Origin of the sequence: Rhizobium sp. P40RR-XXII (genome assembly GCF_012641405.1) — a bacterium.
Taxonomy (GTDB): Bacteria; Pseudomonadota; Alphaproteobacteria; order Rhizobiales; family Rhizobiaceae; genus Rhizobium.
On sequence record NZ_JABAII010000019.1, the window covers coordinates 1 to 56,151 of the forward strand.

The 56,151-nt window shown below is 58.5% G+C and carries 54 protein-coding genes and 3 pseudogenes; 22 read left to right on the forward strand and 35 right to left on the reverse strand.

The window, feature by feature from the left end; genetic code table 11:
• Positions 1-201: 201 nt before the first annotated feature.
• The 14 genes from HGP16_RS34460 to HGP16_RS27260 all read right to left on the reverse strand — a co-directional run bounded on the left by HGP16_RS34460 (position 202) and on the right by HGP16_RS27260 (position 14,278).
• The gene (locus HGP16_RS34460) at positions 202-801 is read right to left on the reverse strand and encodes a PAS domain-containing protein (RefSeq protein WP_168843084.1); all 600 of its coding nucleotides are present in this window, start codon (positions 799-801) and stop codon (positions 202-204) included.
• Positions 802-917: 116 nt separating this feature from the next.
• Positions 918-2,255: an NAD(P)-binding domain-containing protein gene (locus HGP16_RS27200; protein ID WP_168843085.1), complete on the reverse strand. Its 1,338-nt coding sequence runs from the start codon at positions 2,253-2,255 to the stop codon at positions 918-920.
• 68 nt (positions 2,256-2,323) lie between these two features.
• Positions 2,324-3,364: a DUF3445 domain-containing protein gene (locus HGP16_RS27205; RefSeq protein WP_168843086.1), complete on the reverse strand. Its 1,041-nt coding sequence runs from the start codon at positions 3,362-3,364 to the stop codon at positions 2,324-2,326.
• A 28-nt stretch (positions 3,365-3,392) separates the two neighbouring features.
• Positions 3,393-4,358, reverse strand: coding sequence for a PDR/VanB family oxidoreductase (locus tag HGP16_RS27210; protein ID WP_168843087.1), 966 nt, complete (start codon positions 4,356-4,358; stop codon positions 3,393-3,395).
• Entirely contained in the window at positions 4,355-4,960 is a 606-nt protein-coding gene (locus tag HGP16_RS27215; protein WP_168843088.1) for a dimethylamine monooxygenase subunit DmmA family protein, read from the reverse strand. The genes HGP16_RS27210 and HGP16_RS27215 overlap by 4 nt, the downstream gene beginning before the upstream one ends.
• A 9-nt stretch (positions 4,961-4,969) precedes the next feature.
• A complete protein-coding gene (locus HGP16_RS27220) occupies positions 4,970-6,103 on the reverse strand; it encodes an aminomethyltransferase family protein (RefSeq protein ID WP_168843089.1) in 1,134 nt (377 codons plus the stop codon).
• 111 nt (positions 6,104-6,214) lie between these two features.
• Positions 6,215-7,120 (reverse strand): bifunctional methylenetetrahydrofolate dehydrogenase/methenyltetrahydrofolate cyclohydrolase FolD, encoded by a 906-nt coding sequence (folD, locus tag HGP16_RS27225; RefSeq protein ID WP_205927568.1) that lies wholly within the window; start codon positions 7,118-7,120, stop codon positions 6,215-6,217.
• A 3-nt stretch (positions 7,121-7,123) separates the two neighbouring features.
• Positions 7,124-8,008, reverse strand: a complete 885-nt coding sequence (purU, locus tag HGP16_RS27230) for a formyltetrahydrofolate deformylase (protein WP_168841379.1) — start codon at positions 8,006-8,008, stop codon at positions 7,124-7,126.
• A 98-nt stretch (positions 8,009-8,106) separates the two neighbouring features.
• Entirely contained in the window at positions 8,107-9,414 is a 1,308-nt protein-coding gene (glnT, locus tag HGP16_RS27235) for a type III glutamate--ammonia ligase (protein WP_168843090.1), read from the reverse strand.
• 78 nt (positions 9,415-9,492) lie between these two features.
• Positions 9,493-10,821: an FMN-binding glutamate synthase family protein gene (locus HGP16_RS27240; protein WP_168843091.1), complete on the reverse strand. Its 1,329-nt coding sequence runs from the start codon at positions 10,819-10,821 to the stop codon at positions 9,493-9,495.
• Positions 10,822-10,836: 15 nt separating this feature from the next.
• Positions 10,837-11,523 (reverse strand): GXGXG domain-containing protein, encoded by a 687-nt coding sequence (locus HGP16_RS27245; RefSeq protein WP_168843092.1) that lies wholly within the window; start codon positions 11,521-11,523, stop codon positions 10,837-10,839.
• 31 nt (positions 11,524-11,554) lie between these two features.
• Positions 11,555-12,463, reverse strand: a complete 909-nt coding sequence (locus HGP16_RS27250) for a glutamine amidotransferase family protein (protein ID WP_168843093.1) — start codon at positions 12,461-12,463, stop codon at positions 11,555-11,557.
• A 93-nt stretch (positions 12,464-12,556) separates the two neighbouring features.
• Entirely contained in the window at positions 12,557-13,240 is a 684-nt protein-coding gene (locus HGP16_RS27255; RefSeq protein ID WP_168843094.1) for a helix-turn-helix domain-containing protein, read from the reverse strand.
• 78 nt (positions 13,241-13,318) lie between these two features.
• A complete protein-coding gene (locus HGP16_RS27260) occupies positions 13,319-14,278 on the reverse strand; it encodes a GlxA family transcriptional regulator (protein WP_168843095.1) in 960 nt (319 codons plus the stop codon).
• Positions 14,279-14,366: 88 nt separating this feature from the next.
• Here HGP16_RS27260 and HGP16_RS27265 point away from each other — a divergent pair, with 88 nt between their 5' ends.
• From HGP16_RS27265 to repC, 7 genes are all read left to right on the forward strand, one after another.
• Positions 14,367-15,617 carry a sarcosine oxidase subunit beta family protein gene (locus tag HGP16_RS27265; protein WP_168843096.1) on the forward strand — a complete coding sequence of 417 codons (1,251 nt, stop codon included), beginning with the start codon at positions 14,367-14,369 and terminating at the stop codon, positions 15,615-15,617.
• 12 nt (positions 15,618-15,629) lie between these two features.
• The gene (locus HGP16_RS27270) at positions 15,630-15,908 is read left to right on the forward strand and encodes a sarcosine oxidase subunit delta (RefSeq protein ID WP_168843097.1); all 279 of its coding nucleotides are present in this window, start codon (positions 15,630-15,632) and stop codon (positions 15,906-15,908) included.
• Positions 15,905-18,835: a sarcosine oxidase subunit alpha family protein gene (locus HGP16_RS27275; protein WP_168843098.1), complete on the forward strand. Its 2,931-nt coding sequence runs from the start codon at positions 15,905-15,907 to the stop codon at positions 18,833-18,835. The genes HGP16_RS27270 and HGP16_RS27275 overlap by 4 nt, the downstream gene beginning before the upstream one ends.
• Positions 18,828-19,373: a sarcosine oxidase subunit gamma family protein gene (locus HGP16_RS27280; RefSeq protein WP_168843099.1), complete on the forward strand. Its 546-nt coding sequence runs from the start codon at positions 18,828-18,830 to the stop codon at positions 19,371-19,373. The genes HGP16_RS27275 and HGP16_RS27280 overlap by 8 nt, the downstream gene beginning before the upstream one ends.
• 311 nt (positions 19,374-19,684) lie before the next feature.
• Positions 19,685-20,908 carry a plasmid partitioning protein RepA gene (gene repA / locus HGP16_RS27285; RefSeq protein ID WP_168843100.1) on the forward strand — a complete coding sequence of 408 codons (1,224 nt, stop codon included), beginning with the start codon at positions 19,685-19,687 and terminating at the stop codon, positions 20,906-20,908.
• Positions 20,905-21,933, forward strand: coding sequence for a plasmid partitioning protein RepB (repB, locus tag HGP16_RS27290; protein WP_168843101.1), 1,029 nt, complete (start codon positions 20,905-20,907; stop codon positions 21,931-21,933). The genes repA and repB overlap by 4 nt, the downstream gene beginning before the upstream one ends.
• 195 nt (positions 21,934-22,128) lie before the next feature.
• Positions 22,129-23,352, forward strand: coding sequence for a plasmid replication protein RepC (gene repC, locus HGP16_RS27295; protein WP_168843102.1), 1,224 nt, complete (start codon positions 22,129-22,131; stop codon positions 23,350-23,352).
• A gap of 165 nt (positions 23,353-23,517) precedes the next feature.
• Here the strand turns inward: repC and HGP16_RS27300 are convergent, their stop codons facing one another.
• On the reverse strand, positions 23,518-23,688 hold the full coding sequence (locus HGP16_RS27300; protein WP_168843103.1) for a hypothetical protein: 171 nt from the start codon (positions 23,686-23,688) through the stop codon (positions 23,518-23,520).
• A gap of 367 nt (positions 23,689-24,055) precedes the next feature.
• Between HGP16_RS27300 and HGP16_RS27305 the strand changes: the two genes are divergently transcribed.
• Positions 24,056-24,823: a methyltransferase gene (locus HGP16_RS27305; RefSeq protein WP_168843104.1), complete on the forward strand. Its 768-nt coding sequence runs from the start codon at positions 24,056-24,058 to the stop codon at positions 24,821-24,823.
• 246 nt (positions 24,824-25,069) lie between these two features.
• Here the strand turns inward: HGP16_RS27305 and HGP16_RS27310 are convergent, their stop codons facing one another.
• Positions 25,070-25,684, reverse strand: coding sequence for a TetR/AcrR family transcriptional regulator (locus HGP16_RS27310; RefSeq protein WP_168843105.1), 615 nt, complete (start codon positions 25,682-25,684; stop codon positions 25,070-25,072).
• 101 nt (positions 25,685-25,785) lie between these two features.
• Between HGP16_RS27310 and HGP16_RS27315 the strand changes: the two genes are divergently transcribed.
• Complete coding sequence (locus HGP16_RS27315; RefSeq protein WP_168843106.1) at positions 25,786-27,219, forward strand: MFS transporter; 1,434 nt, start codon at positions 25,786-25,788, stop codon at positions 27,217-27,219.
• A gap of 90 nt (positions 27,220-27,309) precedes the next feature.
• On the opposite strand, the gene HGP16_RS27320 is transcribed toward HGP16_RS27315, so the two are convergent.
• A complete protein-coding gene (locus HGP16_RS27320) occupies positions 27,310-28,515 on the reverse strand; it encodes an MFS transporter (protein WP_246705599.1) in 1,206 nt (401 codons plus the stop codon).
• Positions 28,516-28,669: 154 nt separating this feature from the next.
• Here HGP16_RS27320 and HGP16_RS27325 point away from each other — a divergent pair, with 154 nt between their 5' ends.
• Entirely contained in the window at positions 28,670-28,948 is a 279-nt protein-coding gene (locus HGP16_RS27325; protein ID WP_168843108.1) for a hypothetical protein, read from the forward strand.
• 1,108 nt (positions 28,949-30,056) lie between these two features.
• On the opposite strand, the gene HGP16_RS27330 is transcribed toward HGP16_RS27325, so the two are convergent.
• The 3 genes from HGP16_RS27330 to HGP16_RS27340 all read right to left on the reverse strand — a co-directional run bounded on the left by HGP16_RS27330 (position 30,057) and on the right by HGP16_RS27340 (position 33,517).
• Positions 30,057-30,581, reverse strand: a complete 525-nt coding sequence (locus tag HGP16_RS27330) for an HIT family protein (RefSeq protein WP_246705600.1) — start codon at positions 30,579-30,581, stop codon at positions 30,057-30,059.
• Positions 30,582-32,303: 1,722 nt separating this feature from the next.
• Positions 32,304-32,777 carry a VOC family protein gene (locus HGP16_RS27335; protein WP_168843110.1) on the reverse strand — a complete coding sequence of 158 codons (474 nt, stop codon included), beginning with the start codon at positions 32,775-32,777 and terminating at the stop codon, positions 32,304-32,306.
• A gap of 383 nt (positions 32,778-33,160) precedes the next feature.
• The gene (locus HGP16_RS27340) at positions 33,161-33,517 is read right to left on the reverse strand and encodes a hypothetical protein (RefSeq protein ID WP_168843111.1); all 357 of its coding nucleotides are present in this window, start codon (positions 33,515-33,517) and stop codon (positions 33,161-33,163) included.
• Between the two features lie 524 nt (positions 33,518-34,041).
• On the opposite strand from HGP16_RS27340, the gene HGP16_RS27345 reads away from it, so the two are divergent.
• Positions 34,042-34,344 (forward strand): DUF982 domain-containing protein, encoded by a 303-nt coding sequence (locus HGP16_RS27345; RefSeq protein WP_168843112.1) that lies wholly within the window; start codon positions 34,042-34,044, stop codon positions 34,342-34,344.
• Positions 34,345-34,579: 235 nt separating this feature from the next.
• Positions 34,580-35,014 carry a DUF4168 domain-containing protein gene (locus HGP16_RS27350; protein WP_168843113.1) on the forward strand — a complete coding sequence of 145 codons (435 nt, stop codon included), beginning with the start codon at positions 34,580-34,582 and terminating at the stop codon, positions 35,012-35,014.
• A 225-nt stretch (positions 35,015-35,239) separates the two neighbouring features.
• Here HGP16_RS27350 and HGP16_RS27355 read toward each other — a convergent pair whose 3' ends face one another.
• The 4 genes from HGP16_RS27355 to HGP16_RS27370 all read right to left on the reverse strand — a co-directional run bounded on the left by HGP16_RS27355 (position 35,240) and on the right by HGP16_RS27370 (position 38,728).
• Positions 35,240-35,596 carry an avidin/streptavidin family protein gene (locus HGP16_RS27355; protein WP_168843114.1) on the reverse strand — a complete coding sequence of 119 codons (357 nt, stop codon included), beginning with the start codon at positions 35,594-35,596 and terminating at the stop codon, positions 35,240-35,242.
• 85 nt (positions 35,597-35,681) lie between these two features.
• On the reverse strand, positions 35,682-35,984 hold the full coding sequence (locus tag HGP16_RS27360; protein ID WP_168843115.1) for an alkylphosphonate utilization protein: 303 nt from the start codon (positions 35,982-35,984) through the stop codon (positions 35,682-35,684).
• A gap of 193 nt (positions 35,985-36,177) precedes the next feature.
• Positions 36,178-37,188 (reverse strand): polysaccharide pyruvyl transferase family protein, encoded by a 1,011-nt coding sequence (locus HGP16_RS27365; protein WP_168843116.1) that lies wholly within the window; start codon positions 37,186-37,188, stop codon positions 36,178-36,180.
• Positions 37,189-37,243: 55 nt separating this feature from the next.
• The gene (locus HGP16_RS27370; RefSeq protein ID WP_168843117.1) at positions 37,244-38,728 is read right to left on the reverse strand and encodes a lipopolysaccharide biosynthesis protein; all 1,485 of its coding nucleotides are present in this window, start codon (positions 38,726-38,728) and stop codon (positions 37,244-37,246) included.
• Positions 38,729-39,383: 655 nt separating this feature from the next.
• Between HGP16_RS27370 and HGP16_RS27375 the strand changes: the two genes are divergently transcribed.
• From HGP16_RS27375 to HGP16_RS34185, 3 genes and pseudogenes are all read left to right on the forward strand, one after another.
• Positions 39,384-39,782, forward strand: coding sequence for a DUF1236 domain-containing protein (locus HGP16_RS27375; protein WP_168843118.1), 399 nt, complete (start codon positions 39,384-39,386; stop codon positions 39,780-39,782).
• Positions 39,783-40,104: 322 nt separating this feature from the next.
• A complete protein-coding gene (locus HGP16_RS27380; protein ID WP_168843119.1) occupies positions 40,105-42,036 on the forward strand; it encodes a methyl-accepting chemotaxis protein in 1,932 nt (643 codons plus the stop codon).
• Positions 42,037-42,195: 159 nt separating this feature from the next.
• Positions 42,196-42,325, forward strand: a pseudogene (locus HGP16_RS34185) (type II toxin-antitoxin system VapC family toxin); the annotation flags it as partial.
• Here HGP16_RS34185 and HGP16_RS27390 read toward each other — a convergent pair.
• A complete protein-coding gene (locus HGP16_RS27390; protein ID WP_281408264.1) occupies positions 42,320-43,234 on the reverse strand; it encodes a LysR family transcriptional regulator in 915 nt (304 codons plus the stop codon). The pseudogene HGP16_RS34185 and the gene HGP16_RS27390 overlap by 6 nt on opposite strands.
• A gap of 173 nt (positions 43,235-43,407) precedes the next feature.
• Between HGP16_RS27390 and HGP16_RS27395 the strand changes: the two genes are divergently transcribed.
• Both HGP16_RS27395 and HGP16_RS27400 read left to right on the forward strand, forming a co-directional pair.
• Entirely contained in the window at positions 43,408-43,764 is a 357-nt protein-coding gene (locus tag HGP16_RS27395; protein WP_168843121.1) for a hypothetical protein, read from the forward strand.
• A gap of 274 nt (positions 43,765-44,038) precedes the next feature.
• Positions 44,039-44,509, forward strand: coding sequence for an Hsp20 family protein (locus HGP16_RS27400; RefSeq protein WP_168843122.1), 471 nt, complete (start codon positions 44,039-44,041; stop codon positions 44,507-44,509).
• 326 nt (positions 44,510-44,835) lie between these two features.
• Here HGP16_RS27400 and HGP16_RS27405 read toward each other — a convergent pair whose 3' ends face one another.
• From HGP16_RS27405 to HGP16_RS27415, 3 genes are all read right to left on the reverse strand, one after another.
• Positions 44,836-45,111, reverse strand: a complete 276-nt coding sequence (locus HGP16_RS27405) for a hypothetical protein (RefSeq protein WP_168843123.1) — start codon at positions 45,109-45,111, stop codon at positions 44,836-44,838.
• A 352-nt stretch (positions 45,112-45,463) separates the two neighbouring features.
• Positions 45,464-45,688: a hypothetical protein gene (locus tag HGP16_RS27410; RefSeq protein WP_168843124.1), complete on the reverse strand. Its 225-nt coding sequence runs from the start codon at positions 45,686-45,688 to the stop codon at positions 45,464-45,466.
• Positions 45,689-45,815: 127 nt separating this feature from the next.
• The gene (locus tag HGP16_RS27415) at positions 45,816-46,025 is read right to left on the reverse strand and encodes a cold-shock protein (protein WP_168843125.1); all 210 of its coding nucleotides are present in this window, start codon (positions 46,023-46,025) and stop codon (positions 45,816-45,818) included.
• A gap of 283 nt (positions 46,026-46,308) precedes the next feature.
• Here HGP16_RS27415 and HGP16_RS34190 point away from each other — a divergent pair.
• A pseudogene (locus tag HGP16_RS34190) lies at positions 46,309-46,476 on the forward strand (GntR family transcriptional regulator); the annotation flags it as partial.
• Positions 46,477-46,558: 82 nt separating this feature from the next.
• On the opposite strand, the gene HGP16_RS27425 reads toward HGP16_RS34190, so the two are convergent.
• The 4 genes from HGP16_RS27425 to HGP16_RS27440 form a co-directional block, all read right to left on the reverse strand.
• Positions 46,559-47,350: an amino acid ABC transporter ATP-binding protein gene (locus HGP16_RS27425; protein ID WP_168843126.1), complete on the reverse strand. Its 792-nt coding sequence runs from the start codon at positions 47,348-47,350 to the stop codon at positions 46,559-46,561.
• Positions 47,347-48,015 carry an amino acid ABC transporter permease gene (locus HGP16_RS27430; protein WP_168843127.1) on the reverse strand — a complete coding sequence of 223 codons (669 nt, stop codon included), beginning with the start codon at positions 48,013-48,015 and terminating at the stop codon, positions 47,347-47,349. Before HGP16_RS27430 ends, HGP16_RS27425 begins: the two co-directional genes overlap by 4 nt.
• Positions 48,012-48,653 (reverse strand): amino acid ABC transporter permease, encoded by a 642-nt coding sequence (locus tag HGP16_RS27435; protein ID WP_168843128.1) that lies wholly within the window; start codon positions 48,651-48,653, stop codon positions 48,012-48,014. Before HGP16_RS27435 ends, HGP16_RS27430 begins: the two co-directional genes overlap by 4 nt.
• A 99-nt stretch (positions 48,654-48,752) precedes the next feature.
• Positions 48,753-49,580, reverse strand: coding sequence for a transporter substrate-binding domain-containing protein (locus tag HGP16_RS27440; RefSeq protein WP_168843129.1), 828 nt, complete (start codon positions 49,578-49,580; stop codon positions 48,753-48,755).
• A 226-nt stretch (positions 49,581-49,806) separates the two neighbouring features.
• On the opposite strand from HGP16_RS27440, the gene HGP16_RS27445 reads away from it, so the two are divergent.
• The 3 genes from HGP16_RS27445 (at position 49,807) to HGP16_RS27455 (ending at position 52,939) form a co-directional block, all read left to right on the forward strand.
• The gene (locus HGP16_RS27445; RefSeq protein WP_168843189.1) at positions 49,807-50,550 is read left to right on the forward strand and encodes a UTRA domain-containing protein; all 744 of its coding nucleotides are present in this window, start codon (positions 49,807-49,809) and stop codon (positions 50,548-50,550) included.
• Positions 50,547-51,479, forward strand: coding sequence for a LysR family transcriptional regulator (locus tag HGP16_RS27450; protein ID WP_168843130.1), 933 nt, complete (start codon positions 50,547-50,549; stop codon positions 51,477-51,479). The genes HGP16_RS27445 and HGP16_RS27450 overlap by 4 nt, the downstream gene beginning before the upstream one ends.
• Positions 51,480-51,592: 113 nt before the next feature.
• Positions 51,593-52,939 (forward strand): LLM class flavin-dependent oxidoreductase, encoded by a 1,347-nt coding sequence (locus HGP16_RS27455; protein WP_168843131.1) that lies wholly within the window; start codon positions 51,593-51,595, stop codon positions 52,937-52,939.
• On the opposite strand, the gene HGP16_RS27460 is transcribed toward HGP16_RS27455, so the two are convergent.
• Together HGP16_RS27460 and speB are read right to left on the reverse strand one after the other, a co-directional pair.
• Positions 52,940-54,103, reverse strand: a complete 1,164-nt coding sequence (locus HGP16_RS27460; RefSeq protein ID WP_168843132.1) for an aminotransferase — start codon at positions 54,101-54,103, stop codon at positions 52,940-52,942.
• 130 nt (positions 54,104-54,233) lie between these two features.
• Positions 54,234-55,283, reverse strand: a complete 1,050-nt coding sequence (gene speB, locus HGP16_RS27465; protein WP_168843133.1) for an agmatinase — start codon at positions 55,281-55,283, stop codon at positions 54,234-54,236.
• Between the two features lie 208 nt (positions 55,284-55,491).
• Between speB and HGP16_RS27470 the strand changes: the two genes are divergently transcribed.
• A complete protein-coding gene (locus HGP16_RS27470) occupies positions 55,492-55,728 on the forward strand; it encodes a hypothetical protein (RefSeq protein ID WP_312867338.1) in 237 nt (78 codons plus the stop codon).
• Positions 55,729-55,905: 177 nt separating this feature from the next.
• Here the strand turns inward: HGP16_RS27470 and HGP16_RS27475 are convergent.
• A pseudogene (locus HGP16_RS27475) lies at positions 55,906-56,117 on the reverse strand (VOC family protein); the annotation flags it as partial.
• Between the last annotated feature and the right edge of the window lie 34 nt (positions 56,118-56,151).

A 56,151-nucleotide genomic window follows, 5' to 3' on the forward strand; every position in this document is an offset into this window, starting at 1 on the left:
TCTGTTTTTTTTGGGTGTTTTGTGTGTGTATTTGTTGGTCTGCCTTTGTTTTTTCCCACCCCCCCCCCACGTCCGCCGGCCGCTTCTTTAAGGTTGCCGCAACGCAACACAGCTCTACGAGGAACCGCGAGGGAACTCCTTAGCTCACGCATTATCGGAACCTGAGTTGCGCCGAAGTTACGGAAATACCTAGAGAACGCTTTACTCTGCTTTTCGCTGCGCGCTCGAAATCGCGCGCGCCGCTTCTTCCGAGGAGTTTGCGAGCGTACGCATCTCCGCCGCCAATACGGCGAAGCCCGATCCGGCCGTACCCGCTCTTGCCGCCTCGATGCCGGCATTGACGGCAAGCAGCTTCAGGTAGCGCAAGGACTGCAGGATCTCGTTGGTCTTGGATGCCGTGACCCGCATTCCGGCGGTCTGTTCGTCGAGACGCTGATAAAGGGATTCGACGTTCAGGATACTGCCCTCAAGATAGAGCAGCTCGCCGGCCTCGTCCCAGACACCGCCGCCGGTCTCCGTCACCCAGACAAGATGTCCGTCGCTGTGGCGAATGCGATATTCCATCGTCCAATCCGTGCGAGCTTCCAGCGCCTTGCCGACGAGCTCGTCCATGTTCGGAATGTCGTCCTCGTGCATGATCGAGGTAAATGTTCGCGTGCGGTTACCGATAATCTCGTCGGCGGGATAGCCGAAGATCCGCTCGATGCCATCGGTCATTTCGAGCATCGTATAGTTTTCGTCCGCCCGGCAGCGATAGAGGAAACCGGCCATGCGGCCGAGAACGCTTGTCTGGAAATCCATGGATGCCATGCCCGAAGAGAAGGTTGCGGATGAACTCGTTTCGTCTCGACGCACAAAAGGCCGGCAAGGGCTGCACTTCGCCTCCCTTGCCGGTTAGGCGGGGAAATGACCGCGGATCAATTGCGCAGATATTCCTCCATCGAATCGTCAAGCGCGTCGACCCAGGGTGTATGGTGCGTCGGCGACATGGTGCCGGTCATCAGCGAGCGATAGGCGTGGTCGCGGAAGTCCATAATGTTCCCGGCCTTGTGGTGCTCCCACTCCATGAAGGTCTTGTTCGTGCCTTCGATGTCGAAGCTCGGATAATCGGTCTCGGCGAGCAGCTCCTTCACATAATCGCCCTGGTACCAGATCATCTGCTCGGCATCCTCGAGCGTTTCCTCGCGGGCGCGCCACTTGTCGAAGTTCGCCTGCAGTTCTTCTTCCGGCGGCAACTTGATGCGGCCCATGATGACATCGCGCGCCCACCAGGCCTGCACGTCGAACATGTTGAAGGTGTAGAACTGATCCTGCATGCCGATGTAGAAGAGCTGCGGATTCTTGTCGAAGATCACGCCCTTGTAGAGATGGTCGGCCCATAGGCGGTTGGCCGTCTTCAGGCGGAGATCATCCGGCAGGAAGGGGAAATGATGCTGATAGCCGGTGCAGAGGATCAGAGCGTCGATATCCTTCGATGACCCGTCGAGGAAATAGGCCGTCTTGTTCTCAAGATGCGTCAGCAGCGGGCGCTCCTCGAAATTGTCGGGCCATTTGAAGCCCATCGGCTTGGAGCGATAGCTCGTCGTGACGGATTTTGCCCCGTATTTCCAGCATTGCGAGCCGATATCCTCGGCCGAATAGCTCCGGCCGACGAGCAAGACGTCCTTGCCCTTGAACTCCAATGCGTCGCGGAAGTCATGCGCATGCAGCACGCGGCCGTTGAAGGTCTTTACGCCCTCGAAATAGGGCACGTTAGGCGTCGAGAAGTGACCTGACGCAACGACGACATAATCGAACTCCTCGTCATACATCCGGTCCTGCACGCGATCGTGCGCGGTCACGGTGAACTTCTTCGTCTCTTCATCGAAGCGCACCATGCGCACGGGCGTGCTGAAGCGAACCCATTTGCGCACATCGGCCTTCTCGACACGGCCCTTGATATAGTCCCAAAGCACGGCGCGGGGCGGATAGGAGGCGATCGGCTTGCCGAAATGCTCTTCGAAGGAATAGTCAGCGAACTCGAGGCATTCCTTCGGCCCGTTCGACCATAGATAGCGATACATGCTACCGTGAACGGGTTCGCCATATTCATCGAGCCCCGTGCGCCAGGTGTAATTCCAAAGACCGCCCCAATCCGACTGTTTCTCGTAGCAGACAACTTCCGGAATATCAGCGCCCTTCCTTGCAGCCGATTGAAAGGCCCTCAACTGTGCAAGGCCCGAAGGGCCGGCACCGATAACGGCAACTCGTGTCATGTCGCATTCCCCTTCTCGATTATTTCGAAGTTCTTATGGCAGTCAGAAGTTTGGTGCGGTGCCCGGCATCAATCCGGAAAAATGCCGGGGCTGGTCGGCGCCCCGTCGTCATATTTCGAAAGCCAGTCGATCGTGATCTCGCGGAAGCGCGTCAGGCCCTTGTAGTCGATGAGTTCCGGCGGCAGGGTTTTCAGCACACGCGGGAAGCGGCGCGCCCATTTCGGCACGGTCACGAGCTCATTCATATTCATCAGATAGCAGCGGATGACGAAGAGAATGGCGTTCGAGCGCGGCAGGCGCCACAGGCTCTGCAGCTCGACACGAAGATGCACCTTTTCGCCGACATTCTCCGGCGTCACCGTGGTGCGATCCGGCCCCCATTTCGGATAGTTTTCGGGGCTGGTATCGAGGCGGGGATTGATCGTCATCGTCCAGTTGAAACGGCGCGTCGGCTTGCCTTGCTGCAGGTTCAAGAGGAACTTCAGCGCGCGGTCGAAGACGCCGATCTGGTGGGCGAGCGGCACCGGCCCGTGCCACTCCATGAAATTCATGCCGATATCGAAATCGAGCGACCAGTCGGCCTGGGTCGTCACCATGCCGGCATCCATCCAGAGATTGCTGTCACGCTGGTCGACGATGCAGAAATCGCCCTGCGCCTGGCGGGTAATGTATTCGAACGGCTCGTAGGGCAGCGTCGACGCATCGCCGAATGTGAAGGTGTCGTCGATGCCAAGGGGACGGTTGGTCCAACGCCATTGATCGCCGTTCTTGGTGAGCGTGAAATGCTCGGGATATCCGGCCGCTTGCTCTTCCATCAGCAATTCCAGCGTATCCCATTGCGCTGTCATCATGTGCGGCAGCGCTTGATATCGTAAGGGGTCCTCCTTCAGGACGAGCGCCCGGTCGTGCATTTCGGCGACGTAGTGCTCATCGACGTCGATAAGGCTTTCGTAGACCGTGTTCTTCTGGCCCTTCACATGCGGTTCCATGTTGACGGAATACATGTACTCGTCGCGGTCGAAGGGAAACGGGAAGCGCCGGATGTTTTCCGGACTGTTGCGATAGCTGAAATCGTCTCGGAACGTTTCCTGCTTGAAGGCGATTGCCATGTCCGTTCTCCTGGGTATCGGCCGAAGCCTAGAGGTCGAGATGCAGCGCGCTTCCTTCGAAGCGGGAAACGCAGATCATCACCTTTCGGCCGGAAGCCTTTTCTTCGTCGGTCAGATAGACGTCATTATGCAGAAGCTTGCCGTCGCAAACGGCAACACCGGTCTCGCACTGGCCACAGGCGCCGCCGCGACAGAGAAACGGCGCGTCCACACCGGCTGCCTCGATCGCTTCCAACATGCTTTCATGATGGCCGACGTGCACTGTCTTGCCTGATCGGGTCAGCACGATGGAGAAGGGCTTGCCGGGCTGCGAGGACAGGAACCGCTCCGAGTGCAGGTTCTGTTCCGGCCAGCCAGCCTCCAGACCGGTTCTCAGCACGCCGTCGATCATGCCGGCAGGTCCACACACATAGAGATGCGTGCCGAGCGGCTGGCTTTCGAGAAGCCGGGCAACGGACAAGAAATTGCGATCGGCGTCGCAGTAGATCTTTATGCGCTGCGAGCCATATTGCTCGACAAGTTCGCGGCAATAGGCCCCACGATCCAGCGAGCGTACGGCATAATGCAGCTCGAAATTGGCGCCTTCGCGGGAAAACTGCTGCATCATCGCGATGAAGGGCGTGATGCCGATGCCGCCGGCGATCAAAAGGTGCTTGCGGCCACGCCAGTCCGGCTGGAAAAGATTGACGGGATAGCTGACCCTGAGCTCGTCACCCTCCCTCACCTTCTCATGCATGAAGGCAGAGCCGCCACGCGAATCCTCGACGCGCAGCACGCTGATCTCATAGGCCGAGCAATCATGAGGTGGTGACATCAGAGAATAGGCATTGCGCCGCATATGTCCTTCATCGTTCATCGACACGATCACATGGGCGCCGCCGGAAAAATAAGGCATCGGCTTGCCGTCGAGACGCTCGAAGCGGAAGCGCTTGATGCGCTCGGCAATGGGAGTGACCTTCGCCACGCGAACAGGAATTTCCGTACCACCGCTCACAGGAACAGCTCCTCTGGATCGGGCGCGCTGCCGGGCTCTTCCGCATCGATATTGACGCCCTGGAAAGCGCCGAGGCGACGCGAATAATGGTCACGCACCAGAAGCGGCAGCCCGCAATGGCTGCAGGCAAAGGGGCTATGCGTGACATCTTCGGTAATGCCCTTGCAATGGACGCATTGCACGCGGCGGGCCAGCGATCCACGATGTTCCGTGATGATCGAGGCATGGTCCATGCCATAGTCGAGCGCCACCATCATTGCCTGGCCGATAAAGCCTTCGGTGCCGGCGATGTAAAGCCGGGTGCCCATATGCGCCGTCGAAAGCGATCCTTTCAGCCGAAAGAGCAATGTCGCGATCGTCGGCGCCGTGAAGAACATATCGGCGCCGAGCCTGCGCAGGGCCTCGTCGTGGCCTCTGCCCTGCGAACCGCGCGCGACATAGAGCACTTCGCTGCGAGGCAGGATGGCATCGTCAAGTGCCGTCACCTGGTCGAGGAGGGCGTTGGCCCCCTCACCTTCGAGCACAAACAGATGCCGCCGGGCGTGCGGCTGGATGGAGAGACCTTTGTAGACCGGTCGGCTCTTTATGCCTTCGACGAGCATGAGCGCCTCCTAACCGATGGCCGTCCTCTTCTTCTTTTCCGGATCGTCGAACGGCAGCGTATGGGCAATCGCGCTCGCCTTGAGGCTCTTGCCCCGCACTTCCAGCCTTGTGCCCTGCACGGCCTTGTCGACATCGAGACGCGCGATCGCCATGGATTTGTTGGTCAAGGTCGAATAGCAGGGGCAGGTGATGACACCGACCTTCTTGCCCTCGGCATAGACCTCGTCGCCGAGATCTGCCGGGTCGTCTGCATCGATGAGCATGCCGAAGATCTTGAAGCGCTCCTTGCCCTTGAGACGGGCATGTTCCTCGGCGCCGCGGAAGCCGGTCTTGCCGGGGCTGACCGTGAAATCCAGGCCGAGTTCCCATAGGCTGTCGCCGGGCGGTTGGTCGGCGAAAGGATACATCTGCGAGTTATCATAGGGATAGAAGAGCAGGTAGCTTTCGACCCGAAGCATATCGAGGACGCTGAAACAGCAGGGGATGATTCCCATCTCCTCGCCTTCCGCGACGATGCGGTCCCAGACCATCGGAGCATCCTGGCCGCGAACGAAGATCTCATAGCCGCGCTCGCCGGTATAGCCGGTGCGCGAGATCATGACCGGTGCGCCGAACAGCGTTGTCTGCATGTGATGGAAATATTTGAGGTCGCGGATGCCGGGCACGTATTTGGCGAGATAGTCGACCGCGACGGGGCCTTGCAGCGACAGGTCGTGCAGATCGTCGTCGAAGAGAACGGCGCAGTTGCGGCCGGCGGCCTGCTTGACGAGTTCTTCGTGACCCGAGCCCGAACCATGCACCAGCATCCAGGAATTCGGTCCGGTGCGATAGACAATGCAGTCGTCGGTGAAGTAGCCGCGGTCGTTCAGCATCGCGGCATAGACCGAGCGGCCAGGATAGATCTTCGACATATCGCGGGTGGTGATATAGTCGAGCACGGCAATGGCATGCGGCCCGACCAGATGCACCTTCTTGAGGCCGGAAACGTCCATCAATCCGGCCTTGGTGCGGATCGCGACATGTTCTTGCGACATGTCCTTGTCGTAGGTCCAGGCGGTGCCCATGCCGCTCCAGTCCTCAAGCTTCGATCCGAGAGCACGGTGCCGGTCCGCCAAGGCGGAGAAACGCCATGATAATGCCATTTCGTTCCCTCATTTTCTTCTATGGAATATTTATTTCCTGACTATAGTCGTCTTTCACGCCTTGGCAAGCCGATCCGAGTGGTTTTTGTCATCTCTCGGATGGCATTTTCTTCAGAACTTCGGCGGCTTTCTACCGGCGGCACGATAGGCTGCGATGACGGTATTGGCCATCAGCATGGCGATCGTCATCGGACCGACACCGCCCGGAACCGGCGTGATCGCACCGGCGACATCCAAGGCTTCGGCATAGGCGACATCGCCCACCAGCCGGCTCTTGCCCTCGCCCCGCTCCGGTGCCGCGATCCGGTTGATGCCGACATCGATGACCGTCGCGCCGGGCTTCACCCAGTCGGCCTTGACCATCTCCGGCCGGCCGACGGCCGCCACCAGAATATCGGCGCCCCTTGCGACGGAGGCGAGATCCTTCGTCCTCGAATGCGCCGTCGTGACCGTCGCATTGGCATTGAGCAGCAATTGCGCCATCGGCTTGCCGAACAGGTTGGAGCGGCCGATGACCACAGCATTCAGTCCCGACAAGTCCTCGCCATGGATGCGCCGTACCAGAAGCATGGCGCCGGCCGGCGTGCAGGAGATCAGCCCGGTTTCGAGATCGCCGGTTGCTAGCTTGCCGGCATTGACGACATGCAGGCCGTCGACATCCTTATCCGGCCGGATCGACTGAATGATCGCATCGGAATTGAGATGCTTCGGCAGCGGCAGCTGCACGAGAATGCCGTGGATGGAGGGATCGTCGTTCAGTGAAGAAACCAGGCCTGCGAGCGCGTCCTGCGTCGTCTCGGCCGGAAGCGTGTGCTGGATGGAGTTGAAGCCGCATTCCTTGGCCATCTTGCTCTTGGAGTTCACATAGGCGTGGCTGGCCGGATCGTCGCCGACGATGACGACCGCAAGTCCGGTCTTCACGCTCGCGTCGGCTTCAAGCCCGGCTGCTGCAGCCTTCACGGCCTCGATCACCGATGCGGCTGCCTGTTTCCCGTCGATCACTGTCGCGATAGGCATGGCTTACCCCATCCTTTCGGAAGCGTATGATCCCGGGCTTGCCGGGAAGACGACGGTGCGGTTGCCGTTGAGGAAGGTGCGGAAGTGGATATGCGCGTGGATGGCACGGGCCAGCACCTGGCTCTCGACGTCGCGGCCGATCGAGACGTAATCCTCGGCCGACTGCGCATGCGTGATGCGCGCCGTGTCCTGCTCGATGATCGGACCCTCGTCGAGATCGGCGGTGACGTAATGCGCCGTCGCCCCGATCAGCTTCACGCCGCGCTCATAGGCCTGCTTATAGGGGTTGGCGCCCTTGAAGGACGGCAGGAAGGAATGATGGATGTTGATGATCCGGCCCGACATCTTCTGGCACATCGAGTCCGACAGGATCTGCATGTAGCGGGCCAGCACGATCAGCTCCGTGCCGGTCTGCTCGACCACGTCCATGATCCTGGCTTCGGCCTCCGGCTTGTTGGCCTTGGTCACCGGAATATGATGGAAGGGGATGTCGTGGTTGACGACGACTTTCTGGTAGTCGAAATGGTTGGAGACGACGCCGACGATGTCGATCGGCAATGCGCCGATCTTCCAGCGGTAGAGCAGGTCGTTGAGGCAATGGCCGAAGCGCGACACCATCAAGAGCACCTTCATGCGCTTCTTGGCATCGTGGATATCTGAAACCATGGCGAACTTTGCCGCGATCGGCTTGAAGCCTTCCGCCAGGGCGGCTTCGCCCACCCCTTCCTCGGAGATGAAGGAGACGCGCATGAAGAACATGCCGGTATCGAGGTCGTCGAACTGGCTGGAATCGACGATGTTGCAGCCCTGCTCGGCCAGATAATTCGAGATCGCCGCCACAATCCCGCGCGTCGACTTGCACGCTACTGTCAGTACATAGCTCGTCATGGTGAACTTCCTCCGCCGTCTACGGGCAAAAACCTGCCACTGTGCCGAAGCATCCCGCTCCGGCGCACGTGCCAATTCAGGCATTGTTTGCTCCGCCCTCAGATATCGAGCGTGCTGTCGCGCTCCCACTGGGTAAAATGCGAGCAGTAGGCATTCCATTCTTGATGCTTGAGCTTGAGATAGGCTTCGGAGAACTCCGAGCCGATCGCCTGCTTCAAGCCTTCGTCCTCGTCGTAGGCCCTCAACGCATCGAGCAAGTTGAGCGGCAGGCGCGGCGCATTCTTCACCAGATGGCCCTCCGCATACATGTCGATATCGTGGTGCGGTCCGGGATCGGCTTTGTTGCGCAAGCCGTCGAGGCCGGCGGCGATAATGATCGCCTGCAGCAGGTAGGGATTGACGGCGCCGTCAGGCAGACGCAGCTCGAAGCGGCCGGGACCGGGCACGCGCACCATGTGCGTCCGGTTGTTGCCGGTCCATGTCACGGTATTGGGAGACCAGGTGGCCCCCGAGGTCGTGCGCGGTGCGTTGATGCGCTTGTAGGAGTTCACAGTCGGATTGGTGATGGCCGCCAGCGACGAAGCATGTTTCATGATGCCGCCGAGGAAGTGCTTGCCCTCCGCTGAAAGGCCGAATTCCGCCTCTCTATCGGCAAAGACGTTGGTCCTGCCGTCATTGCTCCACACCGAAATATGGCAATGGCAGCCATTCCCTGTAAGACCCTTGAAGGGCTTGGGCATGAAGGTCGCGCGAAGCCCATGCTTCTCAGCGATCGACTTGACCATGAACTTGAAGAAGGAGTGCTTGTCGGCCGTCTGCAGCGCATCGTCGAACTCCCAGTTCATCTCGAACTGGCCGTTGGCGTCCTCATGATCGTTCTGATAGGCGCCCCAGCCGAGTTCGAGCATGTAGTCGCAGATCTCGGCGATGACGTCGTAGCGGCGCATGACGGCCTGCTGGTCATAGCAGGGTTTTTCGGCGGTGTCGTATTCATCAGATATCTTGCTGCCATCTGCGGTGATCAGGAAGAACTCGGCTTCAACACCAGTCTTGACCCGCTTGCCTTCCGCCTCGACTTGGCTGACGAGCTTCTTCAACACGTTGCGCGGGGCCTGGGCGACGATCTCGCCATCCATCATCAAATCAGCGGCGACCCAGGCAACCTCCTTCTTCCACGGGAGTTGGATGACGGAGGACGGGTCTGGCACGGCGAAAAGATCGGGATGCGCAGGTGTCATGTCGAGCCAGGTCGCAAAACCGGCAAAGCCCGCACCATCTTCCTGCATCCCGGCAATCGCCTGGGCCGGCACCAGCTTGGCGCGTTGGCCGGAGAAAAGATCCGTATAACTGATCATGAAATATTTGATGCCTTTGTCCTTTGCAAAGGCAGCAAGATCCAGTGTCATTCTCGTTCCCCTTTGGATTTCTTCGAGACACTTCGATTTATGTATGCAACCGCCGGGCTCTTCGGCCCGGCCGGAAAGTCAAAAGCCTCCTTTGCCCGGATACCAGTTGGTACCGGCAAGCGGAATCTGCGCCATGGCGGCGGCTTCCATCGTCAGCGCGCACAAATCCTCCGGCTCGAGGTTGTGCAGGTGATTCTTGCCGCAAGCGCGCGCGATCGTCTGCGCTTCCAGCGTCATGACTTTCAGATAATTGGCAAGACGACGGCCAGCGGCAATGGGATCGAGCCGGCTTGCGAGCTCCGGGTCCTGTGTTGTGATGCCGGCCGGGTCCTTACCCTCGTGCCAATCGTCATAGGCGCCGGCCGTCGTGCCAAGTTTCTGATACTCTTCCTCCCACTTGGGATCGTTGTCGCCGATCGCAACCAGCGCCGCCGTGCCGATGGCGACCGCATCCGCGCCGAGCGCCAAAGCCTTTGCGACGTCGGCACCGGAACGGATGCCGCCGGAGATGATGAGCTGCACCTTGCGGTGCATGCCAAGATCCTGCAGCGCCTGGACGGCGGGACGGATACAGGCGAGTGTCGGCATGCCGACATTCTCAATGAAGACATCCTGGGTCGCCGCCGTGCCGCCCTGCATGCCGTCAAGCACGACGACGTCGGCACCGGCCTTTACCGCAAGGGCCGTATCGTAATAGGGACGCGCGCCGCCGACCTTCACGTAGATCGGTTTTTCCCAGTCGGTGATCTCGCGCAGTTCCATGATCTTGATTTCGAGGTCGTCCGGCCCGGTCCAGTCCGGATGACGGCAAGCCGAGCGCTGGTCGATGCCCTTCGGCAGATTGCGCATATTGGCGACGCGATCGGAAATCTTCTGGCCGAGCAGCATGCCGCCGCCGCCGGGCTTTGCGCCCTGTCCGACGACCACTTCGATGGCATCGGCGCGGCGCAAGTCCTTAGGGTTCATGCCGTAGCGCGAGGGAAGATACTGATAGACCAGCATTTGCGAATGGCCGCGCTCCTCGTCCGTCATGCCGCCATCGCCCGTCGTGGTCGACGTTCCTGCCAGCGTCGCGCCACGACCGAGCGCTTCCTTGGCGTTGCCTGAAAGGGCACCGAAGCTCATGCCGGCAATGGTAATCGGGGTCTTGAGCGTGATGGGCTTCTTGGCAAAGCGGCTGCCGAGGACGACAGTCGTATCGCACTTCTCGCGATAACCTTCGAGCGGATAGCGGGAGATCGACGCACCGAGAAAAAGCAGGTCGTCGAAATGCGGCACCTTGCGTTTCGTGCCGGCGCCGCGAATGTCATAAATGCCGGTCGCCGCCGCCCGGCGGATTTCCGCCAGCGTATGATCGTCGAAGGTGGCGGACTTGCGCGGCGGCGTATGCGGATTGTGGTAGCTCATAAGGTCCCCTTCGCCTTAGTACGCGTCGGCATTGTCGATGTTGAAGTTATAGAGCTTGCGCGCCGATCCATAGCGCTTGAACTCTTCCGGTCTGACGCCGCGCACGCCGGCCCTTTCCAGAAGCTCGGAGAGCTTTTCCAGGTGCTCCGGCCGCATCTCCTTCTCGATGCAATCGGAGCCGAGGCTTTTCACCGAGCCGCGAACGAAGAGCTTGGCCTCATAAAGGCTGTCGCCGAGTGCATCTCCGGCGTCGCCAAGCACCACCAGATGGCCGGATTGACCCATGAAGGCGGACATGTGGCCGATACTGCCATGGACGACGATGTCGATGCCCTTCATCGAAATGCCGCAGCGCGAGGCGGCATTGCCCTTGATGACGAGCAGGCCGCCGTGGCCGGTCGCGCCGGCATACTGGCTGGCATCGCCTTCGATGACGACCGTACCGGACATCATGTTTTCCGCAACGCCGGGGCCGGCGGAGCCATGCACGGTGACATTGCCGCCATCGTTCATCCCGGCGCAGTAATAGCCGACGGACCCTTTAATATCGACGGTGACCGGCGCGTCGATGCCGGCGGCGACCGCATGATGGCCGCGCGGATTGACGACTTCGAAGGCTGTATCGTTGGCGCCCGCCGCAAGGCTATGGAGAGCGCTGTTGAGTTCACGCAGCGGCGTGACTGATAGGTCGAAAACTGGCATGAAAGAACTCTCTCGATTGCGACAAGCCTGATCAGGCCGCTTTTTCGTGATCCCAGAAATAGACGGTTGCCGGCTCCGGCTCCCAGATGCGGGCATTCTCGATGCCCGGGAGACTGACCAGCGCGCGATATTCGGAGCCGAAGGCTACATATTGATCGGTTTCCGCCATGACCGCCGGCTTGCAGGCGATGGGATCACGAACGACGCCAAAGCCGGACTTGGTACCGACGACGAAGGTGAAGAAGCCGTCGAGATCGTCGACCGCGCTTTCGAGTGCTGCCCCGAGATCCTTGCCTTTTGCCATCTCGGCCGTGAGATAAGCGGCCGCCACTTCGGTATCGTTTTCCGTCTCGAACGTCATGCCCTGGCGCTTCAGCTCGCGGCGCAGGTTGTTGTGGTTCGACAGCGAGCCGTTATGGACCAGGCATTGATCCGAGCCGGTCGAGAACGGATGCGCTCCGAGCGTGGTCACAGCCGATTCCGTCGCCATGCGCGTATGGCCGATGCCGTGCGTGCCGGACATGGCGGTGACTGCGAAGCGAGAGAGGACGTCCTTCGGTAGACCGACTTCCTTGTAGATCTCGACGGTATCACCGCTGCTCATGACACGGATATTCGGACGCATTGCCGTCAGGGCCACCCTGCCCTCATCAAGCTTGTCTTTGGCAAGAGTGATGACTGCATGCGTGCTCTTGACCACCACGGTCACCGGGACATCGAGCGCCCGCCTCAATTCATATTCCAGTCCGTCGAAATCCTTTACCGGATCCGCCGACTGAACGGTTATCTTCGCCGTGTTGCCATTGTCGTTCCCGTAGATCGCAATGCCCGCGCTATCAGGTCCGCGATCGGTCATCGTGATCAGCATGGAAGACAAAAGCGCGCCGAGTTTCGGTTCCAGCGCCCTATCCTTCAAGAAGAGACCGACAATTCCACACATGCCCAAACCCTCCGTTTTCGCATCTGCAAAAATGGCTATCAGGTCTAATGCCGTTTTTCAACTCAAAAGAATATTTTTTTCTTTTAAGGCAAGTCAGTCGGTCTTGCCGCGTTGTGGGTAACTGATGATCGACAGATATTTTGCCGGCAGTTTCACCAGTACTTCCGGCCCATGCGGCGCGTCTGCATCGAAGAAGAGACTGTCGCCTGGCTGCATGGGATAGAGCTGATCGCCGTGGCGGTACATCACCTCGCCTTCCAGCATATAAAGGAACTCCATGCCCTCATGTTGGAAAGTGGGGAAGATATCGGAATCCGCCGTCAGCGTAATGAGATAAGGCTCGACGATGACGCCGCTCGAATTGTTGTCGATATGGCCGAGGAGATTATACTGATGGCCGGCACGCGTGCCGCGGCGTTCGAGTTCGACACCCTGGCCGGCCTTCACGAAAACAGCATTGCGCGGCTCTTCGTACCGGCGGAAGAAGGCGGTGAGCGGCACGCCGAGCGCGCGCGACAGCGACTGCAGCGTCGTCAGCGACGGCGAGATATTGCCGTTCTCGATCTTCGACAGCATGCCAAGCGAAATACCGGTTGCGGCCGCTAGATCCGTCACCGTAATGCCGAGCTTCTTGCGATAGGCGCGAACCTCGTGGCCGATCGCCATTTCGAGATTGTTTTCCTTCGGTTCGCGAACCGCATGCGGATTCTGCAAGAAAGCCGAGCGTGCAGCATGGGATTGGTCGTCGGTCGATATTTTGTCTGCCTTGGTTTTCATTCTATATCCTTTTTGCCGGCAGGGCTTGCTGGGAAGGACTCTATCCTCTCAGTGAAATTTCCTCAACTGCCACGAAAATCAGGCGCGTCGGGTTTCGCCGGGCGCGATCCCATAGCGAGAGCGGTAGGCCCTGGAAAAATGCGCGCCGCTGGAAAAGCCGGTGGCGATGGCGATTTCGGAAATCGACAGCGGGCTCTGCTCCAGGAGCCGCCGGGCATGCTGCAGCCGTATCAGCCGATATTGATCGAGGAATGTCGCGCCGAGATGAGCGGCAAACAGCCGGTCGAGATGACGCGGCGTGACGCCGGCAATTCGCGCCATCGCGGCACGGTCGAGCGGCATCTCGATCGTCTCCTCCATTTTTTCAAGCACGCTCAGCAGACCCGGGTGGTGGACGCCATAACGTTCGGCAAGCGAACCGCGTTGTGGCGCCGTCGGCTCGCCGACTTCGGTGTGCAGATACCAATCGCTGACGCGCCGGGCGAAATCGGCGCCCATGCGCTCGCCAATCAAGACATGCATCATGTCGAGCGGCGCGATACCGCCGCCGCAGGTGATCCGATTGCCGTCGATGACGAAGCGTGCCTGGCGCGGCGAAAGCGCCGGAAAGGCTTCCAGCAAGGCGGGCGCATGCTCCCAATGAATGGTGAAATCGCGCTCCGCCAGAAGACCGGCGGCGGCGAGCAGATAGGGACCGCCGGAAATCCCGCCGATTCGGACGCCTTCGCGTGCCAACTGGCGAAGACAGGCGAGAACAGCGGGATAATACCAATCGCGCGGTGACCCGCCGGCGCAGACGAAGACCGTGCCGAGGCCGGATCCGCGACCTGGAAGAGGCCCGGCCGGCACCGGCACGCCGCCCGACGATACCGCCGGGGTGCCATCAGGCGAGAAAGTCGACAATCGATAGATTTCTCGCCCGGCCAGCAGATTGGCGGCGCGCAGCGGCTCGCTCGCGGACGCAAATGACATCAGCGCGAATCCCGGGATCAGGATGAAGCCGATATTTTGGATATTCCTTGCGTCAATCGAAGCCATGTCCCTTTTCTATCGAAATAGGTCCTAATTGTGCAAGTCGACATTTTCTACTCTGTCATCATGGCCGGAATTCAAAGCGGACACGACCATGCGCTATTCGGCTTTCTCTGTCTTCCTCAACGGGCTTCGCGGCAATACCGGCTGGGCGCCCGCCTGGCGTCAGCCGCAACCGAAACCGCATTATGACGTCATCATCGTCGGTGGCGGCGGGCACGGTCTGGCAACCGCCTATTATCTTGCCAAGACGTTCGGCATCACCAATGTCGCAGTGCTGGAAAAGGGCTATCTCGGCTCGGGCAACATCGGCCGCAACACCACGATCATTCGCTCGAACTACCTGCTGCCCGGCAACAACCCCTTCTACGAGCTCTCCATGAAGCTCTGGGAAGGACTGGAGCAGGACTTCAATTTCAACGCCATGGTCTCGCAGCGCGGCGTGCTTAACCTCTTCCATTCGGATGCGCAACGCGACGGCTATACGCGGCGCGGCAATGCCATGCGCCTGCACGGCGTCGATGCCGAATTGCTCGATCGCGAAGCCGTTCGCAAAAAGCTGCCCTTCCTGGATTTCGAAAACGCGCGCTTCCCGATCATGGGGGGGCTATTGCAGCAGCGCGGCGGCACCGTGCGTCATGACGCCGTTGCCTGGGGCTATGCCCGCGGCGCCGACAGCCGTGGCGTCGACATCATCACCGGCTGCGAAGTGATCGGCATCCGCACCGACAATGGCCATGTCCTGGGCGTCGAGACCACGAAGGGCTTCATCCGTTGCGGCAAGCTGGCGCTTGCGGCGGCCGGCAACTCCACTGTCGTCGCCGACATGGCGGGTCTGCGCCTGCCGATAGAAAGCCATGTGCTTCAGGCTTTCGTTTCCGAAGGCCTCAAGCCGTTTATCGACTGCGTCGTCACCTTCGGCGCCGGGCATTTCTATGTCTCGCAATCAGACAAGGGCGGCCTCGTCTTTGGCGGCGATATCGACGGCTACAATTCCTATGCGCAGCGCGGCAATCTCGCGACCGTCGAGCATGTCGCGGAAGCGGGCGTGGCGATGATCCCGGCGCTGACGCGCGTGCGCTACCTACGCAGCTGGGGCGGCGTCATGGACATGAGTATGGACGGTTCTCCGATTATCGACCGAACCCATATCGACAATCTCTATCTGAACGCCGGCTGGTGCTATGGCGGCTTCAAGGCGACACCGGCGTCGGGCTATTGCTACGCCCATCTGATCGCCCGCAACGAGCCGCATGAGACGGCTCGGCAGCTGCGTCTCGATCGATTTCGGCGCGGCTATCAGATCGATGAAAAGGGCGTCGGCGCCCAACCGAACCTGCATTGAGGACATGACGACATGGCCAGCCTGATTTCCTGCCCTCATTGCGGCATCCGCCCAAAGGAAGAGTTCACTATCAAAGGCGATGCGAGCCTTGCGCGTCCGGCTCCGGATGCGGGTTCCGACGCTTGGTACGACTATGTCTACCTGCGCGACAATCCGAAAGGGCGGCATAAGGAATATTGGCACCACTCCTCGGGCTGCCGCCGCTGGCTGATCGTCGAGCGCGACACAGTCACCCACAAGATCCATGGCGTCAGCGATGCGGCGCTTGCCAAGCTTGGGGGTGGCGCATGAGCAGCCGTCGCCTCCCCTCCGGTGGCCTGATCGATCGCTCCAAAACCATTGCCTTCCGTTTCGACGGTCGGGATTTGAGCGGTCACCCCGGCGATACGCTTGCCTCCGCCCTGCTTGCCAACGGTATCCAGCTCGTCGGCCGCAGCTTCAAATATCATCGGCCGCGCGGTATCCTGACGACCGGTGCCGCCGAACCCAACGCGCTTGTCACGACCGGGACCGGCGGGCGCACAGAGGCCAACACTCGCGCCACGATGATCGAGCTTTACGACGGGCTGATCGCGCGCAGCCAGAACCGTTGGCCTTCGCTCGCCTTCGATGTCGGCGCCGTCAATGGGCTGCTCTCGCCTTTCCTCAGTGCCGGCTTCTACTACAAGACCTTTATGTGGCCGGCAGCCTTCTGGGAGAAGGTCTACGAACCGCTGATCCGCAAGGCAGCCGGTCTCGGCAAGGCATCCTACGAGATCGATCCCGATTCCTACGAGAAATGCTGGGCGCATTGCGATCTGCTCGTCATTGGCGCCGGGCCTGCTGGCCTTGCCGCGGCGCTGACGGCGGGACGCGCCGGCGCGCGCGTTCTTCTCGCGGATGAAGGCTTCGCTCTCGGCGGCAGTTTGCTTGCAGAGCGCAGTTCGCCGCTTAAGGAGATGCTGGACGAACTTGACGGTTTGCCAAACGTGCAATGCCTGCCGCGCACGACGGTTATCGGCTGGTATGACGATAATGTCTTCGGCGCAGTCGAACGTGTCCAAAAGCATGTGGAAGCGCCCGATCCACGCCAGCCGGTCGAACGCCTGTGGCGCATCATCGCTAAGCAGGCGATCCTTGCGACCGGGGCCGAGGAGCGGCCGCTCGTCTTCGGCGGCAACGACATTCCAGGCGTCATGATATCAGGTGCCATGCGCAGCTATCTGAATCGCCAGGCTATTGTCCCCGGCAAGCGCGCTGTGCTCTTCACGACCAACAATTCCGGCTACCGGACCGCCGGTGACCTCGAAGCCGCGGGTGTCGATGTGGCCGCCATCGTCGATACGCGCGCCAATAGCGAACACTGGAACGGCAAGGCGCAGGTGCTGACCGGCGCATCCATCATCGACGCGCTTGGCACTAAGCAAGTCCGTGGCGTCAGCATTGCAAGCGCGTCGGGCCTTCAGCATATCGATGCCGATGCTCTGGCCATGTCCGGCGGCTGGAGCCCGATCATCCACCTTGCCTGCCATCGCGGCGCCGAGCCGGTCTGGTCGGAAAAGCACGCGGCCTTCCTCGCGCCCGAGAGACAGGATGGCTTGCTGATTGCTGGCTCCGCGGCCGGTCTTGCCTCCACGGATACTTGCCTTGGCGATGGGGCGATCAAAGCTGCCGAGGCGCTGGAAGCAATCGGCTTTGGAAAGATTGATCCCGCCTTTGCTTCAACAGAGGAAGCGCCGTCCGCCGCCAAGCCGCTCTGGCATGTCAAGGGCGGAAAGGGCAAGGCCTTCGTCGACTATCAGAACGACGTGCACCTGAAGGATCTCGGCCTTGCTGTTCGCGAGGGCTACGGTGATGTTGAGCTCGCCAAACGGTATACGACCAACGGCATGGCGACCGATCAGGGCAAGCTCTCCAATATCAACGCCATTGGCATCCTTGCCGAGGCCCGCGGCATCTCGCCGGCGGATGTCGGCACCACGACGTTTCGACCTTTCTATACGCCGGTTTCCTTCGGCGCGCTCACGGGTGCCTCGCGGGGCAAGCACTTCCAGCCCGCGCGCAAATCCCCTTTACACCAATGGGCGAAGAAGAATGGCGCGATCTTCGTGGAGACCGGCCTCTGGTATCGGTCCTCCTGGTTTCCGCGCGAGGGCGAAAAGACCTGGCGCGACAGTGTCGATCGCGAAGTGCTGAACATCCGCAAGAATGCCGGCATCTGCGATGTCTCGACACTCGGCAAGATCGAGATCTTCGGCAAGGATGCCGCCGCCTTTCTCGACCGTATCTATTGCAATGGTTTTGCCAAGCTGCCTGTCGGCAAGGCGCGCTACGGCATCATGCTGCGCGAGGATGGCATGATCTATGACGACGGCACCACCAGCCGCCTGAGCGACGATCACTTCTTCATGACCACGACGACGGCGCTTGCCGCCGGCGTGCTGACGCATCTGGAATTCTGCGCACAGACCCTGTGGCCCGAGCTCGATGTCTTTTTTGCCTCGTCGACCGACCAATGGGCACAGATGGCGGTCGCAGGCCCAAAATCGCGGGCAATCCTCTCGGAGATCGTCGACGAGGACATATCCGATGCCGCCTTCCCGTTCATGAGCGCACGCACGGTTTCACTATTCGGTGGCAAGCTCGAAGGCCGCCTCTTTCGCATCTCCTTTTCCGGCGAGCTCGCCTATGAACTTGGCGTGCCCGCCGCCTATGGCGAATTCGTCGCCGATGCCATCATGCAGACTGGTCAGAAACATGAGATCTGCGCCTATGGCGCTGAGGCGCTCGGCGTTCTGCGCATCGAGAAAGGCCACGTTACCCATGCCGAGATCAACGGCACGGTAACGCCAGGCGATCTCGGTTTTGCCCGGATGGTCTCCGCGACGAAGCCCGACTTCATCGGCAAGGCGATGCTCGCCCGCGAGGGTCTCCAGGCTGCGGATCGTCCGCGCCTCGTCGGCATCAAGCCGCTAGATCCGGCCACCAGTTTCCGCACCGGCGCCCATATCCTTGAGGATGGCGTGGCGGCGACGCTCGAAAATGACCAGGGCTATGTCACGTCGAGCGCCTTTTCGCCGAGCCTCGGCCATACGATCGGGCTGGCATTGGTCAAGAACGGGCCGGAGCGCATCGGCGAGAAGGTCACCGTCTGGAATGGCCTTAGAAACGAGTACACGGACGCGGTAATCTGCAGCCCCGTCTTCATCGACCCTCAGAACGAGAAGCTCCATGCCTGATTTGCCGACATTAAAGCCGGTTCTTGCCGGCAAGGCCGTTTTGCAGGGCAAGACCATCCGGCTGGAAGCCTTGCCGGAAGGCCATCTCCTGCATGTGATGGGCGCGACCACGACGGAGGAGATCAAGGCGCATCTTCTTGCGGCCGGCGCCGGAGAAAGCTCCGTGCGTCCGGCCGGATACCGGCAATGGTTCATCGCCGGCGGGGATCAGTTTTCCGTTGTGCATCTGCGGGCATTGAGCGAGACGCTTACGGGCTGCGCCTTTATCTCCGACCAGAGCCACGGCCGTGTCCGTATCCGCGTCTCGGGCCTCAATGCCGCTCAGGTGCTCAACAAGGGCGCCGCCGTTGATCTGCATCCGTCAGCCTTTCCGGTGGGAAGCACGGCGATGACGCTCTTCGGTCATATCTCGATTCAGCTTACGCGTACCGGTTCGGACGATTTCGAGCTGACCGTGCTGCGCAGCTTTGCGGAATCGCTCTATGAGGAGATTGAGGAAGCGGCCTTATCCCAAGGCGCTGAACGCCTCGTATCCTGACGATCTTGCCTGCCGGCTGCAGTGATTCGCTGCAGCCGTGCCGACTGCTCCAAATGTTGGGAACGCATTGTCCGTTGGGCTATGTCTCGCATTCTGCTACCAAAAGTGTGGGTAACCGTATCGAGCAACTCTTGCGGCATAGTAAAGAAAATGTAACGATATCAAATAGATAAATGTTATCAGTCTGATACGGTTTCGTCATACGCTGATCAGCCATTACGCCTTAATCTCTGGACGGCCTGATAGAATCGTGTTCTACATTTTGTCGGGCATAGGTCGGCAAACCGGCATTAGGCCGCCAAGAGGGACAAATGGCGATAGCGGGACGCATGGAGACGATAGCTCCTTCCAAGGAAGACGCAGGCGGCAAAATTGCGCGCCATGCAAACCTGCTGTCGAGCCAGCTACAGCAGCTCAGAACCCGAATGTATCCGCCGAAGTCCGAAAAGATACTCCGGCAGTTCCTGACCAACGAAGTGTCTAAGCTGACATCGATCCCCGATTCGACCCTGAAACTGATGTCGAGCGAGGGACGAGGCCCCGTGCCCAGCCGATTGGAGAACAATCATCGGGTCTACACGCTCGCACAAATCAATGAATTGCGCGAGCTGTTTGCGAAGCAGAAGCCTTCGGAAGCTCTGCGCTTCCTACCGCGCCGCCGCCCTGGCGAACATCTTCAAGTACTGGCGATCGCCAATTTCAAAGGCGGCAGCGCCAAGACCACCACCTCCGTCCATCTTGCCCATTACCTCGCGCTTCACGGCTATCGCGTGCTTGCGCTCGATCTCGATCCTCAGGCCTCGCTGTCGGCCATGTTCGGAGCGCAGCCCGAAGTCGATGTCGGGGCAAACGAAACCATCTATGCGGCCTTGAGATATGACCAGGCCGAAAGACGTTCCATCCGTGAGATCATCCGCAAGACCTATTTCGATGGTATCGACCTCATTCCGGGCAATCTGGAGGTCATGGAATATGAACACGAGACACCTCGTGTTCTGGCGCAGAAATCGGGCGCCGGCGCCATCTTCTTCGAACGGCTCAAGCTAGCGCTCGCCGAGGTCGAAGCAGATTACGATGTCGTCATCCTGGATACGCCCCCCTCGCTCGGTTTCCTGACGCTGAGCGCGATCTACGCGGCGACCAGCATGATCATCACGGTGCATCCGGCCATGCTCGACGTGGCATCGATGAGCCAGTTCCTCCTGATGATGGGAGATCTGATCAGCGTACTGAATGAAAGCGGCGCCCAGCTCGACCAGGATTTCATTCGTTATTTGATCACGCGCCACGATCCGAACGATGCGCCGCAGTCGCAGGTCGTTGCGATGTTGCGCCACCTGTTTGACTCCGATGTGCTGTTGCCGACGGCGATCGAAAGCACCGCCGTCGAAGCCGCCGGTCTTGCCAAGCGCTCGGTCTACGAACTCGAAATGGGCCAGATCGGCCGCGATACGCAGAAGCGCGCCCGCGAGGCCGTGGATGCGGTCAACGAGGCCATCGTTCAACTCATCAACACAAGTTGGGGACGTGGATGAGCAAAAGCCCGAGGAAATCCATCGTCGCGAGTTTCGGCCTTCTTTCCGCCGAATTGGAAAGCAGCGAGGCTGCGGCAGACCAGCCTTCGCCGCCCCCTGCCCCCACGACGCAGCCAGTGCGTGTCGGCGCAGGCGTTATCGGGGCCGCGCACCGCGCCATTGGCGATATTCGCGCGGAACGTGATCGGCTGCGAGCCATCGTCGAATCCGGTGAAGGCTGGATACAGGATCTGGATCCCCATATCATCGATCCATCTCCCTACCCCGATCGTCTGCCGGACGACCACCCCCATGATTTCGAGAGATTCAAGCGCTCGGTCGAGGAGGAAGGTCAGAAAGTTCCGATACAGGTGCGGCGGCACCCGTCTTCGCCCGACCGATATCAGGTGGTCTACGGCCATCGCAGATGGCGGGCCGCTCTAGAGCTTGGCCGCAGTGTCCGCGCCATAGAAGTCGAGATTTCGGATCTCGATCTCGTTCTCGCACAGGGCATCGAGAATGCCAGCAGGCAGGATCTGACGTGGATCGAGCGCGCGTTGTTCGCCTTGCGCATGGACGATGCCGGCATCAAGGCGCGGCATATCTATGCGGCGCTCTCGATCGAGGACGCGGAGCTAGCGCGGATGCGCAGCGTCTATCGGGCTATCCCGGCCGATGTGATCGAAGCGATCGGCAGGGCGCCGAAGGTCGGCCGCCCGCGTTGGCTGGAATTGGCCAAGGCGGTTTCCGCACAGCACGATGCACTGGAGGCCGTGCGCTCCGCTTTGTCCGACGCGGGCAAGGCGAAGGAAACCTCGGATGAAAGATTCCAGCTGGCATTGCATGCGATCAAGCCCCGCGCCGGCTCGCGCAATTCCCAAGTGCCGATTTCCGATGCGTCGGGAACGAGGCTGGGAGCGTGCGTGGTATCGCCTCGCGAGATGCGGATCTCTGGAGAGGGTAAGCTGGGGTTGGAATTCATTAAATTTGTCGAGGAGGAGTTGCCCGGCCTGGTCGAGCGCTTCGCTCTCCGGAAGAAACCGTAACTCCTGACAGGTGTCAGGGTTTTTCAGATCGAAAAGGAAGCCTAGCAAAAGAAAAAAGGCCCCCAAACGTTGCCGTCGTGGAAGCCTTCTCTTCAATGTAGCAGCTGAAGAATCGCATTTCCACGAATCCTAGTCAAGCGTTTTTGGCACCGTTTTTGGTGAGCGGATTTCTTTTGCCTCGCGAGGGTGAGGGAAATGCAGAATGGAAGTGTAACGACGCCCTTTGGGCGGCGGCCGATGTCGCTTGCCCTGGTGCGACGCCAGGTTGCCACGGCCGAGATCGCGCCCGGCAAGACGGCCGATAAGTGGAAGGTCTTTCGGGATGCATCCGAGGCCAGGCAATTGCTGGGACTGCAGGATCGCAGTCTGGCGGTACTCGACGCATTGCTGAGCTTTTATCCTGATAACGAGCTCCGTCAGGATGCCCAGCTTATCGTATTCCCCTCCAATGCGCAGCTGACGTTGCGCGCCCACGGCATTGCCGGGGCTACGCTTCGCAGACATCTCGCGCTCCTCGTCGAGGCTGGGCTGATTGTTCGCAAGGACAGCGCTAATGGCAAGCGCTATGCCAGGAAGGACAGGGCGGGGGAGATCGAAAACGCTTTCGGCTTCGACATCTCGCCGCTTCTGCTGCGGGCAGAGGAGCTTGCAGGCATGGCGCAGAAGGTGGCAGCGGATCGCGTCGCATTCCGGCGTACCAAGGAAAGCCTGACGATTTGCCGGCGCGATGTGCGCAAGCTCATTACGGCCGCGGTCGAAGAAGGCGCTGCGGGCGATTGGGCAACAGTCGAAGATATCTACATAGGCCTCGTCAGTCGCATTCCACGCTCTCCCACGATGCTGGAGGTTGCTGCCATCCTCGAAGAGATGGAGCTTTTGCGCAGCGAGATCGTCAACCTTCTGGATAGCCAGCAAAAAGCCGCAAATAATAGCAGCAATGATGCTCATAATGAGCGCCATATACAGAATTCAAACCCCGAATCCATCCATGATTTTGAACCAAGCTCTGAAAAAGAGCTGGGGGCGACGCCTGAGAGGAAAAGTGGGCTGCGCAGCGAGACGATGCGTACGTTCCCATTGGGTTTGGTGCTGAAAGCGTGCCCCGAGATTATTGCCTACGGCCCGAACGGGGCTATCAGCAATTGGAGGGAACTGATGGCTGCCGCAGTCGTGGTTCGATCTATGTTGGGCGTCAGCCCTTCGGCCTATCAGGATGCCTGCGAGACGATGGGACCCGAGAACGCTGCCACGACAATCGCCTGCATTCTTGAAAGGTCGGGGCACATCAACTCCGCCGGCGCCTATTTGCGGGATCTCACGATGAGGGCAAGGCGCGGCGAGTTTTCTGTCGGACCAGCGATCATGGCTCTGCTCCGGGCAAATGGCCATGGCGAACATGTGACAGGAAAAGCTTCATGAGATAGTCGTCCTGGGGATATGCCGAATGTTGTTTGACGCCGGCGACGGGATTGGCACGACGACAGAATGGCCGCTTGTTTTTGCCATAAGCGATACGGCCACAGCCGAAGGATTTGGCCGTGGCCGACGAAATGCGGTCAAAGATGGTCGATCAGGAATCCCGGCTTAGCGGCAGACGCGTTCCTTGCGAATAACCCAATGACCATGAACCTTGTGCTTCACGGTCTTGACGAAGCAGTCATGATGATGGCGATGGAACGGAGCTGCCTGAGACGGGGCGCTGACCGCAACGACGGATGCCAGGGCGATTGCGGAAGCAAGAAGCAGGTTTTTCATGTTGGTCCTCGTAAGCATTGGGGGTTGATGCTGCGCGATAACGCCTGACTTTGATGCCCCAGTTCGACTTAACCGAAAATGAATAGGATGCTTACAAATTTGTAATGCTTCGACAGTGTCTCATTGAAAGGGAGCGACGGATTGGGTGTCGATACTATTGATGATCGCATACCGCCCTATCACGAGAAGGATGGTGCTGTTCCCTCCCTTCCCTTGACTTAGCCATCCGGCGAAGAATTGTCCGTCCGAGCAAACGGCACATCACTCGCGAGAGATATGCGCAGAAAGCTGGATCAGCGCATGACCAAAACTCGCGGTAGGAGGCCGGAACGATTGAAGCCTTATCGACTGAGAGATGGAGGACGATATGCCGCTAAATGATTTCGGAAATGTCGGAGACGCCTACCAGAGATATTCAGACGGAATACGCGGCAGAATACGACACGAACTTGTGTTCCAGGTCGTAGCTGGACTGATAAATGCTGGAGGAACCGTTCTGGATATGGGATGTGGTGGCGGTGAGATATCCGTGCGTCTATGCGAAGCGGGCTTTAGAGTTCTCGGTGTTGACACATCGAGCGAAATGCTCCGTCGGGCAAATATGCGTAAGGCGCAATTGCCAGAGCAAGCCCGCAAACGGCTTAACTTTGAGGTCGGCACTATCGAAAACTTTGAGCCGGGACAAACATTCGATGCAGTCTGCTGTCACGGAGTGTTGATGTACTTGGATGACAGCTGTGCTGCAATTCAAACATTGGCAGACCATGTCAGCCCTGGCGGCGTACTCAGTATTCTGACCAAGAACGCACTCTCCAACGGTTTTCGCGAAGCACTCCGGGGAGATTATACGCTCGCAAGCGAGTTGATCGAGACCGGCGCGGCGAGTAGCATTGGCAATCTCGGCATTAGCACGCGCGGTGACAATCCTTCAGCAATTGTTGATCTCATGAAGCAGTGTGGTTTTGACGATTGTCAGTGGAGGGGTATCCGCATCTTCTCCGATCATCTCGATGCGAACCGCTTTGATGAGAATATGGCCGATGCACTCATTGCGCTGGAGCGGGCCGCTTCGATGCGTGACCCGTACAGGATAATGGCCCGACTGTTTCACGCAACTGGTCGAAAAGTCCGATAAGCTTACCACTGGGCTGATTAAGAGCGAAATGCTGCCATCGCCGTCGCGCCGTTCTCCCTCCCACGGTCTCTGCGCATGCGGGTCGCACTCGAGGTCGTTCGTGCCGCGTCGCAAATGACGAGAGTGACGTAGGCTATGCGGAGCTCGGCGTTCTTGTCGGGCCCTTTTGAAGATTGCAGCGTCCGACATGCAACAGGCCGAAATTAGCCGGGTTATCGGGAATTTGGAATGCGGGCCGCGGTCGGTTCAGAGATTGTCGGCGTTCGCGGACATGGCGCTCTTCAATGGCAAGAGCGCGGGAGACAATGTGGATAGCAGGATGTCTCTTGGCACACCGTCGGCGGCCTGCACCGATAAACCGTGGAGAAAAGCAGCGTAGAATTCCGCCAGCGCGCGGGGGTTTGCATCTGGTTTCAACTCCCCGGTCTCCGACGCTTTTCTCAGCCGCTCATTTAACGAAGCAGCGCGGTCCCGCCGGTATCGACCGAGCCGTTCGCGCACGGCTTGGCTATTGATCGTGTAATTCGTGGCCGCCATCACGATCATGCAGCCGCGGGGGTGATTTGGGCGAGTATAGAGCAAGATTGCATCCCGCAGCAGCCGCTCGAAGGCATCGAGAACATTCGGCTCCTCCGCCAAGGCGCGTGTAGCAAATCCGCCTTCGCCGGAGGCGTAAAGCATCACCGCTTCCTGGAACAGTGCCTCTTTCGATTCGAAAGCGGCATAGATGCGCGCCGAAGCGATGCCCATAGCATTGACGAGATCGGCCATCGAGACCCCTTCGTAGCCTCGCGTCCAGAAGAGGTCGCGGGCCTTCGCCAACGCCTCGTCGCGATCAAATTCACGCGGCCTTCCCGCCATGCTCGACCTCAATCTTTGTCGATCAACAAATAAACGGCTTGACTCAGATTTACAAGCTTCACATTATTTGTTGATCGACAAAGAAATGGCGGAGAGGAAAAATGGATAAAATTGGGGAAAGGCCTTCACTGGGAGCCCGTGCGACGAATTTCAACCGGACGGCTGCGCTGGCGCTCCTCGCATTCGCGCAGCTGATCATCTCGCTCGATATCAATATCGTTTTCGTGGCCCTGCCCCAAATCGGCCAAGGCCTCAGCTTCTCGGATCAGACGCTGCAGTGGGTCGTCAGCGCCTACACGGTCTTTTGCGGCGGTTTTTTACTATTTGGCGGGCGTGCGGCGGACCTTATTGGCCAACGCCGATTGTTCATCACGGCGCTGGGGCTTTATGCGGCATCCTCGCTGGTTGGGGGATTGGCTTGGGAGCCGGCAATCATCATCGCAGCGCGGGCGGTCCAAGGCATCGGCGGCGCGTTTCTTTTTCCCGCCACGCTCTCCCTCGTCAACCGGCTTTTCCCGGAGGGGACAGCGCGCAACCGGGCTCTAGCGGTCTGGGGAGGGGCTGGGGCCAGCGGTCTTACGATCGGGTCGCTCGCCGGCGGCTTTCTAACAAGCGCTTTTGGCTGGCCGTCGGTGTTTTTTGTCAATGTCGTCCTCGCCTCGATTGCCATCGCGGCGGCGTTTTTTGTCATCCCGCAAGATCCTCGCCAGACTGTTCGTCGCTCCTTCGATCTGCCGGGAGCGCTGACTGTCACGGGAGGCGCTACGCTGTTGGTGTTTGCGCTCGTTCAGGGACCCGTGTTCGGATGGAATGCCGCACCGATCCTCTCCGCCTTCGGCCTATCGGCGCTACTACTGCTGGCATTCGTGATCATCGAGTTGCAAAGCCGCGATCCATTGATGCCTGCCAAGCTGCTTAGTAATCGCATGCTCGTGGCGAGCATGGCCATCACCTTTCTCTATATGGGTACGTTTGGAGCCCTGCCGTATTTTCTGACAGTGCTATTCCAGGATATCCACCACTTCACAGCCTCCGAAACGGGCCTGGCCTTCCTGGTTCCTTCACTTGCCATTGCTGTCGGTACTCAAATCGGCGAGCGATATGCATCACGCCTTTCGGCACGATCGACATTGATTGCGGGAATGCTGGCGGGGGCGGCAGGCACGGCCATTATGGTGGCCGGGGCATGGCCGGAAAGTAGCTACGCAGTCATCGTTCCGGGTCTGGTCGTTGTAGGAATTGGTCAGGGCATTGTGTGGACCGCAATGTGGATTATTGCCAGTTCCGGAGTATCGGATAGCGAACAGGGTGTTGCGTCAGGGATGGCGTCGACCACGATGAACATAGGCAACGCTGTTGGTCTTGCCGTCGTCGTTGGCTTTGCCAATGCTCATGCCGGTTTCGCAAAGGGTGAGGTATCGGCCGGCGATCTAGCGAGCGGCGTTCGTCTCGCGTTCTGGCTCTGTGCGACGGGCGGCGTCATCGCCACGGTTATTGCCATGGCAGTTCTGGTTCCACCGCGGCAATTGCGGTAGAATCCATGAAGCAATTGCCACGTTGATTTCATCGATCCCAAGTCGGATAACGAGGTTTGAGTTGGCCGTGTTACCAGATTTCCTGCGTTTTTAATTTTCCCGCAGCCGCAGCGTCAGGAAACCGGCAGCGACAGCGGCGGCCATGCTGAAGAGTATGGGGCCAAGATAGCTGCCGGTTTTGTCGAAGATGAGCCCTGCCATTGTCGGCCCCAGCAACGCAGCGACCCCCACGGCCGTATAGAGATAACCGAGTATTGTTCCAATGTGTCTGACGCCGAAAAGATCGGCAGCCACCGCGGGATACAGTCCGACGCAACCACCATAACTCATTCCAAATAGCAGGGCGAAAAGCGCGAGCATGGCGATGCCGTTGGCGACGGACCATAGGAGGAACGAGCCGGCGACGGCAAATGTGAGGATTGCCAAGAGGCGCAAGGAACCGATGCGGTCACCCAGACCGGCCAGCACGAAACGTCCAAAGATATTTCCGATGCCGATGAGTGCGATAAGGATTGTGCCGCTTTCAAGTGACAGACCCAAGTCGTGCGCTGCCGGGACGATATGAACGTAGGGTATGAATGTCGAGAACGACGCCAGGACCAGCATAACGAAGAACAGGCGGAACCGGCTATTGCGCCAGACTGTGAAAGGACTAGGCCGGTCGTTGGATCGCGGTTCTATGGAAGTTTTGTCACCTTGACGTTTGCGTACCAGCATTGCGGCCGGCAAACCGATCATAGCGATGACAACCGCCAAACCGATGAAACATCCGCGCCACCCGAGCTCGGGGACGAGACGGCCGATTGTAAAGGGTAGCAGGAGCGTGCCAAGACCGAGGCCGGCCGTAGCAATACCGGATGCGCGGCTTCGCTTCAGAACAAACCAGGACTGCACGGCGCCGAGCGCGGGAACATAAGAGAGGCCGATCCCAAGTCCCACGCCGGCACCATACCAAACGTAAAGCGAGACAAGGGTCTGCGCTTGGCTGGCTCCGATATAGCCAATGATCATTGCCACCAGACCAGTCGCTATGACCGCACGAGACGACCAGCGGTCGGCAAGCGCGCCGGCGATCGCGCCGAGCGAATAAAACACGAAGGCCGATATGGAGAAGACAAGTGCGATTTCGCCACGCGATGCCGCAAATTCCTCGGAAAGACCGGGAAACACGGCGGAGAACGCGTAGGCTGATCCGAAGGTTACAGCTGTCAGTGCATGCGCGCCGCCGACGACCCGCCACCCGCTTGGTGAATCTGTGTCTTCCGACAGGGGGTCGGGTAAGGATGTAGACGACAAAATCAAACGCCTTTCGAAGATTTATGGCTCGAAGGAATGAGTGTGGCAGATGCGGATAGCTCGGAGAATTGAATAGATTTGATTTCCCGTATTCAATGCGCTGATAATAATGTGGGCCCTTTCCACTTAATTGTTGATCTGCTGAGAACTTTCCTTGGCACTGTCGAAGGCCGCACCGGTGGTTTATGCCGCAGTAGGTATGCAGATCCAGTATCTGGAACAGTCGGTTGGCACAGAACGTCTCGTAGGTTTCCCGCAGGCGGCAAATTCAAATCCCGCCGGCGAGAAACCGCTTTCCTTTGCCGGGAAAATGCTGCGGTTGGGCGACGAGGCCAAGCGGCGATCCGCTCGGTTAGAGAAAATCAGTTCGGTGCGTCTTGGTGGCCACCGGTGCTCGCGTAATTTGCAGCCGGGCATCCCGGGGTTGCGGTGAAGCGGGTCTGTGAGACATCGTCTCAGCTCATGCCGACCGTGCAGAACAGACACTTGACTGGACCGTTGTTACGGGGCGACCGGCCGATGCGTTCGCGGCTTACCGGGGAGACCCCTTGGTCTGGTTTAGATCCGGTCAACCATGTAAGCTGAGAGCTCCCTTCCCCTATCGCCTTGTTCGAGATCGACGGTGGACCCGCGCATGCGGATGTTCTGTCCGCTCAAGAGTGCGACCCGGGCCTGACCGGTATGTTGCCAGAAAGGCATGACCTCATATCCCAATCCGTGACTAGCCGCATCAGCCGCCAAGACGCCAGCCAGATGCATTACAAAATGTCGTTCCTGCCGCGCTGATGGTCGTCGGCTGGTTACCAGCTTCCTGACGACGACGGAGACCTGATCCTGCGACGAGGTCCACTCGCCCGTCCCGTTTCTGTTTCTCGTTGAATGTCGCCGGTCTCCAACGTATCCGTCAGTCTCGGAAGGCCAGGCTGCTGCGCAACAGAACAGGAGCTGAACGCGGCTCGACTGCAAGTCGGGGTGACTCGATGAGACAACTGGCGGCTTCAAGTTCCCGAATTTGCGGCGGGTTGTTGAGATTTGTCTTGGGCTCAAAATACGTATGGGTAATCGAAGTGAATGTATCTATAGCTTCCTTATAGCGGAAAAGATATAATTAAAACAAATGGATAATGGAATAGAAAATTCACCATTTGAGGAGTAAAATGCGGTAATCGGAGCATGTTCGGCCGCCCTGCAGTTTCGGCATCCAACGTCCGTCGGGTTAGCGCGATCCACTGCCTTCACCTCGGCTGTTCCCAGCAGGGCGCGCGATAAAGCTGCCCGCGCTAAGATGGCATAACGGACAAGCTTTCGATTTCGCCGATGTGTTGTCGTCTCGCGTCAACCCGCTGCAGGCAGCAAGGGTGTAGTTCCCAACGCCCAAGCTATAAGATCTGGCTGATCAAGGCGGAAAGTTTGAGGCGCGGATCACGCGGTACTATGGCTTTAGAATGGACCATTTTGCTCCACAGTCAATGTTGCAATCTGTGAAGCGGCCTACGTCGACTGTCGCTTGAACGGTCGAAGTTGGGGGCGGCTCGGACTCGCTATTCGATCTTATCGGGTCGGACTTGGTAACTGAGGTCCACACTCGAAACGGAATTCATGTGCTCGCGCAGCAGCTGGATGGCTTGGTGAACGGTTGGCCCAATAGCCGGTGGCGGGTCCGAGCATTCGTAGAATTCGCGCCATACGTACAGGGTCAATTCGGCGCCATCGGTTCCGCGCTCCCCCTCCCCTTCCGCAAAATTTTCCAGCACGCGATAGCGGGAATCCTGCCGGAAGAGTTCCTCGACCCAATCGTAAATCGGGATTACATGAAAATGGATCGTATTGCCGGGAAGATGTCCATATCGGCCTGTATAGACGTGTCGAGCATTCAGTCGCTGCTTCAGTTCGGCCTGAGCAAGCGCCAGCAGCGGGCCAAGTTCCCTCAAGGGGCCTGTGGACAGTTCCGATAGATCGGTAGCGAAGTATTTGGCGCTGATGATGAGATAACCTGGGAGAGCGGAATTTGTACGACTGACAAGCCATCCGCCGGTCTCGGCTATAAGATATGGATCCGACTTCAAACAGCCTCCCATTTTTCCCGGTAGCGTTCTCGCGCGGCCTTTCACTTTCCCGAGATGGCTGGCAGCACTGAGCTTTAGTGTCGACCACGGTTAGATAGGGACATTGCCCAACCTATTCATGTCGAGAGCTGAATGGCAAGCGCTGGATGCTCCAAGGTCTTGCCAGGCGTCGCCGGCGGGCCGGTCACCTGGGTCAGTGAAACCCTGACAGCTGTCAGGGTTTTGATAGCAGAGCTAGATTCCAATTGGAGGACCATGGCGTGCTTTCGAGCTTATCTCGGTGGATGTGAGGGTGTTTGGCACGCTGGTTTCCCGGCCGAGTATGCAATGAATGAAAACCCTGACAGCTGTCAGGGTTTTCATGGGACAAGGCTCTCGTCCTACAGTCGCGAATAACCGCGAGTTCCGGCGGGTGCGGTATAATCAACCATCGAAGTATTCTAGCGCTGAGCAACATTGCACAGGTCCGCGTTAGCACCCGAGATGCATTCGATGTAAGGCAGAGCAGAGATCTGGCTCTGTGCCTACTCGTTGATCCACATAAGGACCAGCTCCTACGCCCTGTGAGCTGCCTATCCGTACGAGTAGATGATCCCCGGCCGAACGAATCTTGATAGGCAGCGGATCCGCTGCTCCACCACGCGACTCGAATGGAACCGCGCGGGCGGCTGGTGATATGCTATATCAGCGCAACTCTGACGACCCACCGGTGTTGTCTACGACACCGGCGGCTAGTCAAGCTTGCCAGAGTTGTCGCCGGAATCAGTGTTCTGGTCACCATCATCTCCGGAAGCAGGTGCTGAACGGCGGCCTCACGACCATTTGGAGGTCGACGGCTGGAATCTTGTGCGTAATCACCCTGGGATTATCAAGGCCAGAGGATAGATCAAGGCAACCGCGACGACGAACCTCGACCTGTGTTAGCTGTCTGCTGAGGTTGGCATCCGCTCCAGCGTGGCGAAGAACGTCGTTGCCAGAACCGCACGGAACAAGGCTCCTACCCGCATTTCTCAAGCGGAAAGCCGTCGGCGAGGTTGGATTGAGCGACTGGCACCGCGCCGCCGTCAATGCCCTATAGAATTCGGAAGCCAATAAGCCGCACATCACCGAACTGGCGATGAAAAGTGCCAGACAGCTCAGAACGCTTACCGTGCGCTCGGCAATGCTCACGGGGAAGATGAAAAAGCTTGGCGTGCTCCATGTCGGCTTTAGCCCCCGCCGGTTCGGCATCTGACTCGTTTCCGACGGAGAAGTCTGGCAATCGCGGTCGTCGATCCGGGCAGTCACGCCGCCGGTGTCCACATGTACAATGTTAAGAAAAACATGTTCAGGGTAGTTGGAAGCGCTTTCGAATGGTAGGCGTCCCGCGCGTAAAGCACGCTATAAAGCACAGACGATCGAGCTTTGCGCAGCGCAATTGCCGAGGCGACACACCAATAGGCAGACGAAGGCGGAAGAGATCAGATCCTTATGGTCTTTCGCAGGGGATGATCCTCAAGCGACCCGATATATTTCAATCGACCTAATCCTGTTGCCGATGTTGTTACGGGCCGAAGCGGGGACCTGGCGCAGATGGAGGATCATGTACGAGAGGCGGCGTCATTTTTTCCGTGGCTGCGCATTCCGCCCCATCAATATAGCCGGCCGATTTCGCCGCGACCATCAGGCCTGGGCAGCGGGTATTGAGTATTGGTCGATGTCCACGCCGCGCGCCGAACTGGCTCAGCCGCGACGAGCAGCCTCGATCGCCGCGACGTCGATCTTGCGCATGGTCATCATCGCATCAAAAGCACGTTTTGCCTCATCCCCGCCGGCGACGAGTGCTTCCATCAAGATGCGCGGTGTGATCTGCCAGGAAACACCCCATCTATCCTTGCACCAGCCACACTCACTTTCCTGGCCGCCATTGTTAACAATGGCGTTCCAGTAGCGATCGGTCTCTTCCTGGTCTTCGGTGGCGATCTGAAACGAAAATGCCTCGTTGTGCTTGAATACGGGACCACCGTTCAGCCCGACGCAGGGAATGCCCGCAACGGAGAATTCGACGACCAACACATCGCCCTGCTTGCCTTCCGGATAATTGCCGGGAGCGCGGACGATGGCCCCCATCGCACTATTCGGAAAGGTTCCGACATAGAAGCGGGCGGCGGCTTCGGCGTCCTTGTCGTACCATAAGCAGATTGTGTTCTTTGTCATTAGCGCGTTTCCTTCCCAACTGGCGTGATTTTCGATGTGAAATAGGCTGCAGGCTGACTTTCTCGATCCTTTGGGAAGCAATTTTGCACCAATATCCTCCCCGCCGCCAGCTTGCGCGAACGCGAGATTAACGCTTCAACGCCGGTGCGGCTATTTTAGGTCAAGGACTGACGGAAGTGATATGAGGTTTAAGTTCAAAATAAGGAAAAAGCGATACTCATTCATATGGTTAACATGTAAGAGAATTGTGCATCACCCTGAAGATACGAGTACCTAAGATATTTTGGGGGCGAAGACGCGCTTTCCAGGCTATCCCACATAATTCGTGGGACCGGGCAACCCTGCGTATACAGGGACCTCCTCGCGTTTGGCAGACCTACCTATTAGGCGAAGCGAAATATCCATACGATGAGGAGAATGTCGATCAGCAATGCGATCAGCAGAAGCAGGCTTATGAGCTTTCGTCGCTCTACCGTCGCCTTTGCTTCAATTTGGAAAGCCGCTTTATAGGCGTTTTCGGTGTCTCGGTCACTCACTGGTCTAATAGAGTTTCGAGGGCGTGTCATATTGACGAGGCCGCATGTGACGAAGATGAAAAACAATAGCAGATAAGGGGCCATCTCAAACGCAGCCTTTTGCTGTCCAGCCACTTTGCGGTTTCTCATTAGATAAGCAGGTTTCACTGTCCACCACAATTGAAGACCGCTTGCATGCGCAGGCGGTTCTGCGTTGCCAGACATTTTGCTCCACTTATAGAAATGATGCGGCGCTGAAGGGTGATATCGATTTGACGCCGTGGTCACGATCAGGCCACTAAATTGTCGATCGGGTACATCTATAGCGGCGTGCAGCGGAGGGCTGGAATGATCGATCGCCAGCCATTGGCTCTCAAAGCCTCTGTGCAGAGGATCGAAACAAGGCAGTGCTTTGTCTGGGCCTGGTGAGAAATGATCCCTCGTTTTTTCACCACCGCATTTTCGATGACGAGGAGAGCAGCAATACTACGCGTTAATGGCGGAACATGACGTGATGCGCATTTCTGTTGACGAAATGGCCCAGATGGCACAGCAGTTCACGACAGCTTTCCATTGTGAGAGGATCACATCCGAGGCGCCTAAGAGTGCAGGGTGGATATTTGCGCGGATCCGGGACGTTACGATTATCTCAAATTACGAAAGCAGCGTATACTCCGCTGACTGTCGGATGTTTTGTTTCGGTAGGAACAAAGATGACATCGCCTCCGTTTCAGCGCCAGAGGTCGATTATGTTGATCTATGGAACATGGCAGAGACCTGTAAGTATTCAGCTGCAGCGCGTCGGCGAGTTCCGAGCGATCAACAGCAGTTCGGAAGCACTTGACTATTTGTTAGCGGATTGGCCCGCCGAGGAAGATCAGGCTTATCAGGATGCGTTGATAATCTGTCGCGCCGCAGTCGAGGGTCATTCCAATCCCGAGATCGCGAGGGATGCCTTCATCGTGGCGGCGTATGAGGCTCACATCTACATGAAACTCGGATATATCGACCGCGATTTTATCGCCATCGAACCACCGAATCCAGCATTCTGAGATCGTAGCACATTCGGCTCGAAACTCACACCGCTCCGAACGGCGACAGCCATAAAGCCGCCGTTCCGTGGTCAGCAGATCGCCGTACTATTGCCCCACAGAAATCGTTTGGCGGCCACATTGTCGCCCGATCGGTCTTCAACCCTAACTCGCGGCAAAATCAATGCGACATGCCGCCGTTCGCTCTACGCCACTAAAGAGGTGTTACCCCCCGCACTATCGAAGAGGAATTAAGATGATCACTCGTTATATCTCTGCCGCATCGGCAACCGCCGCGGTCTTGAGCTTGATGTTTGTCAGCAATCCCGCGTCCGCGCAGCAGGCAACGCAAGAAAACCAACCCACTCAGGTGCAACCGAATAGCAACGGGACGCCTGCCGCCGTCAGCGATCAAAAGATCGAGGCTTTTGCGGTCGCGTATCTGCAGGTGGACAAGATCAGGCAGGAATACTCGGCTAAGATCGGAGCGACGTCGGATGCGACCGCGAAACAACAGCTGCAGACCGAGGCAAGCAAACAGATGGTACAGGCTGTTCAGACCTCTCCGGGCATGTCGGTAAACGAATATAACGCAATTCTCACGGCCGCCCAGAAGGATCCGGCGCTCGTTAAGAAAGTTCAGGACAAGATTCAGAAATCCGCGCCTGCGCAGCAGCCCGCACAGCAGTAAATAACGCCACGATCGCTGGTCAAATCGATCTCCACCACGACCGTGCCGAGGACCGCAATCTCGGCGCGGCGCGGATGAGGGCTCGTTCGTCACAATCGCCGCAAGCTGTCACGCCGGATGAATGGCAGGATGGCTTCGATCCTATGCTCTGCCTCAAGAAGCACCAATCCAGTATCGTAGATCGAGAGCAATAGCGGGTACCGGACTCTCGTGATATTTGGTGCCTCAGGTGTATCGCTCGAATGTATCGACGTTCGTCTGCACCGAATGAACCCAGCCTAACTTCTCAGCTTGGCCGGAATTTCCAACCTTCGCACTGGTTACGACGTGCCAAATTGCTTGGAGCTTGTTCTCACGCAGCATTCCGGTGAATGAGCAGATTGATGTCGGACCGTCTCCTGCCATCCCAAAGGCAAAATTAATGCAATCATCGAACCAGACGCCCGTCACCGGCAATTCATGGCCAAAGAAAGCACTATCCTGGAGAGCCGTTTTGAATGTGCCTTTGATCAGCCCGCCCCGATCCTCGGTGATTGTTAGCGTAGAGCCGTATTGATTGCGCCAGGTTCCCGTCCAGGTCATTTCGAAAATCTCCTCATCGTGTGATAAGGAAACTAGTCTCGCGCGCGGGTGTTCCGGTTCGACTTCGTAGCTGAGGGAATTCCGTTCAGCGCTTGCGGACGAATTCGGTGCGCAACACCAACCCTTTGATGGTGTCATGCCGGCAATCGACTTCCTCAGGATTGTCGGTGAGGCGGATCGATCTGATGACGGTCCCCTGCTTGAGCGTCTGGCCGGCGCCCTTCACCTTGAGGTCCTTCACCAGGACCACGGAGTCTCCGTCTGCCAGTACATTGCCCGATGCATCGCGGACCTCCGCAGCTTTCGCGGCCTCCGCGGCGATCTCCGAAGCTGGCCGCCATTCGCCGCTCGCCTCGTCATATATGTAATCGTCGTTCTGACCGCTCATGTTTGCCCTGCCGTGTTGCCTTGTTTAGCTGCGTCGGGGTTGCCGACATGCTTTCAGCACGGACGAGCAACTCACCTGAGCCCCTTTATCCCGCAAAGGCCGCGAAATCAAATCGCGGGCACTAACCGTCGACCGCGATAAGAATCCGGCGCGATCGAGAGGCGCAAGGCTGAGGCCGGGCCGATGGCCGCGTTCAGGCGGCCGGTACGAGGGTCTGATCAGCCTGGTGGCGCGCCCAGGCGATTCCGTCGTCGAGCGAGGTTGCGCGGTAGGCCAGGTCGGTTCCCCCGGAAAATGCGGCCATGAACCGGCGTATCTTGCCGTAGCTGTTGTCCAGCACCGCATGCGGTCGCCCAAGCAGGATCGAGCAGATATGGACGTGAAGCCGGTCGGTGACGAGCGCACGGCCGCGGGAAATCTGGCGGATACCGCGACCCAATCGATTATGGGCGGCCGCATCGAGCTTGCGCAGCCGTACTTCGGCCGGCTTGAGAGCGAGCAAAGCTGTTGCCGCGCCAAGCGCTTTGGAGATACGCACCCGCCTGGCGGATTCGGTGGTCCAATCTTCTTTCGGAATATCGGGATAGGCGGAGAGGTTGGCATCTCCTACCTTTTCGAGATCGGATCTCAGCATGGCAAGGACGGGAAATTCCGGTTCCTCGGCCTGGATTGCTCCGATGGAAAAGGCCATGTCCGGGCAAAGGCGCACCTCGCAATCGAAATGCTTGAGGGCAAATTCCTTCGACTCCTCGTCACGCACCAGCAATACGAAGTTCTTGTGGCGTCCGATGACGCGGGCGCTTTCATCCAGGCGCGCCTGGGACTTGTAATGGATGGATTGCGGAAACTGGATCACCTGACGATTGGGAAACCGCTCCAGCACCCGTTCGCGGAAATCCTGATGCGCATCCCAGATGTCGCCGAAATTGCCGCCGCCATGAATGAAAATCGGACCGGTCGGCATGGTTCGCTCGAGTTGCTCGGGCGAAAAATCATCGATCCGCGAGACATAGGTTGGCCGCTTGCCGTATCTCCTTTTGAGATAGGCCATTTCGCCCAACCAGATGGCGGAGTCGCCGCAGTTGCGGATGTCGGGAAAGTCGAGGATCGCCAAAGGCTCATCATGGCTGATGTAGTCTTTCAGGCAATCGTGGATCATGTTGTCCAATTTCGCGATCAGGACTTGATTTGATTGCAATGTCATTTCCCCATTCCCCTTTAGATGACAAGGCAGTTCGGCCGGCCTGGCCGAACGTTTCTCAGGCGAGGCGCAATTTTGGCAGCACCTTGCCGAGTATGGTTTGCACCTCTGTTTCGGGACCGCTCGGCCGTTTCATGAGCCTCCACAGGAGGAACGTCGAACCGCAATAGAGCAGGCCGCCAAGCAGGATCAGCATTGCGAGATGCGTTACGAGGACGAGCTTGTCGTCCGTCGGCGCCAGATGGCTCGAGGCGAGCGAGACGCCGGCCGCCATCACGGCGACGCTTGCGAGCGCCCGAAGGTTCACCGACAATTGCTTGGCGACACTGATGCCGGTGAAGCGCCGCACGAGCATCATGTTGACGGCGGTGCTGAAGAGGCCGGTGAACACACGGCCGGCAATGACCCCTGGCAGGCCATAGAGTATCAGGCCGCCAATCATGATCGGCACGCGCAGGCAGAACATTTGGGTATCGCGAACGAAGAGCACTCGCGTCTCACCCTTGGCCATGCCGAGCGGCTGCACCAGCGAGCCGAGCGTCTGAAGCGCAAAGACCGAGGCAAGCGACTGGATGATGAAGATGACAGGCGCCCATTTGTCGCCCAGCGCGAGCCTGACGAGTGGGTCGGCGGTGACCGCAACCCCGATGCCGGCGGGAAGCGCGACGGCGGCGACCAGTGCCTGTACGCGCTGATAAGCGGCGGCGAGCCTGCTGGGGTCGTTGTGAATGCCGGCAAAAGCCGGATAGATCGTCTGGGTGAGGGGCGCGGTCGCTTCCCGCGTCGGCATCATGGCGAGATTGCTACCGACTGAATAGTAGCCGAGCTGGATTCCGCCGAGCATCTTGCCCACCAGCAGATAATCGAAGCGCCAGTTGAGCGTGCTGACGATCTGTCCGGCAGTGAGCCAGGCGGAAAAGGAAAAGAACTCCCGCATATGCTGGAACGTGATCCTGGGCCGGAAGGGCAGCACGAGATAGGAGACGATGACATTCGTCGCCTGGCTTATGAGGGTTCCGACGACCAGTGCCCAGTAGCTCTGATAGATCACCGCTATCGCAACGGAGGCGATGAAGCCGGCGAACTTCTGCGAAACGGCGAGCACGAACTCCTGCCAGAAGATCAGATCGCGCTGAAGCATGATGCGGCGGGGATTTGTGAGGCCCCCCATCAGCATGCTGATGCCGAGCGCCAGCATGACGCCCGTCAGTCTGGGCTCGTTGAACAGGACGGCGGCCGGATAGGCAGAGATCGCAAACAGGATGCAGATCGCCAGTCCGCGCGCGGCATTGAGGGTCCAGGCCGCGCTGAAATGGGATTCGTCCGGTGCGGCGTGCCGGATTAGCGCCTCGGAAAGAGACAGTTCGGTAATGGTCGTGACGATCATGAGGATCGTCATGCCCAAGGCGACCACGCCAAAATCCGCCGGTGCCAGATAGCGCGCCAATACGAAAGTGCTGAGGGTCGCGAGCCCGTTCACGATCGTCCGGGACAGGCTCAACCACATGCTTCCCTTGACGAGGCGTCCGCTGATGCTGCTCATACGATATCCAACTTCCCACTGCGCAACTTAGGTGACCGGAGGTGCGATCCGCATGAAAAACCATGCCGTACCGACCCTTGAGGGTCGGAACAGCTCGGAAGAGCCATATGGTCGCTGTAAGCAAAGGACGCCCCCCGGGCATCTCACCGGGAACTAGTTCGACGATTCCTTATGTCAACGCCTCTAGATCATTTTCGCATCATTTATGGATCATTTTCGCATCAGTTTCAGATCATCGACCCGTGGCACTTGATTTATCGGAGAGTAGGTCGGCCTCTCCTCGCTCTCGGCGCTAGTCAGCGATGTGCATAACACGCCGTCAGCCGGGGCGCGTAGATGCGCCGCGGCGGAGGTCGTCCGATCGAAAAGCCGTCAGTTCTGATGCCTGCGGGGATCTTGTCAGGTCGAGAATAAAAGTGGACATTTAGCATTGGGCATTGGCTTACCCGCCGCAATGTTCAGGCGGGTTTGATGCCGCTGAGAACCGCTGCTTGCGATCAAGCAATTTAGGTCGGTTCACACACTCGCCAATCACGAATTTTGTCAGTCTGGTTCCAACTTGTGATGGCAGCAACCAACGCCAAAAGCGGAACATTCCAGGGTCAATCGTATTCCCCTTTCAGCTCCTCGGAGCCAATAAGCAAAGGAGAATGCTATGTACACGAAACTTATCGTTTCAGCGGCGGCCGCCTTTGGTCTTCTCGCTGGTTCGGCCCTGGCGCAGTCGTCAACAGTCACAGGCGCTGCGGGCGGCGCGGTTACCGGCGCTGTTGTGGGCGGTCCTGTGGGCGCCGCTGTCGGCGGTGTGACGGGCGCCATTGTAGGTACCGCAATCGATCCGCCGCCGCAGAAAGTGGTCACCTATGTACAGGAACAGCCGATGCCTCCTTCTGAGGCCGTGGTGCAGGATCGGATTGTCGTAGGCCAGCCGCTTCCAGAGACCGTTGTCGTCACGCCGGTTCCCGAAAATCCGGCTTATGCCTATGCGGTTGTGAACCACGAGCGCGTTATCGTTCAGCCGAAGACGCGCAAGGTTATCAAGATCCTCGAATAATACCTGCGAAGGGCCTCCTTAAGAGGCCCTTTTCGCGCCGCATTCGATCTTGATGGCCACCTGGTCAATTAACGAGAAAGAAACTCTGGAGGTAACCGTTGCCGACAAACATGATGAAAATGGTATTGTATAGATGCCGCCGTAGTTAGATATTTTCCTATGAACCCCGAGCTTATCGATGATTGGTGCACATCTAAACACAATGTATCGTCTTAGTTGTATTTTAATTATTAGTCATAAATTTCCTGACGATTGACTTATTTGACGGATAATTAACGACGATCCCACATTCTTCTCTTGAGGAAATCTTGGGATATGTTTCATGGCATCTATCCAGCAGAAAATCATTTTTGGGAGCGTGGCGATATTTGCAATTGCCGGCGGAGCAACCGGTGTGGGCATATGGTCGGCCTCGACTCTGACGCAGAATGCCGAGAAAATAGCAGCTTCGGCTCAGGTCCTGCGTAACCACATGCAGGCAGATATGATGCACGACGCTTTGAGAGCGGATGTGCTGGCTGCATTGCTCGCTTCTGATCCTGCATCCGGCATTGGCTTTGAAACCGTTAACTCGGATCTTTCGGAGCATGTCGCGTCATTTCGCGAGATGATCAAGGCTAACAAGGCGCTCGCGACGGATCCGGACACTCAAAAGGTGCTTGCCGGCGTTGAACCTCCATTGCTGGCCTATATCGATAATGCGACTGGGATGGTGGCGACGGCACAGAAGGATCCGGCCGGTGCTTTGAAGGCGTTACCCAATTTCATGAAGCAGTTTTCCGCTTTGGAAACCGCCATGGAAGAGGCGGGTGATCAGATACAAAAGGTATCGGAATCGATCTCTGCAGAAAGTGCCAGCACGGCAAATTCCATTCGCGGCGTGATGCAGGGACTTCTTGGACTGACGGTACTGTTCTCCGTCATGCTCTTCGTATTGTTCCGCAGGACCGTGTGCAAACCTATCCTGGCGCTCTGCGCAGATATGGCCAAGCTTGCGGGCGGCGAGACCAACATCGCTTGCGCGGGCATCGGCCGGCGCGACGAAGTAGGAACGATGGCGGAAGCTGTCGAAGTATTCCGAAAAGCGGCGATCGCCAACGGCCAGCTCGAAGCGGACGCTGCAAGGGAACGTCACCAGGCGGAAGCCGACAGGATCGCTGCCCAGCAGCAGGCGGAGGCCGATGCCGCAGAACGTCTGCGGGTCGCAACATCCGGTCTTGCCATGGGGCTCAAGAGATTGGCATCCGGGGATCTTTCCTTCCAGCTCGACGAGCCGTTCGCCGCGGATTTCGAAGCGCTTCGCCATGATTTCAATACGTCACTGAAGCAATTGAGTAACACATTGAACGCAATTACCGAGAGCATTGTATCGATCGATAGCGGCACGCAAGAGATCTCTTCCGGCGCCAACGATCTCTCGCGCCGAACGGAGCAGCAGGCAGCGTCGCTTGAAGAGACCGCCGCCGCCCTCGATCAGATTACGGTCAATGTAGCCAATTCGAGTAAGCGGACGGAAGAGACGCGGGCGGTAGCAACCGCTGCCGATCACAGCGCCGCCCGGTCGGCCGAGGTCGTCAGTCGAGCTGAGGAAGCCATGCAGCGAATAGAGAATTCCTCCCAGCAGATTTCTAACATCATCGGCGTGATCGACGATATTGCCTTCCAGACCAATTTGCTGGCGCTCAATGCCGGGGTGGAAGCCGCGCGCGCTGGTGAGGCGGGCAAGGGGTTTGCCGTCGTGGCGCAAGAAGTGCGCGAATTGGCGCAACGCTCCGCGGCGGCGGCAAAAGAGATCAAGGCGCTAATCAATGCTTCTTCGTCCGAGGTCAGTGGTGGGGTCAAGCTCGTGCGTGAAACGGGTATTGCTCTGAAGGAGATCGGTGAGCGCATCTCGGGCATAAACGAGCATATGAACGCCATAGCCGCATCCGCCAAAGAGCAGTCGACAGGCCTTGCCGAAGTCAATGCGGCGGTCAATACAATGGATCAGACGACGCAGCAAAATGCGGCCATGGTCGAGCAGACGACGGCAGCCTCCGCTGCACTTGCCGCTGAGGCCAGCAAACTGAGTGAACTGGTATCGCAATTCCGCCTCGAGGCTTCTGCCTCCGGCGCCTCGGGGATGTTGAGGCAGACGGCACGCACCATGGCGGAGCCATCACATAGGGCGTCATTTGCAGAGCCGGTTGCTCAAGTGACGCGCAGAGCAGCGGCAGCAGGCGGTCGGCCTGCTTCCGGGTGGAAAGAGTTTTAAGGGCGTCGCCAGCCTAGCGGCAAAGGCGCGCGTCGTTTGTTTGAACCCTTTGCCGCAGGTCCGACATTGAAATCTCGGCTCGCTGGCATAGCAAACAGTAATATTATGTTTTGAGTTGCACCGATATCATGAATAGCTCCGGATGGTGGGCTTCCTCGCATCTTCAGTATAGGCATTGGCTACGCGGATGCCCCCTCTGCTTGCGTCCGTTCTGCTTGACCGCAGAGCGACCCTATGGACCAGAGACAAGCGATTGCGGGCCGCGGCAGAGATAGCGCGCGCCTCATTGCTTGCCGGCGACTTTGCCCGCCAGGCTGCAGATCCAGTCAACGGCCGGATCGGGTGCGGCCCCCGCCAGCCGCGCAAGACCGATAGTCCATGACGGCGCTGGGGCTGGTTGCGGATGAACAGCGATAGCTGCGACACCGGCAAGCCTATGCGCTACGCGTTCGGCCAGCAGGGCAACGAGGTCTGTCTCTGCTACAATAAAAGGCGCTGACAGAAAGTTCGGCAAGGTCATCACGACGCGTCGGGAAAGGCCGGCGTCGCTCAGGCGCTCATCGAGGCTGCCCGTCGCATCGACGCTTTGCGAGACCAGCAGGTGCTCGAGCCCGGCGAGCATGGTCAGGGACATATCGGCGGTCAAAGCCGGATGGGCCTTTCGCGTCACCAGCACCAGTCGCTCAGTGAAAAGGGGCATTAGGTCCAAGCCGTCCGGCGCCGCCGCGAGCGGGCCGATCGCCATGTCGATGTCGCGGCGCCTCAAATCGCCCAGCACGGTCTCCCGGCTGGTCGGCCGCCGCCGGATGTTGAGACCGGGCGCGGACACACGCACCGCAGCCATCAAGGCCGGCATCAGCACCAAGTCCGTATAATCCGAAGCCCCGATCGACACGGTGCGAACTGCTTCGGCGGGATTGAAGCCACCCTCCTCGGCCAATGCCGCGCGCAGGGTAGCCAGAGCATGACTGACCGGCGCATTCAGAGCTTCCGCCCGCGGCGTCGGCCTGACGCCGCCGGCATGCCTCACAAAAAGTGGGTCGTCCAACAGGTCGCGCAGCCGAGACAAGGCGTGGCTCACTGCTGGCTGGGTCAAGCCGAGAGCCTCGCCGGTACGGCCCACGTGCCGTTCCCGCATGAGCGACTCGAACATTATCAGTAGATTGAGGTCAAATCGACGTAGATCAATTTCGCGCATATTACATTATTATAATTATTCATTGGAATAATAAAGTTAAATCAGCGATGGCAGAGGCCAACGCATCCGTCGACAGCGTATAGTCGCCATTTTTGCTGGCCGCGATCGCCCCACCAATGCCCAGTTAGAGAATTGGGCACAGACAAAAACATCAAACATCATCTGGAGCCCAAATGCTGATCGCCCTTTATACCATCACCATTACAGACGTCCTGTGCGCCACCTTTTTTGCCGTCGTCGGGCTTGTCCGCCCGACCTTAGTTGCCCCCGGCCCGCAGACTGAGTCCAGCCGCATCTTTGCTCTTTACACCTTTGCCCGCACTGTACCGATCGCCGTCACCACCATCGCTGTGGCAGTGTGTGCTCCCTTAGCTGTAATGCTGTGGCTGAGTGGACTTTCCGGGCTACTCCAATTGCTTGACGGCTATGTCGGAACACAGCTGCGCAACGCCCGCACGACTTGGGGACCTATCTTCCTCGGCGTAGTCCAGTATGCGTTGCTCACCGCGGTCGTGTTTGGAATCTCCTAAGCTGAAATTGTTGCGGAAGCTTCTTAATACAGGATTGGCACGCCACATTACCCCCTCTAGATCACTGATCGAGCTGCTGTGAGTGAGGAATTCTGTGGTGACGGCCGTTCCTCATAGATCGCGCAGAGAACATCATAAAAAATATGTTGGACGATCTTGAAACCTGTTTTTCGCAAAATTAGATCATTTTCGCCGGTCGCCGTAAGGGACCGGCAGAACCGGAGACGCTAGTTTCCGCGTCTCCATTCCATCTCGCTTTACGGAGGATTTGGTTATGAGAAACGATCTTGATTTTGCACCTCTTTATCGCTCCAGCGTCGGCTTCGACCGCGTATTCAATCTGTTGAGTAACGCGCAGCGTCTGCAGCCGATTGAGACTTGGCCTCCCTACGATATCGTCAAGACGAGCGACGACGACTACCGCATCGAAATGGCAGTCGCCGGTTTTGCCAATTCCGATCTCGACGTCGTCCAGGAACGCAACGTTCTGGTCGTGAAGGGACAGAAAGCAGATCCGAAAGATGGCGAATATCTCCATCGAGGCATCGCAGGACGATCTTTCGAACGGCGGTTCGAGCTTGCCGACCACGTCAAGGTCGAGGGCGCGTCTCTGGTCAACGGCCTTCTGCGCATCGTGCTGAAGCGCGAGATCCCGGAAGCCATGAAGCCGCGGAAGGTAACAATCGGCACTACCGCCGAGCAGCCCGCGCCGCTGCAGATCGAAGCAGGGCGCCAGGTAGCATAATTCCCCATGGCGAAGCGCATTGCGAAAGCCTTCGTGGTGGAGATCCGAAAGCGCCGCGGCCAAAAAGCAAAAGCTGCAGAGAACGCGCTCGCCAGCGCGTCTAGAAGCTTACGGTCAGAGCAGCCGCGTCCTGTCGCAAGGACATGACCGCAGTAGGGAGCGCTGTCGAGCGCTCCCTACTCTCCATATGCGACCCGACAAGCAGTTGGGAGATAAAGGCGCCATGAAGCCAGATGTTCGACGAACCTATTATCGTTCTTCCTGGCAGCTTTGACGCGTGCCGGTCGGCCGGATGGATTTTCGCTTCCCTTGTTCGACGCGAAAATTCACGCCCGGTCATATGTGAACGACGTCAAAAGGGTCGTCACGAAATTGCTGGCTCTTTCCTTGACGAGAACCTCCGTCCATTCGTCAGTACCGCGGAGTCTTAGGTCGGTGTAAATGCTGTCAACTGCCGCTTCTTCGATCCGTTTGATATGCGCATTGAACGCCTCTTCTCCCCTTGCACGGTACATGTCACGGATGACCATGCGCAGGATTTCCTGGATCGCAATTTGCCAAGACGTGTTGATCGCTTGAAGCTCGTTCGTATCCAGTGCCATAAAGGCTCTCCTGTTGTTTGAGTCAGTCTCCCGGGGCGAATTGATCACATCTGCCGATCAGCGAAAGCTATCGATCGCCGGCGCCGCAAGCTTAAGCCGGTCTGGCGCTGCGGTTTTCATAACGTCTCGCTAAGCCTTGCAAACGGCTTCATCCTCGACCATTCCGGCGATATAGGCACTCTTAGGCGATGCGCGCCTCCGGGCTTTTGCCCCTGCCCCTGCCCCTGGGAGAGGCGCCTACTCTTCAGCCACGCTGCCTTCAGGAACCGTGCGCTCCACAAGTTTCAGGCGTTGCGTTTCAGTATTGGCGCTATCGGTTTTTAATTTTTTATCTCGACGGAAAGAGGTTCGATCAACCTAGTCGGCCGCGTTTGGCAAGCAGTGCAGCCGTGGCGGAGGTCCTGTCGGCGAGTTCCTTTGCCAGCCGTGCTTCACGCAACCGCTGAGTCTTCGCGTCTCGAGACTGAGTGATCGCCTCGAGTTCGTCCATTGCGTGATTTTTGGCAAAGAACGTGGTTTGAAGATTACCAAAGGCGATCTCCGCGGCCTGGCGAGATTTGCTATAGGTCTGTGTCATTGAAAATTCCTAAGGGGTCCACCGTGTGAACCGAATGAAAAAAGGCCAGGCAAAATGCCTGGCCTTGAAGTGATACGTGCTTCCGGCAGTGCCAGTACATCCGTGGTCAAAGGGAAGCCGATATCGATTACGCGGACTGCAGATTGCAGGCCGACATCTTGCCCGACTTCACGTCGCGCTCAAGCTCGAAGCCGATCTTCTGACCTTCGGTGAGCTCGCGCATGCCGGCGCGCTCGACAGCCGAGATATGAACGAACGCGTCAGCGCCGCCGTTGTCAGGTTGGATGAAGCCGAAGCCCTTGGTGGAATTGAACCATTTTACTGTGCCAGTGGTCATGATGAACCCTTTCAAAGCATAGAGTGAGGGACCGCGAAGCAGATGCCACGCGGGTTGAAACCGACTATTTTTGAAACGGAAGTTCGCTTAGAGCGCGGTGCCAATCGCGCGGTAGACAAAGCTCGGCAAGCAAAAGATCGATAACGCATCTATACGGAACCTAGAGGGTCGCGTCAACGTTTAGTTTTTGTTTGATGTCTCTTTCTCTCCTGGGTTGCGTCCATAAATTGGCTGCGCGAAGGAAAAGTCCTTCCGGGTCTGGAGCTAGCGGCAACTTACCAACACTGTCCTGTTCGAGATCGATCGACTGAAAGATCGGCTGAAGCCGGATTCGACAGAACACCTGCTTATTATTGAAGCATTGGAACGTGGCGATGTGGAGCAAACACGCGTTACCGTAGCTGGCCACGTGGAAAGCCTTATCGCTTTCGCGAGAGATCAATTGGGATGATCGTTCTTGAAACAATGACTTTGCCGGCCCGAGCAACCTTTTTTCTACGTGTGTGGGGCATTCGCCGCCGCCGTAGCGGCGCTCAAAGAAGCATTGACGCGCCGCGATCGAGATAGGTGTCCAGAAATTGTTCCAGACGTGGATTTCGCGGTTTCTTGAATACCGCCTGCGGTGTCCCGGTGAACAATATCTTGCCGTGATCGAGGAAAAAGATCTGCTGGCCGACTGTCGCTGCGAAGCCGATCTCGTGGGAGACGACGACCATGGTCATGCCCTCGGCTGCCAAATCGCGCATGACATTTAATACCTCACCCGTCAGCTCCGGATCGAGCGACGAGGTCGGTTCGTCGAACAGCATGATCTTCGGCTTGAGCGCTAGTGCGCGGGCAATGGCGACACGCTGTTGCTGACCCCCGGAAAGCTGCGAGGGATAGTGTCCTGCGCGCGCTTCCAGCCCGACCTTGACGAGCTGGGCCAGCGCCAGATCCTCAGCCTGCTTGCGGCTCATCTTGTGAACCGTCTTTAACGCCTCGCTGACATTGCCGAGCGCGGTCATATGCGGCCAGAGATTGAACTGCTGGAAGACCATGCCGATCTGTGCGCGGATAGCCCGGTTCGTGGCAGCAGGAACCCGCTCCCGCACACCCTCGGCGTTCTCGCTGAAGCCGAGTACCTCTCCATTAATGGCAATCGTGCCGCGGGTCGCCTCCTCAAGAAAGGCCATGCAGCGCAAAAGTGTGCTTTTGCCGGAGCCGGAAGGACCAATAAGGCAGGAGACCTGTCCCTGCGCGATCTCGAGATCAATGCCATGCAGGACGGTGGAATCACCGAACTTCTTGACGAGATTTTTGACTGCGATTGCGGGAACGCTCATGCGTTGAAAAACCTGAATCTGGAAAGTTTCGTTTCGGCAAGATTGCCAAGCCAGCCGGTGAACTCGACCAGCACCCAATAAAAGAGCGCGAGTGCGGATAGAGCCTCGACAAAGGCATATTGCTGCGAACCTATGGCGCTCAGCGTCGCCGTCAGCTCCGGCACGGTGATGATGGAGAGAACCGCGGTCTCCTTCATGAGAATGATGGTCATGTTCACCGACGGCGGCAACACCAGCATGGTCATTTCCGGCAACAGGATGCGCCTGACGATCTGCCCTTGCGTGAGGCCGACGCATTCACCGGCCTCGATGTGCCCCGTTGGAACGGCCTGAAAGCCGGAGCGGAAAATTTCGCTGAAATAGGCCGCACCATAGATCGAGATGCCGATCAATCCCGCCGGTAGCGGATCGAGCGACAGGCCGATGAAAGGACCGCCATAATAGACGAGGAAGATCTGGATCAGGAAGGGCGTGCCGCGCAGGACCGCGACGGCAAGACCGAGCGCCTTGTCGATCAGAAGGCCGCAATATTGTCTGGCAACGGCCAGCAGAAAACCGAGGATGGCAGCGGCAATCGTGCCGAAAACCCAGATCATGATCGTGACGCCCGCGCCGCTGATGATCGCTGGCCATTGATCGAGAAGGACATTGATGTCGAAGGTCATCGCGGCACTCCGGGAAGAGAGCGCTCGATCAGGCCGCCGGCCAAGGCTACGATCCAGTTGATCACCAGATAGATCAAGCCGGCAGACGCAAAGAGCTGCAGAGGCAGAAAGGTGCTGCCGGCGAGATCCTGCGCCATGCGCGTCAATTCGACGATGCCGACGACGGAGACGAGGGACGACGCCTTGAGGATAAGGATCGCTTCATTGACAAGGGCGGGAAATGTCAGGCGAAGGGCGGTCGGAACTTTTATGCGCCGGAAGATTTGGCTGGGTGTCAAACCCACCATTTCGGCGGATTCGATCAGTCCAACGGGAACGCTGGCAAATCCGCCCCGCAGGTTTTCCGCCTGGTAGGCGGCGGTGCAGAGTGATAGGCCGATCACCGCCGCGACAACGCTCGGCACATTGATGCCGATCACGGGAAGAAGATTGTAGATCAGCAGCAATTGCACCAGCAGCGGCACGCCACGGAAAAAGCTGATGAAAATCTGGGCAGGCAGCATCAGATGGCGCCGCCGCGAAAGCAGCATGCCCGACAACAGGATCGCAATCGCGAAACCGATCAGGATCGATACGACGCTGATCGTAACCGTATAGATGGACGCCTGCAGCAGCAATTCGAAGAGTTTGAAGGACATGGGGGTTGGATGTCGTCCACTTGGCGGTCATGAAACCGGATCGGTCTCCGAACATGCCCCGGTACATCCAAGGCATGTTCGGTGATGATGATCAATCGATCAGAATGCCGGGTCCTTGACGGAGTCCGGCGTATCGAAAGTCGCGCCGAACCATTTCTTCTGCAATGTGGCCATCCGGCCGTCCGCCTTGATCTTCAGCATGGCGGCATCGATTGCGTCCATCAGGGGTGCGTGATCGGCATCCTTCAAGCCGATAAAGCCGAAATAGGATTTCTTGCCGAAGGGCGGCAGAACGACCTCGAAGACGCCTTCCCGCTGCTTGGCGACGAACGCAATGTTCGGCAGAGAATTCGCCACGCCGGCGATGCGGCCGGCGGCAAGATCGGCGTAGGATTCGGTGAAGGCGGGATATTCGCGAATGTCCGCCTTGGTCGGCAATGTCTCGGAGAATTCCTTGAGCTGATCAAGCTGCGAGGTTGCCTTGCCGACGCCGATCTTCTTGCCGGCGATGTCTTCCGGCTTGTTGATGGTCTTGTCGCCCGCCTTCTTGAGGATGGCAATGGTCGCTTCGGCCAGCGGCGGCGTGAAACGGTAACGCTCCATGCGCTTCTTGGTGATCGTTGCCGGGCCGGCGACCACATCGAACTTCCCGGCCTCCAGAGCCGGGAAAACACCGTCCCAGGGCAAGGTCACCCACTCGATCTTCACACCGAGTTCCTTGCCGATCTCGTTAAAGAGATCGACGTTTAATCCGACATGTTCGCCGGCATCGATAAAGTCGAAGGGGGCGAAGGCCGTTTCGGTGCCAACCTTCAGGGTGCCGGCAGCCTTGACAGCCGAAAGCGTATCGGCGGCGTGCGCGGACAGTGTCGCTCCCAGAAGGAACGCGGCGCTCACCAACCCTTTGAGCAGAGAATTCTTTTTCATGATCGTCTCTCCAGTTTTTTGCCCTTCCTGCGGAAGAGTCCAGGTTCCCCAGCGTATTCCCGCCGAACGAGCTTCTTTGGCCCGCTTTTGTCTATACAAATAGATATAGGCAGGCCTACAGTGTCAATGTAAAAGTCTTGGAACGCAAAAATCGTGCCGGACCTTTCGCCGAAACTGCCTCGCATAGAGGCGAGATTTGTGCGCTGTCGCGGGATCGAGGTGGATGTTGGTCTCAATTCATCACAGAATTTTCGCAGACATAGAGACGAAGATCATGAATGGCGACTGGAAGCCCGGCCAGCGCATCCCGATCGAGCATGAGCTGGCCGACCAATACCGATGCTCGCGAATGACCGTCAACAAGGCGCTCTCGGCGCTCGCCGAACGCGGCATGATCCTGCGGAGGCGCAAGGCGGGCTCCTTCGTCGCCTCGCAGCAGATCGACCGCACGGTCATGGATATTCAGGATATCAGCACCGAGGCGGAGCTTGCCGGACACGCGCACGCCCACCGCATCCTGAAGCGGCGAATAGAGAAGCTGGACGCCTCCAGCGCGGCCTTGTTGAGGGAAAAGCCCGGCGCGGAGGTTTTGAGGCTGCAATGCTTGCATCTGGTCGACGGCAAGCCGAACGCCATCGAGCGGCGCATCATCATGCTCGATGCCGTACCGCTTGCCAAAGATGAAAGCTTCGCAACCGTTCCACCGGCCAAATGGCTATTGGCACAGGTGCCATGGTCGAAGGCAAGGCACATCATTCGCGCCGTCTCGGCAGATCCGGCAACGGCCCGGCTGCTGGAGACCGAGCGTGGTGACGCCTGTCTGACGCTCATCCGCCAGACCTGGCAGAACGGCCGCACCGTCACCTATGTCGAAATCACCCATCCCGGTGATCGCTTTCAATTCGCCGGCGACTTTCAGCCGGCCGAACAGGAAATGCCCGATTATTCGTCCTGGAGAAATGCAACGTGAGCGAACCGCGCCTCTTCAAGGCCATTCCGCTGAAAGGCCTGCAGGCTTTCGAAGCTGTCGGCCGTTGCGGCAGCGTGACCGCGGCTGCGCTGGAATTGAAGGTTTCGCCCGGTGCGATCAGCCAGCAGATCCGCAAGATCGAAAGTTTTCTCGGCGTGACCCTTCTGGAACGCAACGGCCGCACGGCAGAGCTGACCTTATGGGGCAGGCTCTATCATCAGGAAATCTCCAAAGGTTTCGAGCACTTCGCGATCGCCGAACGCATGCTGGAGCGGGCGCGCAATGAAAATGCCCTCGTCCTGAGCGCCTTGTCTTCTGTCGTCAACAAATGGATCGGCCGGCGCATCTTCGACTGGCAGGCGCTTCATCCGGACGCTCATGTTCGGATTATCGGCCGCGATAAGGAGCCTCGCATGGGCTTCGACGAAATCGACTTCCGCATCAGCTACGGATCGGACGTGCTTCAGCACGAGCATTACAGCGAGCTCTTCCGCGACTGGGTCGTGCCGGCCTGCTCGCCGGCACTCATTCAAAAGCGCGCGCCATCGGCATTCGAACTTTTCGACTACCCGCTTTTGCATGTCGAATGGGAAAGACACTTCACCCCTTATCCCAGCTGGGCCGACCTCGCGGCGAAAGTGGGCGTGACGCTGAAAGAAACGGCGCCCGGGCTGTCCTTCACCCTCTCGAGCAGCGCCATCGACGCTGCCGTCAACAAACGCGGTATCGTGCTGGCGCAGATGTCGATGATCGCCGACGAGCTTGAGGCGCAAACGCTCGTCATCCCCATCGATATCCGACTTCCGCTTCGCGAAAGCTACTTCCTGGCCTGGGATCGGTCGGCGCTGCAAAAGCCCCATGGCGCCGCCTTCCGCGATTGGTTGCTGGCGATCTCGCGGCAGCAGGCGCGAATGTCTGCCCCGCCATGATGGCCAGGGCAATCCTTTAGAAAAACTAAAACGAAACACAGCCCGGCATTATTGCGTAAAAAACCGGCACGGCGATAATTTGCACAATCGTCAAGACTGGAGGCTGGAATTTCATGGCACGCACAGACAAGATGAAGCTCGGCACCTTCGTCTACACGTTCGGCTTCCATCCGGCGTCGTGGCTTCATCCGGCCAGCAACGTCAACGGCGCCAACGATTTCCAGCATCTGCTTAACGTTGCCAAACGGTCAGAGGCAGCAAAGTTCGACTTCATGTTCATGGCGGATTCACCCGCCGCCGCCGTCGGCGACCCCGATGCTCTCGCCCGTATTCCCACCAAGATGAACCGCTTCGAGCCGCTCTCCCTGCTGTCGGCGCTTTCGGTCACCACGCAAAACCTCGGCTTGGTCGCAACCGTGTCGACGAGCTACTACGAGCCTTACAACGTTGCGCGCCTCTTTTCCTCGATAGATCATCTGAGCGGCGGCCGCGCCTGCTGGAATGTCGTTACCTCCGACCACGACGAAACCGGCTATAACTTCAACCGCGAAGGCTTGGATCCGCATGCCCTGCGCTACGAGCGCGGCAACGAATTCGTCGACGTCGTCTTCGGCCTATGGGATAGTTTCGAGGACGGCGCCCTGCTTCTCGATCGCGAAAACGGCATCTATTACGACAAGGCGAAGCATCATACGCTGAACCACAAGGGCAAGCATTTCCAGGTACGTGGTCCACTCAATATCGCGCGGACACCGCAGGGCCGCCCTGTCATCGCACAGGCCGGCGGCTCGGAGCCAGGCATCGACATGGCAGCGCGCACGGCCGAGATCGTCTTCAGCCTCGCCTCCAGCATCGACCGCAACCGCGCCTTCTACGAGAATGTGAAGGCGCGCATGCCGGCCTATGGACGCGATCCGAACGACCTGAAGATCATGCCGGGCGTCGTGATCAATGTCGGCGAGACGAAGGCCGAGGCGCAGGCGAAGGTCGATTATCTGATCGACAAGATGCATCCCGATGTCGGCCGCCTGATGCTGTCGGAATTCCTGGAAGTGGATCTGCGGGGCGTACCTCTGGACAAGCCCTTTCCGATGGACCGTCTGCCGGCTGCGCCGAAAGGCTCGCGCGCGCTTTTCGACGAACTGGTTGACTTCGTCAGGAGCGGCCGCACGGTCGGCGAACTCATCCGTCACTACGCGGAAAAGCATACCGGCAACGGCATGACCGGCACGCCGGCCGAAATCGCCGACTTCATGGAAGAATGGTTCGAGACACGTGCAGCCGATGGCTTCATCCTGATGTTCCCAACCTTGCCGGCGAGCCTCGACGATTTCGTGCGGCTTGTCCTGCCGGAACTGCGCCGGCGCGGATTGTTCCGGAAGGAGTATGAGGGTTCGACGCTGCGCGAGAATCTCGGGCTCTCCATGCCCGCCAACCGGTTCGCGAAAACCCGGGCCTGATCAGCGCAGACGCTCGCCGAGCAGGCCGATCGAAGCCGCATCGGCATTGGCAAATGCCAGACGCAGATAGCGTTCCTGCCCTGCGCCGAAGTAAGCGCCGGGGATCGAGATGATTCCTGCCTGTTTCGCGAGCCGCTCGGCGACCGCCACGGATGGCTGATCGGCAAAGGGATGGCGGATGAAGGCGAAATAGGCGCCGATCGCAGCGATATCCCAGCCTGGCAGCCCGGCCATAACCGCCTTCAGCGCATCAGCCCGCCGCGCGATCTCCAGCCGGTTCTCGGCTCGCCAGCCGGCCAGCACCGGCAGGGCCTTGGCGACAGCATGCTGAGCCGATCGCGGCGCGCAGATCTGCATATTGTCCATGACTTTGGTGATCTCGGCCAGCAGCCTCGGCCCGGCCGTGATCGCGCCGAGCCGGTGGCCGGGAATGCAGAAGGACTTCGAGAAGCTGTAAAGGAGAACGAGCGTCTCCTCCCAGCCGGGTTCGGAAAGCAGCCCATGCGGAGGTCCATAGCTCTCAGCCAGGAAATCGCGATAGGTCTCGTCTAGGATCAGCCATGCCCCGTATTTCCGGCACAACAGGAAGAGGTCATGCAGCAGCGCCGGCGGATAGACGGCGCCGGTCGGATTGTTGGGCGTGACGATCGCCAGTGCACGCGCTCCGGCGGACAGCACCTGTTCGGCGGATGCGCGATCGGGAAGAAACCCGCTCGCCGCGTCGCATCCGACGAGCATGCGATTGATGCCGAGCATAGCAAGCGTCGTATCATGATTGAAATAGAAGGGATTGGTCAGTGCCACGGTTTCGCCGGCGCCGGCAAGCGCGATGGCCGCGCACATGAAGGCCTGATTGCAGCCGGAGGTGATGTGGATATTCTCGAGAACGACGGGCGCGCCGTAAACCTCGCTCACATGCCGCGCATAGGCCTCCCGCAGGACCGTCTCTCCTTCGATCGGTCCATAACCGGTCATGGTTTGCGACGCGGCCGCCTCGCCGAGCAGCCGCAGCATTTCCGGATGCGCGGGATAGCCCGGCACGGCCTGCGAGAGATCGATGAGCGGCCCCTTGGCGCCGGTATATTCGCGGCTCCAGGCAATGACGGAGGGAATGGGCGGGGGTGAAAGGCGGGCAACGAGACCATTGGGGGTGGCGACTGGCATATCGATTATCCTGTTGAAACCGATTGCTACACCGATATCGCTCGTCGTCTCAACTGCTTTGTCGAAGAGGAGAGGACAAGCGGCGGACAAGCCGCCGCTTCCTTCCCTCTTGGCTCGAAGCAGTCCCCTGCTATCTCACCGACGGACTGAAAACCATGAGGCTCAGGATCTCGAACAGCGTCTGCGCGCCGGCATGGGCCGTGTTGGTCGTGGCATCATATTGCGGCGCTACCTCAACGACATCGCCGCCAACCAGATTGATGCCCTTCAGGCCGCGAATGAGTTCCAGCACCTCGCGGGTGGTCAGCCCGCCGACCTCCGGCGTTCCCGTGCCCGGCGCAAAGCTCGGATCAAGGCTGTCGATATCGAAGGACAGATAAGTCGGGCCGTCGCCGACGATCCGCCTGGCCTTCTCGATGATGGCCGGAATACCGACGCCGGACACTTCTTCGGCATGAATGACCGTCATGCCGGACTCATAGGAGAACTCCCAGAGGTATTCCGCCGATCCCCTGATCCCGATCTGAATGGTGCGCGTCGGGTCGAGCACGCCGTCAAGCACGGCATTTCGGAAGGGGCCGCCATGATGGAACTTCGTCTGGTCGAAGGAGCCGCCGGTATCGCAATGGGCGTCGATATGAATAAGACCGACCGGCGCCTTCTTGCCGACGGCCTTGAGGATCGGATGCGTAATCGAGTGATCGCCGCCGACGGACAATGGCAAAACACCTGCATCAACGATCTGATTGACGCGCTTTTCTATATCGTCGTGGCTGAGTTCGAGACGATAGCGGCTCTGGAAGGGAACATCGCCGATATCGGCAACCCTAAGATCGAAGACGGGCGCGCAGCCGAGGACGTGGTTGTAGGGGCCGATGCGCTCGATGGCGCGCAGAGCGCGCGGTCCGAAACGAGAACCCGGGCGGTTGGTGACGCCAAGATCCATCGGAATGCCGAGAAGCGCGACCTGCAGGTTGCCGAATTCCGGATTTTCCCCGTCGACCGGCATGTAGGGTGCCGACAGCAAGGTCGGAACGCCGGCATATGGGGCAAGCCGCGTGCCGCTCTTCGAGAATATCTTGTCAGCAACCTTGCGGAACTTGGCATCGAAAAGCTCTCCGCCGTGGCTCTCGCCATACTTCTCGCGCAGCGCACTTAGCTTTTCCTCGTCGAATGTCATTTGAATCCCTCGGTCAACTGATTGCCATCCTAGTGCTTATGCGGGTATTCCCATGCCATATTTCTAAGGATCGCACTTTGGCGTCATCGAATTCGTGGCCTCGGCTTATTGCTTCCAGCTGAAAAATGTCATGCGCCCACAAGAATTAGTCAATAGATGCAAACACGATCCTTCACCCAACGATTTTGCTAACAACAACAGGAGTGTAATAGTGAGTGAACTGACCGTAGAAGATGCCATCAACCGCATTTATGAATCGCTCAAAGCGGACAACGCCGACATTGACTTGCATATTGCGAATCTCAAGGCAGCCTTGACGCGAGCGGGTTTGAAGGAAGCCGCATTCGACCCGACCAGGCTCGTACATAACAATCGTTCCGGCAGAAAACTTATGCAGGCGTATTTTCGGCAGCGTGGCGTGACGGTGACATTCACCGCCTCGTGACGCCTTCCAACGGCGTTAAGTGGGCAACAATATACGTCGACCGGATCACCTCAATGAGGCTTGGCACCAAACTTTGGCCATCGGGCACGAATTGACGTGCCGCCTCCGTTCCGGTGCATGATCTCTGCCAAAGTAACTCGGCGGTTTTCAGCCATATGCTGATAGAGTAAGCGCGATCTATGACTTAATAGGCTTTATTCGCCAAGGCGGTCGATGCGGTTCTTTCCAGCAAAATAAAGCAGAACGCGATTTCCGCCTGGGTCGAATAGTTCGGCTTCCCGCCATAACCAACTTTGGTCTTGGGGCGGACTAGAGAAGGAAATCCCTGCTGACGGCAGGTCTTGAAATTTTTCGTCCACATCGTCGCATTCGAAATAAACAGTCGTGCCCCGCCGCATTGCCGTCCACTGCCGTGACGGTACC

What these genes read in the sequence shown, in the direction of transcription:
- HGP16_RS27340 (WP_168843111.1), bottom strand. Translation starts at nt 33,517, where the DNA reads ATGTCTGGCAACGCAGAACCGCCTGCGCATGCAAGCGGTCTTCAATTG.
- repC (WP_168843102.1), top strand. Translation starts at nt 22,129, where the DNA reads ATGCAGAATGGAAGTGTAACGACGCCCTTTGGGCGGCGGCCGATGTCG.
- HGP16_RS27455 (WP_168843131.1), top strand. Translation starts at nt 51,593, where the DNA reads ATGGCACGCACAGACAAGATGAAGCTCGGCACCTTCGTCTACACGTTC.
- HGP16_RS34460 (WP_168843084.1), bottom strand. Translation starts at nt 801, where the DNA reads ATGGATTTCCAGACAAGCGTTCTCGGCCGCATGGCCGGTTTCCTCTAT.
- HGP16_RS27400 (WP_168843122.1), top strand. Translation starts at nt 44,039, where the DNA reads ATGAGAAACGATCTTGATTTTGCACCTCTTTATCGCTCCAGCGTCGGC.
- HGP16_RS27275 (WP_168843098.1), top strand. Translation starts at nt 15,905, where the DNA reads ATGAGCAGCCGTCGCCTCCCCTCCGGTGGCCTGATCGATCGCTCCAAA.
- HGP16_RS27345 (WP_168843112.1), top strand. Translation starts at nt 34,042, where the DNA reads ATGTTGATCTATGGAACATGGCAGAGACCTGTAAGTATTCAGCTGCAG.
- HGP16_RS27460 (WP_168843132.1), bottom strand. Translation starts at nt 54,103, where the DNA reads ATGCCAGTCGCCACCCCCAATGGTCTCGTTGCCCGCCTTTCACCCCCG.
- HGP16_RS27360 (WP_168843115.1), bottom strand. Translation starts at nt 35,984, where the DNA reads ATGAGCGGTCAGAACGACGATTACATATATGACGAGGCGAGCGGCGAA.
- HGP16_RS27405 (WP_168843123.1), bottom strand. Translation starts at nt 45,111, where the DNA reads ATGGCACTGGATACGAACGAGCTTCAAGCGATCAACACGTCTTGGCAA.
- HGP16_RS27240 (WP_168843091.1), bottom strand. Translation starts at nt 10,821, where the DNA reads ATGAGCTACCACAATCCGCATACGCCGCCGCGCAAGTCCGCCACCTTC.
- repA (WP_168843100.1), top strand. Translation starts at nt 19,685, where the DNA reads ATGGCGATAGCGGGACGCATGGAGACGATAGCTCCTTCCAAGGAAGAC.
- HGP16_RS27305 (WP_168843104.1), top strand. Translation starts at nt 24,056, where the DNA reads ATGCCGCTAAATGATTTCGGAAATGTCGGAGACGCCTACCAGAGATAT.
- folD (WP_205927568.1), bottom strand. Translation starts at nt 7,120, where the DNA reads ATGCCTATCGCGACAGTGATCGACGGGAAACAGGCAGCCGCATCGGTG.
- HGP16_RS27395 (WP_168843121.1), top strand. Translation starts at nt 43,408, where the DNA reads ATGCTGATCGCCCTTTATACCATCACCATTACAGACGTCCTGTGCGCC.
- HGP16_RS27255 (WP_168843094.1), bottom strand. Translation starts at nt 13,240, where the DNA reads ATGAAAACCAAGGCAGACAAAATATCGACCGACGACCAATCCCATGCT.
- HGP16_RS27350 (WP_168843113.1), top strand. Translation starts at nt 34,580, where the DNA reads ATGATCACTCGTTATATCTCTGCCGCATCGGCAACCGCCGCGGTCTTG.
- HGP16_RS27215 (WP_168843088.1), bottom strand. Translation starts at nt 4,960, where the DNA reads ATGCTCGTCGAAGGCATAAAGAGCCGACCGGTCTACAAAGGTCTCTCC.
- HGP16_RS27205 (WP_168843086.1), bottom strand. Translation starts at nt 3,364, where the DNA reads ATGGCAATCGCCTTCAAGCAGGAAACGTTCCGAGACGATTTCAGCTAT.
- HGP16_RS27355 (WP_168843114.1), bottom strand. Translation starts at nt 35,596, where the DNA reads ATGACCTGGACGGGAACCTGGCGCAATCAATACGGCTCTACGCTAACA.
- HGP16_RS27310 (WP_168843105.1), bottom strand. Translation starts at nt 25,684, where the DNA reads ATGGCGGGAAGGCCGCGTGAATTTGATCGCGACGAGGCGTTGGCGAAG.
- repB (WP_168843101.1), top strand. Translation starts at nt 20,905, where the DNA reads ATGAGCAAAAGCCCGAGGAAATCCATCGTCGCGAGTTTCGGCCTTCTT.
- HGP16_RS27365 (WP_168843116.1), bottom strand. Translation starts at nt 37,188, where the DNA reads ATGACATTGCAATCAAATCAAGTCCTGATCGCGAAATTGGACAACATG.
- HGP16_RS27425 (WP_168843126.1), bottom strand. Translation starts at nt 47,350, where the DNA reads ATGAGCGTTCCCGCAATCGCAGTCAAAAATCTCGTCAAGAAGTTCGGT.
- HGP16_RS27270 (WP_168843097.1), top strand. Translation starts at nt 15,630, where the DNA reads ATGGCCAGCCTGATTTCCTGCCCTCATTGCGGCATCCGCCCAAAGGAA.
- HGP16_RS27335 (WP_168843110.1), bottom strand. Translation starts at nt 32,777, where the DNA reads ATGACAAAGAACACAATCTGCTTATGGTACGACAAGGACGCCGAAGCC.
- HGP16_RS27220 (WP_168843089.1), bottom strand. Translation starts at nt 6,103, where the DNA reads ATGGCATTATCATGGCGTTTCTCCGCCTTGGCGGACCGGCACCGTGCT.
- HGP16_RS27390 (WP_281408264.1), bottom strand. Translation starts at nt 43,234, where the DNA reads ATGCGCGAAATTGATCTACGTCGATTTGACCTCAATCTACTGATAATG.
- HGP16_RS27280 (WP_168843099.1), top strand. Translation starts at nt 18,828, where the DNA reads ATGCCTGATTTGCCGACATTAAAGCCGGTTCTTGCCGGCAAGGCCGTT.
- glnT (WP_168843090.1), bottom strand. Translation starts at nt 9,414, where the DNA reads ATGACACTGGATCTTGCTGCCTTTGCAAAGGACAAAGGCATCAAATAT.
- HGP16_RS27410 (WP_168843124.1), bottom strand. Translation starts at nt 45,688, where the DNA reads ATGACACAGACCTATAGCAAATCTCGCCAGGCCGCGGAGATCGCCTTT.
- HGP16_RS27260 (WP_168843095.1), bottom strand. Translation starts at nt 14,278, where the DNA reads ATGGCTTCGATTGACGCAAGGAATATCCAAAATATCGGCTTCATCCTG.
- HGP16_RS27435 (WP_168843128.1), bottom strand. Translation starts at nt 48,653, where the DNA reads ATGTCCTTCAAACTCTTCGAATTGCTGCTGCAGGCGTCCATCTATACG.
- HGP16_RS27300 (WP_168843103.1), bottom strand. Translation starts at nt 23,688, where the DNA reads ATGAAAAACCTGCTTCTTGCTTCCGCAATCGCCCTGGCATCCGTCGTT.
- HGP16_RS27245 (WP_168843092.1), bottom strand. Translation starts at nt 11,523, where the DNA reads ATGCCAGTTTTCGACCTATCAGTCACGCCGCTGCGTGAACTCAACAGC.
- HGP16_RS27250 (WP_168843093.1), bottom strand. Translation starts at nt 12,463, where the DNA reads ATGTGTGGAATTGTCGGTCTCTTCTTGAAGGATAGGGCGCTGGAACCG.
- purU (WP_168841379.1), bottom strand. Translation starts at nt 8,008, where the DNA reads ATGACGAGCTATGTACTGACAGTAGCGTGCAAGTCGACGCGCGGGATT.
- HGP16_RS27380 (WP_168843119.1), top strand. Translation starts at nt 40,105, where the DNA reads ATGGCATCTATCCAGCAGAAAATCATTTTTGGGAGCGTGGCGATATTT.
- HGP16_RS27415 (WP_168843125.1), bottom strand. Translation starts at nt 46,025, where the DNA reads ATGACCACTGGCACAGTAAAATGGTTCAATTCCACCAAGGGCTTCGGC.
- HGP16_RS27315 (WP_168843106.1), top strand. Translation starts at nt 25,786, where the DNA reads ATGGATAAAATTGGGGAAAGGCCTTCACTGGGAGCCCGTGCGACGAAT.
- HGP16_RS27370 (WP_168843117.1), bottom strand. Translation starts at nt 38,728, where the DNA reads ATGAGCAGCATCAGCGGACGCCTCGTCAAGGGAAGCATGTGGTTGAGC.
- speB (WP_168843133.1), bottom strand. Translation starts at nt 55,283, where the DNA reads ATGACATTCGACGAGGAAAAGCTAAGTGCGCTGCGCGAGAAGTATGGC.
- HGP16_RS27440 (WP_168843129.1), bottom strand. Translation starts at nt 49,580, where the DNA reads ATGAAAAAGAATTCTCTGCTCAAAGGGTTGGTGAGCGCCGCGTTCCTT.
- HGP16_RS27375 (WP_168843118.1), top strand. Translation starts at nt 39,384, where the DNA reads ATGTACACGAAACTTATCGTTTCAGCGGCGGCCGCCTTTGGTCTTCTC.
- HGP16_RS27265 (WP_168843096.1), top strand. Translation starts at nt 14,367, where the DNA reads ATGCGCTATTCGGCTTTCTCTGTCTTCCTCAACGGGCTTCGCGGCAAT.
- HGP16_RS27430 (WP_168843127.1), bottom strand. Translation starts at nt 48,015, where the DNA reads ATGACCTTCGACATCAATGTCCTTCTCGATCAATGGCCAGCGATCATC.
- HGP16_RS27200 (WP_168843085.1), bottom strand. Translation starts at nt 2,255, where the DNA reads ATGACACGAGTTGCCGTTATCGGTGCCGGCCCTTCGGGCCTTGCACAG.